General features: G+C 64.4%; 48 protein-coding genes (1 of these 48 running past the window's edge). 18 read left to right on the top strand and 30 right to left on the bottom strand.

Annotated elements, in window-relative coordinates; all coding sequences use genetic code 11:
• Window positions 1-154 precede the first annotated feature (154 nt).
• The 7 genes from C9I57_RS07075 to C9I57_RS32665 all read left to right on the top strand — a co-directional run bounded on the left by C9I57_RS07075 (window position 155) and on the right by C9I57_RS32665 (window position 7,908).
• Window positions 155-1,036 (top strand): glycine betaine ABC transporter substrate-binding protein, encoded by an 882-nt coding sequence (locus C9I57_RS07075; protein ID WP_107149925.1) that lies wholly within the window; start codon window positions 155-157, stop codon window positions 1,034-1,036.
• A 48-nt stretch (window positions 1,037-1,084) separates the two neighbouring features.
• A complete protein-coding gene (gene glyA, locus C9I57_RS07070) occupies window positions 1,085-2,380 on the top strand; it encodes a serine hydroxymethyltransferase (RefSeq protein WP_107149924.1) in 1,296 nt (431 codons plus the stop codon).
• Window positions 2,381-2,457: 77 nt separating this feature from the next.
• Window positions 2,458-3,345, top strand: coding sequence for a dihydrodipicolinate synthase family protein (locus C9I57_RS07065; protein ID WP_107149923.1), 888 nt, complete (start codon window positions 2,458-2,460; stop codon window positions 3,343-3,345).
• An 11-nt stretch (window positions 3,346-3,356) separates the two neighbouring features.
• Window positions 3,357-4,682, top strand: coding sequence for an NAD(P)/FAD-dependent oxidoreductase (locus C9I57_RS07060; RefSeq protein WP_107149922.1), 1,326 nt, complete (start codon window positions 3,357-3,359; stop codon window positions 4,680-4,682).
• Between the two features lie 17 nt (window positions 4,683-4,699).
• Window positions 4,700-6,193, top strand: a complete 1,494-nt coding sequence (locus tag C9I57_RS07055; protein ID WP_107149921.1) for an aldehyde dehydrogenase — start codon at window positions 4,700-4,702, stop codon at window positions 6,191-6,193.
• Window positions 6,194-6,389: 196 nt separating this feature from the next.
• Window positions 6,390-7,391 carry a LysR substrate-binding domain-containing protein gene (locus C9I57_RS07050; RefSeq protein WP_107149920.1) on the top strand — a complete coding sequence of 334 codons (1,002 nt, stop codon included), beginning with the start codon at window positions 6,390-6,392 and terminating at the stop codon, window positions 7,389-7,391.
• 94 nt (window positions 7,392-7,485) lie between these two features.
• Complete coding sequence (locus tag C9I57_RS32665; RefSeq protein WP_440130185.1) at window positions 7,486-7,908, top strand: hypothetical protein; 423 nt, start codon at window positions 7,486-7,488, stop codon at window positions 7,906-7,908.
• A 19-nt stretch (window positions 7,909-7,927) separates the two neighbouring features.
• On the opposite strand, the gene C9I57_RS07035 is transcribed toward C9I57_RS32665, so the two are convergent.
• The 3 genes from C9I57_RS07035 to C9I57_RS07025 are packed head-to-tail and all read right to left on the bottom strand — an operon-like array spanning window position 7,928 to window position 13,885.
• On the bottom strand, window positions 7,928-9,436 hold the full coding sequence (locus C9I57_RS07035) for an efflux transporter outer membrane subunit (protein WP_107149917.1): 1,509 nt from the start codon (window positions 9,434-9,436) through the stop codon (window positions 7,928-7,930).
• Complete coding sequence (locus C9I57_RS07030; protein ID WP_107149916.1) at window positions 9,436-10,656, bottom strand: efflux RND transporter periplasmic adaptor subunit; 1,221 nt, start codon at window positions 10,654-10,656, stop codon at window positions 9,436-9,438. The genes C9I57_RS07035 and C9I57_RS07030 overlap by 1 nt, the downstream gene beginning before the upstream one ends.
• Before the next feature lie 40 nt (window positions 10,657-10,696).
• On the bottom strand, window positions 10,697-13,885 hold the full coding sequence (locus tag C9I57_RS07025; RefSeq protein WP_107149915.1) for an efflux RND transporter permease subunit: 3,189 nt from the start codon (window positions 13,883-13,885) through the stop codon (window positions 10,697-10,699).
• 309 nt (window positions 13,886-14,194) lie between these two features.
• Here C9I57_RS07025 and C9I57_RS07020 point away from each other — a divergent pair, with 309 nt between their 5' ends.
• Entirely contained in the window at window positions 14,195-14,500 is a 306-nt protein-coding gene (locus C9I57_RS07020; RefSeq protein ID WP_107149914.1) for a putative quinol monooxygenase, read from the top strand.
• A gap of 111 nt (window positions 14,501-14,611) precedes the next feature.
• Here C9I57_RS07020 and C9I57_RS32660 read toward each other — a convergent pair whose 3' ends face one another.
• Window positions 14,612-14,788 carry a hypothetical protein gene (locus tag C9I57_RS32660; protein ID WP_181321752.1) on the bottom strand — a complete coding sequence of 59 codons (177 nt, stop codon included), beginning with the start codon at window positions 14,786-14,788 and terminating at the stop codon, window positions 14,612-14,614.
• Window positions 14,789-15,350: 562 nt separating this feature from the next.
• On the opposite strand from C9I57_RS32660, the gene C9I57_RS07015 reads away from it, so the two are divergent.
• From C9I57_RS07015 to C9I57_RS07000, 4 genes are all read left to right on the top strand, one after another.
• On the top strand, window positions 15,351-15,653 hold the full coding sequence (locus C9I57_RS07015; protein WP_107149913.1) for a hypothetical protein: 303 nt from the start codon (window positions 15,351-15,353) through the stop codon (window positions 15,651-15,653).
• 230 nt (window positions 15,654-15,883) lie between these two features.
• On the top strand, window positions 15,884-18,526 hold the full coding sequence (gene tssH, locus C9I57_RS07010; RefSeq protein ID WP_181321751.1) for a type VI secretion system ATPase TssH: 2,643 nt from the start codon (window positions 15,884-15,886) through the stop codon (window positions 18,524-18,526).
• Window positions 18,527-18,710: 184 nt separating this feature from the next.
• Entirely contained in the window at window positions 18,711-20,018 is a 1,308-nt protein-coding gene (locus C9I57_RS07005; RefSeq protein WP_107149912.1) for a solute carrier family 23 protein, read from the top strand.
• 249 nt (window positions 20,019-20,267) lie between these two features.
• On the top strand, window positions 20,268-21,533 hold the full coding sequence (locus C9I57_RS07000; RefSeq protein ID WP_107149911.1) for a sensor domain-containing phosphodiesterase: 1,266 nt from the start codon (window positions 20,268-20,270) through the stop codon (window positions 21,531-21,533).
• Between the two features lie 4 nt (window positions 21,534-21,537).
• Here C9I57_RS07000 and C9I57_RS06995 read toward each other — a convergent pair whose 3' ends face one another.
• The 12 genes from C9I57_RS06995 to C9I57_RS06940 form a co-directional block, all read right to left on the bottom strand.
• A complete protein-coding gene (locus C9I57_RS06995) occupies window positions 21,538-21,828 on the bottom strand; it encodes a type II toxin-antitoxin system RelE family toxin (protein ID WP_107149910.1) in 291 nt (96 codons plus the stop codon).
• Window positions 21,815-22,057, bottom strand: coding sequence for a type II toxin-antitoxin system Phd/YefM family antitoxin (locus C9I57_RS06990; protein WP_107149909.1), 243 nt, complete (start codon window positions 22,055-22,057; stop codon window positions 21,815-21,817). The genes C9I57_RS06995 and C9I57_RS06990 overlap by 14 nt, the downstream gene beginning before the upstream one ends.
• 176 nt (window positions 22,058-22,233) lie before the next feature.
• Entirely contained in the window at window positions 22,234-25,851 is a 3,618-nt protein-coding gene (locus C9I57_RS06985) for an indolepyruvate ferredoxin oxidoreductase family protein (RefSeq protein WP_107149908.1), read from the bottom strand.
• Between the two features lie 86 nt (window positions 25,852-25,937).
• The gene (locus tag C9I57_RS06980) at window positions 25,938-26,963 is read right to left on the bottom strand and encodes an ion channel (RefSeq protein ID WP_107149907.1); all 1,026 of its coding nucleotides are present in this window, start codon (window positions 26,961-26,963) and stop codon (window positions 25,938-25,940) included.
• A gap of 87 nt (window positions 26,964-27,050) precedes the next feature.
• The gene (locus C9I57_RS06975; RefSeq protein ID WP_107149906.1) at window positions 27,051-27,296 is read right to left on the bottom strand and encodes a hypothetical protein; all 246 of its coding nucleotides are present in this window, start codon (window positions 27,294-27,296) and stop codon (window positions 27,051-27,053) included.
• A gap of 99 nt (window positions 27,297-27,395) precedes the next feature.
• Window positions 27,396-27,617, bottom strand: coding sequence for a hypothetical protein (locus tag C9I57_RS06970; protein WP_018441134.1), 222 nt, complete (start codon window positions 27,615-27,617; stop codon window positions 27,396-27,398).
• A 149-nt stretch (window positions 27,618-27,766) separates the two neighbouring features.
• Complete coding sequence (locus C9I57_RS06965; protein WP_107149905.1) at window positions 27,767-28,687, bottom strand: carbohydrate kinase family protein; 921 nt, start codon at window positions 28,685-28,687, stop codon at window positions 27,767-27,769.
• Window positions 28,684-29,976 carry an AGE family epimerase/isomerase gene (locus C9I57_RS06960; RefSeq protein ID WP_107150172.1) on the bottom strand — a complete coding sequence of 431 codons (1,293 nt, stop codon included), beginning with the start codon at window positions 29,974-29,976 and terminating at the stop codon, window positions 28,684-28,686. The genes C9I57_RS06965 and C9I57_RS06960 overlap by 4 nt, the downstream gene beginning before the upstream one ends.
• A gap of 26 nt (window positions 29,977-30,002) precedes the next feature.
• Window positions 30,003-31,058, bottom strand: coding sequence for a LacI family DNA-binding transcriptional regulator (locus C9I57_RS06955; protein WP_107149904.1), 1,056 nt, complete (start codon window positions 31,056-31,058; stop codon window positions 30,003-30,005).
• A gap of 238 nt (window positions 31,059-31,296) precedes the next feature.
• Window positions 31,297-33,162: an EAL domain-containing protein gene (locus C9I57_RS06950; protein ID WP_107149903.1), complete on the bottom strand. Its 1,866-nt coding sequence runs from the start codon at window positions 33,160-33,162 to the stop codon at window positions 31,297-31,299.
• A 135-nt stretch (window positions 33,163-33,297) separates the two neighbouring features.
• Window positions 33,298-34,587: a GGDEF domain-containing protein gene (locus C9I57_RS06945; protein WP_181321750.1), complete on the bottom strand. Its 1,290-nt coding sequence runs from the start codon at window positions 34,585-34,587 to the stop codon at window positions 33,298-33,300.
• A 387-nt stretch (window positions 34,588-34,974) separates the two neighbouring features.
• Window positions 34,975-35,976, bottom strand: coding sequence for a bile acid:sodium symporter family protein (locus C9I57_RS06940; protein WP_107149901.1), 1,002 nt, complete (start codon window positions 35,974-35,976; stop codon window positions 34,975-34,977).
• A gap of 325 nt (window positions 35,977-36,301) precedes the next feature.
• Here C9I57_RS06940 and C9I57_RS06935 point away from each other — a divergent pair, with 325 nt between their 5' ends.
• From C9I57_RS06935 to C9I57_RS06920, 3 genes are all read left to right on the top strand, one after another.
• Window positions 36,302-36,796, top strand: coding sequence for a hypothetical protein (locus C9I57_RS06935; protein ID WP_107149900.1), 495 nt, complete (start codon window positions 36,302-36,304; stop codon window positions 36,794-36,796).
• Window positions 36,797-37,246: 450 nt separating this feature from the next.
• Window positions 37,247-38,350, top strand: a complete 1,104-nt coding sequence (locus tag C9I57_RS06925) for a porin (protein ID WP_107149898.1) — start codon at window positions 37,247-37,249, stop codon at window positions 38,348-38,350.
• Between the two features lie 247 nt (window positions 38,351-38,597).
• Window positions 38,598-38,999 carry a hypothetical protein gene (locus C9I57_RS06920; protein WP_107149897.1) on the top strand — a complete coding sequence of 134 codons (402 nt, stop codon included), beginning with the start codon at window positions 38,598-38,600 and terminating at the stop codon, window positions 38,997-38,999.
• Between the two features lie 46 nt (window positions 39,000-39,045).
• Here the strand turns inward: C9I57_RS06920 and C9I57_RS32655 are convergent, their stop codons facing one another.
• Complete coding sequence (locus C9I57_RS32655; RefSeq protein ID WP_018441123.1) at window positions 39,046-39,195, bottom strand: hypothetical protein; 150 nt, start codon at window positions 39,193-39,195, stop codon at window positions 39,046-39,048.
• A 342-nt stretch (window positions 39,196-39,537) separates the two neighbouring features.
• On the opposite strand from C9I57_RS32655, the gene icmF reads away from it, so the two are divergent.
• A complete protein-coding gene (icmF, locus tag C9I57_RS06915) occupies window positions 39,538-42,885 on the top strand; it encodes a fused isobutyryl-CoA mutase/GTPase IcmF (RefSeq protein ID WP_107149896.1) in 3,348 nt (1,115 codons plus the stop codon).
• Between the two features lie 55 nt (window positions 42,886-42,940).
• On the opposite strand, the gene C9I57_RS06910 is transcribed toward icmF, so the two are convergent.
• Complete coding sequence (locus C9I57_RS06910) at window positions 42,941-43,897, bottom strand: NAD(P)H-dependent flavin oxidoreductase (RefSeq protein ID WP_107149895.1); 957 nt, start codon at window positions 43,895-43,897, stop codon at window positions 42,941-42,943.
• A 201-nt stretch (window positions 43,898-44,098) separates the two neighbouring features.
• On the opposite strand from C9I57_RS06910, the gene C9I57_RS06905 reads away from it, so the two are divergent.
• Entirely contained in the window at window positions 44,099-44,812 is a 714-nt protein-coding gene (locus tag C9I57_RS06905) for an alpha/beta fold hydrolase (RefSeq protein ID WP_107149894.1), read from the top strand.
• Between the two features lie 87 nt (window positions 44,813-44,899).
• On the opposite strand, the gene C9I57_RS06900 is transcribed toward C9I57_RS06905, so the two are convergent.
• Window positions 44,900-45,436: an Lrp/AsnC family transcriptional regulator gene (locus C9I57_RS06900; protein WP_107149893.1), complete on the bottom strand. Its 537-nt coding sequence runs from the start codon at window positions 45,434-45,436 to the stop codon at window positions 44,900-44,902.
• A gap of 115 nt (window positions 45,437-45,551) precedes the next feature.
• Between C9I57_RS06900 and C9I57_RS06895 the strand changes: the two genes are divergently transcribed.
• Entirely contained in the window at window positions 45,552-46,475 is a 924-nt protein-coding gene (locus C9I57_RS06895) for a DMT family transporter (RefSeq protein WP_107149892.1), read from the top strand.
• A gap of 142 nt (window positions 46,476-46,617) precedes the next feature.
• On the opposite strand, the gene C9I57_RS06890 is transcribed toward C9I57_RS06895, so the two are convergent.
• From C9I57_RS06890 to C9I57_RS06840, 11 genes are all read right to left on the bottom strand, one after another.
• The gene (locus C9I57_RS06890) at window positions 46,618-47,160 is read right to left on the bottom strand and encodes a YbaK/EbsC family protein (RefSeq protein ID WP_258187544.1); all 543 of its coding nucleotides are present in this window, start codon (window positions 47,158-47,160) and stop codon (window positions 46,618-46,620) included.
• Window positions 47,161-47,217: 57 nt separating this feature from the next.
• Window positions 47,218-48,156, bottom strand: a complete 939-nt coding sequence (locus C9I57_RS06885; protein WP_107149891.1) for a hydroxymethylglutaryl-CoA lyase — start codon at window positions 48,154-48,156, stop codon at window positions 47,218-47,220.
• A 56-nt stretch (window positions 48,157-48,212) separates the two neighbouring features.
• Window positions 48,213-49,163 carry a 2-hydroxyacid dehydrogenase gene (locus tag C9I57_RS06880; RefSeq protein WP_107149890.1) on the bottom strand — a complete coding sequence of 317 codons (951 nt, stop codon included), beginning with the start codon at window positions 49,161-49,163 and terminating at the stop codon, window positions 48,213-48,215.
• Between the two features lie 98 nt (window positions 49,164-49,261).
• Window positions 49,262-50,308 carry a biotin synthase BioB gene (gene bioB / locus C9I57_RS06875; RefSeq protein ID WP_107149889.1) on the bottom strand — a complete coding sequence of 349 codons (1,047 nt, stop codon included), beginning with the start codon at window positions 50,306-50,308 and terminating at the stop codon, window positions 49,262-49,264.
• A gap of 90 nt (window positions 50,309-50,398) precedes the next feature.
• Complete coding sequence (bioD, locus tag C9I57_RS06870) at window positions 50,399-51,124, bottom strand: dethiobiotin synthase (RefSeq protein ID WP_107149888.1); 726 nt, start codon at window positions 51,122-51,124, stop codon at window positions 50,399-50,401.
• Window positions 51,121-52,308 carry an 8-amino-7-oxononanoate synthase gene (bioF, locus tag C9I57_RS06865; protein ID WP_107150170.1) on the bottom strand — a complete coding sequence of 396 codons (1,188 nt, stop codon included), beginning with the start codon at window positions 52,306-52,308 and terminating at the stop codon, window positions 51,121-51,123. Before bioF ends, bioD begins: the two co-directional genes overlap by 4 nt.
• Entirely contained in the window at window positions 52,308-53,723 is a 1,416-nt protein-coding gene (gene bioA, locus C9I57_RS06860) for an adenosylmethionine--8-amino-7-oxononanoate transaminase (protein WP_258187543.1), read from the bottom strand. The genes bioF and bioA overlap by 1 nt, the downstream gene beginning before the upstream one ends.
• A gap of 333 nt (window positions 53,724-54,056) precedes the next feature.
• Window positions 54,057-55,367 (bottom strand): dienelactone hydrolase family protein, encoded by a 1,311-nt coding sequence (locus C9I57_RS06855; RefSeq protein ID WP_107149886.1) that lies wholly within the window; start codon window positions 55,365-55,367, stop codon window positions 54,057-54,059.
• Between the two features lie 427 nt (window positions 55,368-55,794).
• Window positions 55,795-56,247: a YchJ family protein gene (locus C9I57_RS06850; RefSeq protein ID WP_107149885.1), complete on the bottom strand. Its 453-nt coding sequence runs from the start codon at window positions 56,245-56,247 to the stop codon at window positions 55,795-55,797.
• A 39-nt stretch (window positions 56,248-56,286) separates the two neighbouring features.
• Window positions 56,287-57,417: an acyl-CoA dehydrogenase family protein gene (locus C9I57_RS06845; protein WP_107149884.1), complete on the bottom strand. Its 1,131-nt coding sequence runs from the start codon at window positions 57,415-57,417 to the stop codon at window positions 56,287-56,289.
• 135 nt (window positions 57,418-57,552) lie between these two features.
• Window positions 57,553-57,671, bottom strand: the 3' end of a protein-coding gene (locus C9I57_RS06840) for an SDR family oxidoreductase (protein WP_107149883.1). It continues 562 nt past the right edge of the window; the window shows 119 of its 681 coding nt (coding positions 563-681); its start codon lies off the right edge, out of view; its stop codon occupies window positions 57,553-57,555.

The following is a 57,671-nucleotide window of genomic DNA, read 5'->3' as shown; positions in this document are numbered from 1 at the left end:
CGCGACGGACCTTCGCCGAACCCGGTTCGGCGGACGGCCCGCGGAAGTTGAGCGGCTTGATAGCCGGGGACCTTGAACGAGCGGGAAACCGCATACGCTACGTGGCGGCACCCATGACTTGGTCAAAACGGGTGCAGATAAATAGGAGTCCTAAATGAAAAGCAAGTTGTTGAAATCCCTCTTGGCGAACGTCGCGGTATCGGCGGTCGTCGCCTTCGGTCCGGGCGCCGGACCTGCCACGGCGGCTGAGCCGATCAAGATGGCGGTCACTGACTGGGCGGATGTGCTCGCCACGGCAAACGTCGCGAAATACGTGCTCGAGACGAAACTGAACCAACCGGTGAGCTTCGTCAAAGCTGACATCGGCATTCAGTACGAGGGCGTTGCGCGCGGCGACCTCGACATCATGGTGGGGGGATGGCTGCCCGTGACGCACGCGGCGTACTACGCCAAGTACAAGGACCAGATGGACGACGTCGGCGTCATTTATACGGGCGGCAAGAACGGCTGGGCCGTGCCTGACTATATTCCCGTATCGGAATTGTCATCGATCTCCGATCTGCAAAAGCCCGACGTGAAGAGCAAGCTCGACGGAACGATCCAGGGCATCGGACCCGGTGCCGGCTTGATGCAGGCTTCCGAAAAAACGATCAAGGCCTACGACCTGAACGGCTACAACCTGCAATCGTCGAGCGAGGCTGGGATGCTCGCCGCGGTCTCGCGTGCCAACCAATCGAAACAGTGGGTCGTCGCCACGGTGTGGAGCCCGCACTGGCTCTGGCAGAAGTGGAAGATGCGCTATCTCAAGGATCCGAAGGGAACCCTCGGTGGCGAAGAGCAGGTTCACGCGTTCGCGTCGAAGCAATTCGCGACCAAATTCCCGCGCGCCGACGTGTTCTTCAAGCACTTCAAACTGACGCTCGCCGACGTCGAGTCGGTCGAATTCGACGGCAATAGCACCAACGACTATGCGGCCGCGGCGAAGAAATTCGTCGACGCGCATCCGGAGAAGGTGAAAGCCTGGCTGGAGCAGTAGACCGTCTTTGCATGACCCGCTTCTGAGGATGACTTCCGGGAGTAACAAGTGAACGAACACTCGCGCTTTTTTTCTGACACGCTCCAGAGCCGCGACCCAGTAATCGCATCGGAGATCGCGCTGGAGCTGCGCCGCCAGCAAACCCAGATCGAACTGATCGCTTCCGAGAACATCGTCTCCGCCGCGGTGATGGAAGCGCAAGGGACGGTGCTCACGAACAAGTACGCGGAAGGGTATCCGAGCAAGCGCTACTACGGCGGTTGCGAACATGTCGATCGGATCGAGGCGTTGGCCATCGATCGCGTAAAGGCGCTGTTCGAGGCCGAGTTCGCCAACGTACAGCCGCATTCGGGTGCGCAGGCCAACGGTGCGGTCATGCTTGCGCTCGTCAAGCCGGGCGACACCGTCATGGGCATGTCGCTCGATGCCGGCGGCCACCTCACGCATGGCGCGCGTCCCGCGCTCTCGGGCAAGTGGTTCAACGCGGTTCAGTACGGCGTGAGCCCCCAAACGTACCGCATCGACTACGACCAGGTTCATGCTCTCGCGCACGAGCATCGTCCCAAGCTCATCATCGCGGGCTACTCGGCCTACCCGCGGGCGCTCGATTTCGCCGCACTCCGCGACATCGCGGACAGCGTCGGCGCCCTGTTGATGGTCGATATGGCGCATATCGCAGGCATCGTCGCCGCGGGGCGTCACGCGAACCCCGTTGCCTTCGCGGACGTCGTGACGTCGACGACGCACAAGACGCTGCGCGGGCCGCGTGGCGGCTTCATCCTCACGAACAACGGCGACATTGCCAAGAAGATCAATTCCGCGGTGTTCCCCGGGTTGCAAGGCGGTCCCCTTATGCATGTGATCGCGGGCAAGGCGGTGGCGTTCGCCGAAGCGCTGCGTCCCGAGTTCACGGCCTACATCGATCAGGTGCTGCGCAACGCCGAGGCGCTCGGCAACGTCCTGCAATCCGGCGGGCTGAACCTCGTTACGGGCGGCACCGACAACCACCTGCTGCTCGTCGATCTTCGCGCCAAGCGGCTCACGGGTACGCAAGCCGAAAAGGCGTTGGAGCGCGCCGGCATCACGTGCAACAAGAACGGCATCCCATTCGATACCGAGAATCCGACCGTGACCTCCGGCATCCGGCTCGGCACGCCCGCGGGCACGACGCGCGGATTCGGAACGGCTCAGTTCGAGCAGATCGGCGAAATGATTCTCGAGGTCCTCTCGGCACTCGAGCGCGAACCCGGCGGAGACGAGCAAGTCGAGCGCGCGGTGCGCAGCCGCGTGCGCGAGCTTTGCGGCCAGTTCCCCATCTACTCGCATGCCGAGGCGTTCGCGTGACGACGCACGGGCGCCAAGCCGCAGCCGGTGAGCGCGGTCAGATGACTTGATTGACGATACTGAAGAGAGATACCGAAATGAGCTTCGAGGGCGTACATACCCCGCTGGTGACACCGTTCAAGGCGGATGGCCAAATCGATCACGATTTGCTCGGCAAGCATGCGGCGGACCTCGCTGGGCGCGTAGCCGGCCTTGGGATCGGCGGAACCACGGGCGAATACTACGCGTTGAGTTTCGAGGAACGGGTCAAGACGTTCAACACGGTTGCCGAGGCAGCGGGCGGCAAGACGTATTTGACCGCGGGCATCAATGCGACGACGACGAAGGAAGTGATTCGCCTGGGCCAGGAAGCAAAACGGGCCGGGCTGCCTGCTTTGCTGGTGGCCGCCCCGTACTACGCCCAGCCCACGCAGCAAGAACTCCTCAACCACCTGCTCAAGGTGGACGATGCGCTCGACATGCCGATCATGCTTTACAACTTCCCGGCCCGCACGGGCACCGAAATCAGCGATGGCGTGCTTGCAACGTTGCTGGAGCGGCCGAATTTCGTCGCGATGAAAGAGAGTACGGGCGACGTTTCCCATCTGCATCATCTCGCCACGCACTTTAGCGACCGGCTCTTGCTCAGCTGCGGGATGGACGACCAGGCGCTCGAGTTCTTCGCCTGGGGCGCGAAAAGCTGGGTCGGCGGCGCCTCCAACTTCCTGCCGGAAGCGCACACGGCGCTCTTCGATGCGTGCGTGAACAAGGGCGATTTCCAATTGGGCCGCAAGCTGATGGCGCAACTGCTGCCCGTGCTCGAACTGCTCGAGCGCAGCGGAAAATTCATTCAGTACGTTCGCTATGGCTGCGAACTGGCAGGCAAGCCCGTCGGTGTCGCCCGCGCACCGCTCGGCACGCTGTCCGATGAAGAGCGCCGCGCGTTCGCGAAGCTCGTCGAGCCGCTGCTCGGCAACGCACGGTAACTGGCACGACCATGAAACTGGATTTTTCGCGGTTTCCCGCTGCGGATGGCGTGAACGGATGGTGGGAGAGCCTCCCGCCGCCCGGGGGCGCCGAGACGGTGTCGTCCGATTACGAATACGACTGGGTCGTCATCGGCGGGGGCATTACGGGGCTCTGCGCCGCCCGGCGGCTCGCGGAGCTGGCGCCTGGCGCCTCCGTTGCGCTCGTCGAGGCGGACCGCATCGGCCGCACCACCGCCGGACGGAACTCCGGTTTCTTCGTCGACCTGCCGCACGACATCAGCAGTGAGAGCTATTCCCGAAGCGTCGAAGCCGATAAAGCCGACGTGCGGCTGCAACGTCACGGGATCGACTACGTGCGCTCGATCGTGCGTCGGCACGGCATCGAATGCGATTGGCGCGACGACGGCAAATTTCACGCGTCGGCCAACAAGAGGGGACAGGCGGCGCTTGCTCATTTCGCCGAGGGGCTCGAGCGCATCGGTGAGCCGTTCCATTGGCTCGACGAGGCGGCGATCAAGGCCGTCACCGGTAGCGACTTTTATTGCGGCGCGCTGTTCACGCCCGGGTGCAGTACGGTTCAGCCCGCTGCGCTGATGCGCGGCCTCGCGGCGACCTTACCGCGAAACGCGAAGGCGTTTGAAATGAGCGCCGTGAAATCGATCGACGACCGCGGCGACGCGAAGGTGCTGACTTTCGCCGGCGGCAAGATCACGGCGAAGCACGTGATTCTCTGCACGAATGCCTATGCGGCGCGATTCGGCGGACATCCGAACGGCTTGCTACCCGTCTACACGTTTGCGTCCATGACACGTGTCATGAACGCGGACGAGGTCGGGAGGCTCGGCGGTACGCCATCGTGGGCGCTGATCCCGGCCGATCCGATGGGCACCACCGTTCGCCGCTTGATTACCGACCGCATTTGCGTTCGCAATCACTTTGCGTTCCGGCCGGGCCTCGAGGTGTCCCAGGCTGATCTCACGAAGGCCAGGAGCCTGCATCAACGTTCGTTCGACCGTCGGTTTCCGATGCTGAAGGGCGTCGAGCTCGAATACACGTGGGGCGGACCTTTGTGTCTGTCCGCGAACAACGGCGCGCTCTTCGGTCGCAGAGACGACGGCGTTTTTGAAGCCGTCGGCTGCAATGGCCTCGGCCTGAGCAGAGGGTCCGCGTCGGGCAAGCTCATCGCGGAATATGCGCTCGGACAATCGAGCGACCTCGTTCATCAGCTCTTGAATCAGCCGCACCCGCGCTCGCTGCCGGTGCGTCCCATTGCCGACATGGCGGTGTCCGCGGCGATCTGGGTCAAGGAGTTCACGGCAGGCGCCGAGCTTTAATTTTCGAGGACGAGACAATGACGACTTATCAGGAATGGAAGCAGAAGGCCGAAACGCTGTCGCTCGATGGGCGCGCGTTCATTGCCGGGCGACGATGCGCGGCAGCTTCGAATGAAACGTTCCGAACGCTGAATCCATCGACCGGCAAAGTATTGGCCGACATCGCGAAGTGCGAGGCGAAAGACGTCGAGCGCGCGGTCGTCGCGGCGCGGGATGCCTTCGATAGCGGTGTCTGGTCCAGAGTCACGCCCGCGCAGAGAAAGACCGTGCTGCTTCGGTTGGCGCAGTTGATCGAGGAAAACGCGGATGAACTCGCGCTGCTCGAAGCGCTCGAGGCCGGCAAGCCGATTGGCGAATGCCTCGGCCTGGACATCCCCGAGTCGGCCGCATGCATCCGCTGGCACGCGGAAGCCACCGACAAGCGCTACGACGCGCTATCGCCGTCCGGCCCGAGTGTGGTCAGCATGATCACGCGAGAACCGATCGGCGTCGTGGGTGCGGTGCTGCCGTGGAACTTTCCGGCGTTGATGCTCGCCTGGAAGATCGGCCCCGCGCTCTCCGTCGGCAACAGCGTCATCGTGAAGCCGGCCGAGCAGACGTCGCTTTCGACGCTGCGCATCGCCGATCTCGCGTTCCAGGCTGGCGTGCCCGCCGGGGTCCTCAATGTCGTCACGGGCTTTGGGGAGGGTGCGGGGCAGGCGATCGGGCTCCACCCCGACATCGACCTCGTGGCATTCACGGGCTCGACCGAAACAGGCAAGCGCTTTCTCCGTTACTCGGCCGACACGAACCTCAAGCGGGTCGTATTGGAATGCGGCGGCAAGAACCCCCAGATCGTCTTGCCGGACGTTGCGAATCTCGACCCGGTCGCCGAGAATGCGGTTGCTGCCGCGTTCTGGAACATGGGCGAAAACTGCAGCGCGGGTTCGCGCATTCTCGTGCCCGCGAGCAAGAAGGCCGAGATGCTTCAGAAGGTTCAGGCGGTGCTGGAAGGCTGGAAGACCGGTGATCCGCTCGACCCGGACGTGAAGCTGGGTTCGCTGATCGAGAAGCCGCACTATGAGAAAGTACTCGCTCACATCGAGAAGGCGAAGGCGGAGGGGGCACGCCTCGTATGCGGCGGCAAGGCCACGCTCGGGGAAACCGGCGGGTGGTTCGTCGAGCCGACCATCTTCGACAACGTGACGCCCGAGATGACGATCGCGCGTGAAGAGGTATTCGGCCCGCTCCTCTGCTTCATCGAGTACGACGACATCGAAGACGCCGTCCGGATCGCCAACGACACTTGCTACGGGCTCGCTGCATCATTGTGGACGGACAACGTCAATCATGCCCACAAGATCGCCGCGCGGATCAGGGCCGGCACCGTCACGGTAAATTGCTTCGGCGAAGGCGATCTGTCCACGCCGTTCGGCGGCTTCAAGCAATCGGGATTCGGCGGCCGTGATAAATCGGTCTACGCGCATGATCAGTACTGCGAACTGAAGACCACCTGGTTGAAGCTCGATTGATCGCGCGTAGAACGCTGAAGACTTCCGGGGGCGCCTCTCTTGCCAGTGGGCGGGGCAGCTAGCACACTACTCTTGTGTGAGCCGCTTACGGCCGGCCCGGCTCAAGGCCGTGCGTCGTCACGGGCCGCGCGGCGACGTCGGCCGACAGGCCCGTGATCGCAACGGATCAGAGGTATCCGCCTGGAAGGTGATAGCCATGCAAAAGAAGCAGTTGTTTGCTGACCGACTTCTCGCCCAAATGCCTTCATTGCGGGCGCTGAGGTGCTTTGTCACCGCGGCGCGCTACGAGAGTTTCACGCAAGCGGCCGAGGTCCTCTGCGTGACACAGGCGGCAATTAGCAGACAGATCAAAGAGCTCGAGGATTCGCTCGACGTCGCGTTGTTCGAGCGCACCGGCAGGCACATTGCGTTGACCGATGCAGGACGCATTCTCTACAACGCGTCGTATCTCTCGATCATGAATATCGCGGAAGCGGCCGAGGCCGTCCGCCGCTCGGACAAGCAGGCGTTGACGATCTGCGTCTCGCATACGTTCTCCGCGTTGTGGCTGTCGTTCAGGCTGCCGGCGTTCCGCAAGCGGTTTCCGGATATCCGTTTGCACGTGATGGTGACCGAGCATTTCATGGAGCTCGACGAGCTCATGGAGCCCGACGTCATTATCACCAAGAACCCTCCGCGCGAAGCGGAATACGAGGTCGAGCCGCTATTCCACGACGTCGTCTATCCTGTCTGCAGCCAGCCGTTTTATGAGCGCCATTTTCATGGCAGATCGTTGAAGCCGCTGGACCTGCTCACGCATCCCACGTTGAACCTCTCGTTGCTGGGGCGAGCGCAGGTCTGCGAGCATGTCGATTGGCGCGTGTGGCGAAACTGGTTTCAGCCCAGCGACGGCTCCGATCGGCTCGTGGAGAACGAGCATTTCGAGAGCAACGATTATCGGTTGCTCGTCGCCCAGGCCGAAGCAGGCGAGGGCACCCTGCTCGGCTGGCATCACCTCGTGCACCGCCAAGTGGAGCAGGGACGCCTGCTGAGGCCCGTTAAGGATGCGCTTGTGTTCCACGACCGCCATCACTATCTGATCACGCACCGGAACGCGAAGCTTCGGCCCGAGTATCTGCAGTTTCGCGAGTGGCTCGCCGAGGAAGTCGGGGCGATGATGCGCGAATGGCGCGGCGCCGAAGCCGTCACGGAGAAGTGACGGCGCCTGTTGCTTCTTGATACAACCGGTAACGCCATGCCTTATGGAACGTTCATAGAATGCCCGCATTACAAACCTTAATTAGGGAGGCATGATGAACACGAAGCGATGGAGCATTCGGCTGGCCGCCGTATTGACGGTGCTGGTATCGTCGGTGTCGTTCGCCGCAGCCGGAGGCAACGGCGGCGGTGGCGGCAATGGCGGCGGCGCCGGAGGTGGTGCCGGTGGCGGAGCGGGGAGCAGCGGCGGACATGCAGGAATGGGCATGGGTGCCGCGGCCGGCGCGAACGCCGGTGGCGTCTCGGGCAGCCACATGAGCAGCAAGGGCGTGTCGAACACGAACGGTTTCGAATCAGGCGATCGCGATAAAGGATTGGCGCGTGCCGAGGACCGGTCGACGAAGCAGGCCGATCGGGATAGTGCCGAGCCGGGGGCGACAAAGGCGCACGCGCACAAGTCCATCAAGGCGCATCATCACCACGTCGTAAAACAGACGACGGAATCGCTTGGGTCGTGATGGTGGTGGTGAAGCGCTTTTAATGAATAGCCTGCGCTGACGACGTTCCGCCCGCGGCGCGTCCCGGCTGCCTGCTCGAAGCCATGCCGGCGTCGGCGGGCAGCTTGTCATCCCACCCTCCGCCGAGCGCTTTCACGAGCGCGACCGAAAACGCCATCTGTTGGCCATGGATCTGCACTTCCTGTCGCTGGCTCGTCAGCAGCGACTGCTGCGCATCGATCACGTTGAGATAAGCGACGAGTCCGCCGGAGTAGCGATCGTTCGCGAGCGACAACAGTCTTTGCGCATCGACGACGGCCGCATGGGCCTGCTTCGACGCGACATCGAGGACCGAGAGACCCGTGACGCCGTCCTGGACCTGTTGGAACGCGTTGAGCACCGTCTGTCGATAGGTGGCTTGCGCCGCGCGATACCCCTCGCTGGCGAAGTTCAGATTCGCGCTGCGCCGGCCGCCGTCGAAGACGACCTGACTCAACGAGGCACCGAGCGTCCACATGAGACTCGGCGCGGTAAAGAGGCTCGCGAACGCCGTCGATTCCCAGCCGATGCTCGGCGACAGAACGAGGCTCGGAAAGAACGCCGCCTTCGCGACGCCGATTTGCGCATTGGCCGCGGCCATCGCGCGTTCGGCCGAAGCGATGTCGGGCCGCCGCTGCAACAGTTCGCTCGGAACGCCGACGGAAATCGACGGCACCTTCGTCTCGACGGCCTCGGGCGCGATCGAAAACTCGGGCGCCGGCGTACCGATCAGCGCGGCGATCGCGTGCTCGTCTTGCGCGCGTTGATTCAGCAGCAGCGTTGCCTGCGTCCGTGTCGCGTCGAGTTGCGCCTGTTGCTGATAGAGATCGAGTCCGGACACGGAGCCGAGCTCGTGCTCGGCTTTCACGTAATCGAGCGCCTTCTCTTGCAGTCGGACCGATTGGTTCAGTACGTCGATCTCGGCGTCGAGCTCGCGCAAGGCGTAGTAATCGGTGGCAAGCGCCGTCGTCAGAACGAGGCGTGCATTGGCCAGGTCGTCGGCCGCTTGTTGCGCCGAGGCCTTCGCGCTTTCCACTTCACGGCGGATGCGGCCGAAGAGGTCCGTATCGTAGGTGACGGTCGGCTGCACGAGGACTTCGTTTTGCACCGTGGACTGGTTCGGTGTCGTATAGCTGAGCCGGGGCCTGTCCTTCGAAACCTTCTGGCGAGCGAGCGCGCCGGAAAGATCGAGCTCGGGCAGGCGTTGCGCCGAGTTGAAGGCAAGCGTCGCCTTCGCTTGCTCGTAGTGCGCGCTCGCGGCGGCGAGCGTCTGGTTTTGCGCAAGCGCCTCTTTTTCGAGCGCGTCGAGCTTCGCGTCCTCGAACTGTTTCCACCAGTCGAGCGTGAGCGGCGCATGCGAGGGCACCGCCAATCGCCAATTCGAATCGGTTCGCCACGCCGGGGGCGCTTCGACGTCGGGGCGTTTGTAGTCAGGCCCCACGGTACAAGCCGACAACAGAACGGCAACCGCAGCCGCGGGCCAAGCGCAAGCGAGACGGCGCGAACGCATCAGGAGAGCCCCTTGTCCGCGGTCTTCGACATGACCTGCACGTGATCGCCGTCGGCGATCGAATCGCTCGGATTGACGATGATCCGGTCGTTCGGCTCGATGCCGCTTTCGATTTCCAGCGACTGGCCGAGATCCTGCGCGATCGTGACCGCGCGCAAATGGACGACGCCGTTGGCGTCGACGACCGCGAGACGCGGCCCTTCCGAGCGAAACAACAGTGCGTTGTCGGGCACGAGCAGATGCGAATGCAGTGCCTGGGGTATCGCGACTTGCACGTAAGCGCCGGGCCGCAGCTTGTCATCGGCATTAGGCAGCGTGACTTCGAGTTGCAGCGACCGCGTCGGCACATCGATGGCCCCCGAGATATGCGTGATCGTTCCGCGGAACGACTGGCCGGGCAACTCGGCCTGTGTGACGGCGACAGGCATGCCGACCTTGATGTTTTGCGAGTAGGCCTGCGGCAACTGCACGTACACGCGCAGCGTCTTCGATTGGGCAAGCGCGAAAAGGGCACGACTGCTGCCGCTGCCCGCATCGATGAGATCGCCGACATCGACATTGCGCTGTGTGACGACACCGTCGAACGGTGCCACGATGCGCTTGAACGATTCGAGCTGTTGGAGGCGCTTCACGTTCGCCTCGGCGGCGGCCAGATTCGCGAGATCCTGGTTGTAGGTGCCTTGCCGGTCGTCGAGCTCCTGCTGCGAGACAGCATCGCGTTGGCGCAATTGCTGCCAGCGCTCGAACGACGTCTTCGCCAATGCGAGGCTCGCGCTCGCCTGCTGGCGTTGCGCGATGGCCTGTGCCAGTTCCTGATCGATCTCGGGCGTGTCGAGATCGGCGAGCAACTGCCCTTGCTTGACGTGCGCGCCGATGTCGACATACCAATGCAGCAAATAGCCCGTCGCTCGCGCATAAATCGGCGATTCGACAAAGCCGCGCAGCGTGCCCGGCAAAAGCATGTCGCCGGCACCGTCCGCGATTTTCGGCGTGACGACGTTGACATACTGCTTCGCATTCTGCGCGGTGGCGTTCGCCGTGGCGCGCTCGTTCACGATGTTGGCGACGACGGTACGCAGCGCACCCGCGGCGAGCAGAAGCAGCACGACGACGGTCGCGATTTTTGCGCGCCGCCAGATGCGATCACGCGGAGGCAGCATGTGACCGCTTCCGTCTTCTCGTGCCGGAATGGCCAAGGGGGCGTGAGTTTCTTCAGTCATGTCAGCTGGACCTGGATGGGGGCGTCACGTATTTCATCGATCAATCGGCATCCTCTTCGGCCGCGGCCTGTCGGGCGTGGCGCCGCGCGAGACGGCCGTGAATGCCCGCGAAGAGAAGCGGAACGAACAGGAGCGTCGAAACGGTCGCGAACAATAAGCCGCCGATGACGGCGCGGCCGAGCGGCGCGTTCTGCTCGGCGCCTTCGCCAAGACCCAGCGCCATCGGCACCATGCCGATGATCATCGCGCAGGCCGTCATCAACACGGGACGAATACGGCTGGCTCCGGCCTCGAGCGCGGCGGTGAGCGGCGGCGCACCGGCCGTGAGTCGCTGGCGCGCGAAGGAGACCATCAGGATACTGTTCGCCGTGGCGACCCCCATCGTCATGATGGCGCCCGTCAATGCGGGCACGGACATATGCGTGCCCGTCAGGAACAGCATCCAGACGATGCCCGCGAGCGCCGCCGGCAACGCGCTGACGATGATGAGCGGATCGAGCCAGGACTGGAAATTGACGACGATGAGCAGATAAACGAGCACGATCGCCATCGCGACGCCAATGCCGAGCCCGAGGTAGGACCGCTGCATCGTCTCCACTTGGCCGCGCACGACGATCTGGCTCCCGCGCGGCAGCGTGGCCCTCGCTTGCTCGACGAGCTTGTCGATTTGCCTCGCGACGCTGCCGAGATCGCGGCCCTCGACGCTCACGAGCAAATCGACGACAGGCCTGATGTTGTAGTGCGTGACCAAGGCGAATTGATTGCCGGGCTGCACCTGAACGAGGTTGCCGAGCAGTTGCGGCGTGCCGGAGGCGGCGGGCGACGCTCCGCGTGCCGCGACCGGCGTGCGCAGCAACGCGTCCATCGACGTCACGTCGTATTGCGGCGTCCGCACGGAAAGCTGGTACTCCACACCGTTTCGCGGGTTGAACCAAAAACCGGGTGAGGTCTGCGTGCTGCCGGCCAGCGAGATGAGCACGTTCTGCGCGACGTCGTTCGCGCTCAGATTCAGTTGCTGCAGCCGCGTGCGATCCATTTGCAAATGAATCGTCGGCTCGTCGAACTTCTGCTGAATGTGCGTATCGACCGTGCCGCGAATCATGCGCACCTGTTTCATCAGCTTGCTCGCGGCATCGAAGTTCGCGATCTGGTTGGCGCCGGAAATCTGCACGTCGATTGCCGCGGGCAAGCCGAAATTCAGAATCTGCGTGACGATGTCGGCGGGCTGAAAGTAAAACTCGACGCCTGGAAAGCGCTGCGGCAGAAGCGCGCGCAGCTTGTCGATATACGTTTGGGTCCGCTCGTGATCGGGCTTCAGCGCGATCTGGATATCGCCGTCGAGCGTGCCGATCGTCCCAGCGTTGCTATAGGAGAGGTTGATACCGCTATAAGGCAAGCCGAGGTTGTCGAGGATCGTGCCAAGGTCGCGCGGCGGCACGACGGTACGAATCGTCTTTTCGACATCGTCGGCGAGCCGAGCCGTTTCCTCGATTCGCGTGCCGGTCGGTGCGCGCATGTGCAGCCGGATGTCGCCCGCATCCACGCTCGGGAAGAAATCGGCGCCGAGCACGAACGCAAGCCCGAGCGATGCCACGCAAAAGGCGAGGAACGATATGACGAACAGGCGCCGCCGCACCAACAAGGTGCTCAGAAGGACGATATAGGCGGCGCGCATGCGCTCGAACGCGCCCTCGAAGGCGTGATGCGATCGCATGAACAGATTCGGCCGAGCGCCGCTCTTGGGCTTGTGGGCGTGGCCCATCAGCAGCATGGCCATCGTCGGCACGAGCGTGCGCGAAAGAATGTACGACGCGAGCATCGCGAAGACGACGGCCTCCGCCAGCGGCACGAACAGGTACCGCGCCACGCCCGTCAGGAAGAACATCGGCACGAAAACGATACAAATACAGAGCGTCGAGACGAACGCCGGCACGGCAATCTCGCCGGCACCGTCGAGGATTGCATCATGCAAATTCGTACCCAGGCGCAAATGCCGCTCGATGTTCTCGATCGTCACGGTTGCGTCGTCGACGAGGATCCCGACGGCGAGCGCGAGACCGCCGAGCGTCATGATGTTGATCGTTTGGCCCAACGCGTGCAGTGCAAGCAGCGACGAAAGGATCGACAACGGAATCGAGATCGCGATGATGCAGGTGCTGCGCCAATTGCCGAGGAAGAGGAGGATCATCGCGGCCGTGAGCGCGGCCGCAATCACCGCTTCGCGGGCGACGCCCGTGATCGCCGCTTTGACGTAGAGCGACTGATCGAACAACGCCCTGATCGTCAGCTCGCGCGGCAGCGTCGTCTCGGCGATGGGTAGCAGCCGGTGAACGGCATTGACGACCGACAGCGTGGAAGCATTGCCCGCTTTCAGAATCGAAAGCAGCACGCCGCGCCGGCCATCCTGCCGCACGATATTGGTCTGCGGCGAGTAGCCGTCACGCACGTGCGCCACCTCGCGCAGGTACGTCGTCGCGCCGTTGACCGTGCGCACGGGAAGATCGTTGAGCCCGGCGATCGTCGTCGGCGAGCCGTTCATGTCGACCGTGTATTCGCGCGGGCCGATTTTTGCGGTGCCCGTCGGCAGAATCAGGTTTTGCGCATTGACGGCGTTGACGACGTCGAGCGGTGTCAGCCCCTTCGCGAGCAGCGCGCGCGGATCGATATCGACGGAAATGAGCCGCGACTTGCCTCCATAGGGATACGGCACCTGCGCCCCGGGGATCGTGATGATCTGCGGGCGCAGGAAGTTCAGCGCGGTGTCGTTGAGATCCTGCTCGGACAGCGTTTCACTCGAAAGCCCGAGCTGGATCACGGGAATCGACGAGGCCGAGTAGCTGATGATGAGCGGCGGCGTCGCGCCCGGCGGCATTTGCCTCAACTGCGTCTGTTCGACCGCGACCGTCTGCGCGATCGCCGTCTGGATGCTCGCGTTAGGTTGCAGAAACAGCTTGATGATCGCGATGCCGGCCAACGACTGCGACTCGATATGCTCGATGTCGTTGACGGTGGTGGTGAGGCTGCGCTCGTTCACCGACGTCATGCGGTTGGCCATCTCCTGAGCGGAAAGGCCCTGGTAATTCCAGATGATGCTGATGACCGGGATATCGATATTCGGCAGGATATCGATCGGCGTCGTCATCAACGAGAACGGCGTCGCCAGCACGATGAGGATGGCCATCACGATGAACGTGTAGGGCCGCTTGAGGGCAACGTTGACGATCCACATGCGAAAACACGCCGAAATGTTGCAGAGGAGAAGGTGGAATGTAGTCGAACGCGGTGAAAAAAGTGAATTCCTCCCCGCCACAATGAAGAATCGTCGGGCGGGAAACGATTACGAATCGTTACGACTACTCCAACGTTGCGAGTCGTCCGAGCGTGGCGGCTCGACTGATGGGCTTGGGGGGCGCTCGCGCGGCGGCGGGCGGCGCGCGGTTTTCGGTGGCAGAATCGCTAGCTCGCACTCGATGATACGCGTTCCCCGACTACCGTTGTTCCCGAAGCGATGTCTTCTTCCAGGAAAGGAGGAGTTGGAATGAGCACCTACGTAATCGCCACGATCGTTCCGAAGGCCGAGCATGCCGCGGACCTCGAAGCTGCGCTGCGGCAAATGGTACCCGTGACGCGCAAAGAGCCCGGCAACCGTCGGTATGACCTCTTTCGCGAGACGCGCGAGGGCAAAGGGCCGGCCTTGCATCTTTACGAGATCTACGTCGACCGGGCCGCGTTCGACGCGCATCTCGCGAGCGCGCACTTTCAGGCGTTGAAGGCGAAGATGGGAGACTGGATCGCTGAGCCGCCGCAGATCAGAGTCGTGGAGGAGATCGACGTAGCGTCGTAGGCGGCGGTTCGGCAAGCCCCTTTCTATTTGCTTTCGCCTTACTTTCCCTCAGGCGAAACTGTCAGCGCATCGCGGGACCGAGGCCGCCTGCCGATGCGCCGACGCATCGGGTTATCTTCCGTGCCAGCCGCCCCCGAAGCCCACGCCTACCGAAACGCTCGGCGCGTAGTAAGCGGGTGCGGCGTAATAGCCGTATGCCGGATAGGCAGGCGCATATCCGTACGGGGGAGCGACGACACAGCCGGCTAGGCCGCCGGCCAGGGCAATGACTGCGAGCAGCCTGATCACGATTTTTCTCTCCGTCGTCGAATCGCCAACGTCAAAAAAGCGCCCCCCTTGCGCGTTGCGAGGAGGGCCGAGCTGAAGTGGGTAAGAAAGGCCTCACCATGGAGGCAAGCCCAGTGTAGGTGCGCCGATCGCGGTTTCGATTGCGACGGCGTTAACACGTGTTACGCCATGTGACCGCGACCCATAGGGCTTACATATCGTTGCAGAAGGATCGACGAGACCATCGGCTCGAAAGGGAAACCGTGGGCATGTCTGACGACGATGAGGTGAGCGACGAATGGCGGACAATCCAGCCGGCCTCTTAGAGGCGAAAATGTAACGGCCGCTGACAGGCGTCGCCGCCTGCATTGCGGGCGCGATTCGGCCCCTCATCCCCGCGCCGGCGCGTTAGTGGCGTCGCAGGCTTTGGCCGCCCGTGCCTGCATCCGATGAAATGAGCGCTTACAAGTCGGCACATGTTCGCGCCTCGGTCCTCGATACATTGGTTCTCAGGCGGAGGCGGGAACGTCTACCACGATCGGTCCTGCCGCCATCGAATCCGAACCGAATGTAGGAGGTAGGTATGAAGGCCCGTTCGATTTTTGCTCGTACGGCTCTCGCGGTCGTGCTGGTCGGCGGTTCGTTTGTCGCCGCGGAAGCGGCATCGGCACAAGAGGGCCCGCAGCGCGCGCCATTTGGCGAGGCGCATCTGATGCCGGTGGACGTCGACGTCAGCATCGGCATGCACGGCGATCGTTATTGGGATGGTCATCGCTACTGGGAGCATGACGAGTGGATGCACCGTCACCCGCACGATCGCGATCCTTGGCATCACGATGACGATCGCCGTCCGCGTCCTCGCGAAGACGAGCCGCATCGTTATTGACCCTATCGCCACCTGCCGTCGCCTTCACCGTTCGACCTTCGCGCCCGGTGATCGACGGCGTGGCCCAAAGCCGGCTGCCGCAACAGGCAGCCGGTTTTTTTCTGGCCGGCTCGATTTTTCGTAGAATTCGCCTTTGCGATGGCGGCATGACATTGCACGGCGCGCTGAGAGACGCGCCGCCGCACCGATGCGGGCAACGAACGAAGACTCGAACAAAGGAGAGCATGGCCATGCTGTTAGTCGACATGAAGCCGTTGGTGGACCGCCTCAATGACTATTGCAGGCAAGCGCTGGCGGATAGCGCCGGGCTCTGCGTATCTCAAGGGCATTACGAAGTCACGGTCGAACACTTGCTGCTCGAGCTGCTCGAAGAGGACCTGGCGGACATCCCCCTTCTGCTGCGTCAGCATGGCATCGACGCCGCCGCGCTGAAGCGCTCGCTTACGCGGGCCACGGAAGACTTCCGGACCGGCAATGCGGGTCGTCCCGTGTTTTCCCCTTTGCTGCTGGAACTGCTGCAGGATGCGTGGCTTATTGGCTCCGTCGATCTCGCCGAGACGCGTGTACGGTCGGGGGCCATCCTCGTTGCGCTGATTGCGCGGGCCACGTTTCTTGCGGCCGGAAGCTACGCGGACATGCTGCGACGCCTGAATCGCGACGCCGTGCTCCAAAGCTTCGGTCCGGTCTGCGCCACCTCACTCGAAACGGCGACGAGCGCCGATGAGCCGGCTCAGGCAGCGGGGGGACGGCCAAGCGCAAGCGCGGGCGGCGAGGGCAGCGCTATCGCCAAGTACTGCGAGAACTTCACGGAGAAGGCTCGAGCAGGCCAGATCGACCCCGTCTTCGGCCGCGACCCCGAGATTCGGCAGATGGTCGATATCCTCGCTCGCCGACGCAAGAACAACCCGATTTGCGTGGGCGACCCCGGCGTCGGCAAGACGGCGGTGGTGGAGGGCCTCGCGTTGCGCGTCGTCGAAGGCGATGTCCCCGAGTCGCTGCGCGGTGTGACGCTTTTGGGGCTCGATATGGGCCTCCTGCAGGCGGGCGCGAGCGTCAAGGGCGAGTTCGAAAATCGCTTGAAGCGGATCATCAACGAGATCAAGGCGTCCACGAAGCCGATCATCCTCTTCATCGACGAAGCGCATACGCTGATCGGAGCGGGAGGGCAGGCCGGCTCGTCCGATGCGGCCAATCTATTGAAGCCCGCGCTCGCGCGCGGCGAGCTGCGCACGATCGCCGCGACGACGTGGTCCGAATACAAGAAGTACTTCGAGAAGGATGCGGCGCTCGCGCGGCGCTTTCAGCTGGTCAAGCTCGACGAGCCCGACGTTCGCACCGCGGTGCTGATCCTGCGCGGACTGAAGGAGCGCTACGAAGCGGTGCATCGCGTCGTCATGCGCGACGACGCGATCGTCGCCGCGGCCGAATTGTCGAGCCGCTATATCACGGGCCGACAGTTGCCGGACAAGGCGATCGATCTGCTCGATACCGCGTGCGCGCGCGTCAAAGTGTTGCAAAGCGCAAAGCCCGACGTGCTCGAAGATACGGAGCGCGCGATCCAGGCGCTCATGCGCGAGCGGGCCGGGCTCGAACGCGATCGCGACAATCTGCAAGCCGTCGACGAGAGCCGACTCGACGAGATCGCCGCCGAATTGGCCGAGCTGCACACAACCAAGGAATCGTTGTCCGCGCGCTGGCTTGCGCAGAAATCGGCGGCTCAGGCGTTGCTCGCGGCACGCGCGGCGTTGGCCGAGGCGCGCGCCGCGGCCAAATCGGAATCCGAGCTCGGAAGGCTGCGCCAGGCCGTGGCCGACGCGCAGGCGGCACTCGGCGACGCTCAGGGCGACGCGCCGCTGGTGCGTGTCGATGTCGATCCGGACGTCGTGGCCAAGGTCGTCAGCGATTGGACCGGCATTCCGCTCGGCAAACTCCAGCGCGATCAGGCCCAGGTGATTCTGCACATGGCCGAGACGCTCAAGCGGCGCGTGCGCGGACAAGACCATGCGATGGATCAGATCGCGGAGATCCTGAAGGCATCGGCCGCCGGCCTGAAGGACCCGCAGCAGCCGATGGGCGTGTTCCTGCTCGTGGGACCGTCGGGTGTCGGCAAGACCGAAACGGCGCTGACCGTCGCCGATATGCTCTTCGGCGACGAGAAATCGACGATCACCGTCAACATGAGCGAGTTTCAAGAACGTCATAACGTCAGCCGCCTGATCGGATCGCCGCCCGGTTACGTCGGTTATGGCGAAGGCGGCTTGCTGACCGAAGCGGTGCGACAGCGGCCGTACTCCGTCGTGCTGCTCGATGAAGTCGAAAAGGCCCACCTCGACGTCATGAACCTCTTCTATCAAGTATTCGACAAGGGCGTGTTGTCGGACGGCGAGGGGAAGACCATCGACTTCTCCAACACCGTCATCTTTCTCACATCCAACCTGGCGACCGACGTCATCACGGATTCGACGGCGAACGGCGCGCGGCCCGATGCGCAGACGCTTATGGCTGCGGTGCGGCCCATCCTGTCGGCTCACTTCAGGCCCGCGCTGCTGGCGCGGATGACCGTCATCCCGTTCCATGCGTTGGCGGCCGACGCATTGGCGGCAATCGTGCGGCTCAAGCTCGACAAGCTTGCACAGCGTCTCGCGCGCAACAACAAGCTGCGGCTCGTCTATTCAGACTCGGTCGTCGATACGATCGCGGCGCGTTGCACGGAAGTCGAAACAGGTGCGCGCAACATCGATTTCATTTTGCGAGGGACGGTGATGCCGATGCTCTCGCAAGCGATCCTCGCGCGGATGGGCGACGCAGCCGATGGTGACACCGTCTCGCTCGACATCGACGCGAGCGGTGCGTTCGTTGTTTCGTTCTACTAATCGTACCGCGCACGTCTGAGCTGGGGTCGCCCCGAGTCCACGCACGCGCCGCTCGGGACGCAATTCTGATCTCTTGCCAGCGCCAGTTGCCCTCCGTACACTCGCGCGTTGACCGCTGCGCCGCACCGTCGCGGCGCATCTCCACGATAAGAAGGCAACACGTCGACAAAGGAGCGCAACGAGCATGGCCGATTCCTATTTCCCACGCTGGCGCCTCGCGCCCGGCGCCATCGAGGGCCGTGTCGTCGGCCCTGACGAACGTCTCGCCTGGCCGCAGACGGTCGCGATGGGCATTCAGCACGTCGTGGCCATGTTCGGTTCGACGGTGCTCGCGCCGTTGCTGATGGGATTCGATCCGAATCTCTGTATCTTCATGTCGGGCATCGGCACGCTGCTCTTTTTCTTGCTCGTCGGCGGGCGCGTGCCGAGCTATCTGGGCTCGAGCTTTTCGTTCATCGGTCTCGTCATTGCCGTCACGGCCTATAGCGGGCATGGCCCGAATCCCAACGTCGCGGTCGCGCTCGGCGGCATCATCAGCTGCGGAATCGTCTACGCGATCATCGGACTCATCGTCGCGGCGGTCGGCACACGCTGGATCGAGACGTTGATGCCGCCCGTCGTTACGGGCTCGGTCGTCGCGGTGATCGGCCTCAATCTGGCGCCGATTGCCGTCAAGGGCGTCAGCACGTCGACATTCGATGCATGGATGGCGCTCGTGACCGTGCTTTGCGTCGGCACCGTCGCCGTCTTCGCGCGCGGCATGGTTCAACGTCTGCTGATTCTCGTGGGGCTCCTTATCGCTTACGCGATTTATGCGATCGTTGCGAACGGAATGGGCCTCGGCCGGCCGATCGACTTTTCGATCGTCGCCAACGCAGCATGGTTCGGACTGCCGAATTTCCGCTCGCCCGTCTTCGATCCTCATGCGATGACCCTGCTGGCCCCCGTCGCGGTGATCCTCGTCGCCGAAAACCTCGGTCATATCAAGGCGGTCAGCGCCATGACAGGGCAAAACCTCGATCGCTTCATCGGCCGCGCGTTCGTCGGCGATGGTCTCGCGACGATCGTCTCGGGCTTCGCCGGCGGCACGGGCGTCACCACCTACGCCGAAAACATCGGCGTGATGGCGGTGACCAAGATTTATTCGACGTTGGTGTTCGTCGTCGCCGCGGTGATCGCGATCGTGCTCGGCTTCTCGCCGAAGTTCGGCGCGCTGATCGAGACGATTCCAGGGCCCGTGCTGGGCGGCGTATCGATCGTCGTCTTCGGCCTCATCGCCGTGACGGGCGCGAGGATCTGGGTCACGAACGGTGTCGACTTTTCCGACAATCGAAATCTGATCGTCGCGGCGGTCACGCTCGTTCTTGGTGCGGGCGATTTCTCGTTGAAGTTCGGCGGGTTTTCGCTCGGCGGGATTGGAACCGCGACGTTCGGTGCGATTTTGCTCTACGCCTTCTTGCGCCGCGAAGCGGTGCGTGGGCCGGTACTATAGGCGTGCGCGGAAACGGTGCATCCGAGAACGAAGCGGCGCGCACCGCACTGGTGCGAAGCGGTACGATCGCCGGTGCATCGCGCTTGGTCCCGACACGCGAGGAGGGCGCGGACAGGGCGTTCGCGTGGGGGTTGCACGGAGCTTGCTTAGACGGCCTCAACGATCAAACGAGAGTCCGAGGAGCAGTCGTTGATTTCCCCCCTTCAAGATGGAATACGCAGTGATCGACCGATCGCCATACCGACCTCGATGCAAGACGCAGCGGTCGCACCGCCCGCCGGGTTCGAGCAAGATGTCGTTTCGGGACTGAGGCGTTACGCGCTACGTCACCACGAGCTGACGCTCACGAGCGTCTTTCAGCCTGTTTTCAGCCTCGCGCATATGCGGGCCGTCGGCTATGAAGGCTTGCTGCGGGCGCATGACGCGTTCGATTGCCCCGTCCCGCCGCTCGACGTTTTCGGCGATGCGGCGCGGCGCGGGGAACTCCTTCACGTCGATCGCCTCGCGCTGACGCTCCATCTCGAGAACTTCAAAATGCTCGGCGCCGAGCGCGAGTGGCTATTTCTCAACGTGCATGCGGGCGCGTTGACGGACTCGTATCATGCCGCCGCGTTCGCGGCGAGCCTCTCGCGACTCGATTTGCCGCCGCGCCGGATCGTGCTCGAAATGCAGGAGGCGCGCATCCATGACCTCGATCGGATCGCCGACGAGGTGCGGATCTTTCGCGACCAGGGGTTCCTGATTGCACTCGACGATTTCGGCGCGGGCGACTCGAATCTCGAGCGCATCTGGCAGCTCGACCCCGACATCGTCAAGATCGACAGGATGATGCTGTCCCATGCGGCGCATCGCACACAGGCCGCGGCCATCCTGCCCGGTTTCGTCTCCTTGTTGCACGAGGCCGGCAAGCTGGTCCTCATCGAAGGCGTCGAGACGGAGCATGAGGCGCAGCTTGCTTTTGCCTGCGATGCGGACTTCGTACAGGGTTTCCATTTCGGACGCCCGGGCCCGGGACCGGCCGATAGCGGCTACGCGGCCGCGCGCATCGGCGAGCTGGCCGAGCATCATCGCTCGGAGAGCGAGGCGCGCGAGCGGCGCAATGCGGCGCGCCTCGCGCCGTATATCCGCGCGCTCATGCGAGCCGGGGAACGACTGGCCGCGGGCGAGCCGCTCGAAGAGGTCTGCTGGAACTTCCTGGCACTCGATCATGCGGCGCGCTGCTTTCTGCTCGACGCGCAGGGACGGCAGGCGGGCCGTAACATCGTGCTGCGCGCCGATCGGCCCGGCAACGAGGCGCGTTTCATGCCCGTGGCCGACGCGCAGGGCGCCAATTGGGTGCGCCGGCCGTATTTTCGGACGGCAATGGAAGCGCCCGAGCGCGTGCAAGTGACGAAGCCCTATTTGTCGATCAACGAGGCGCTGCCTTGCGTCACGTTATCGTTGGCGATACGCGTCGGCGAGCAGCTTCGTGTGCTGTGCGGCGACGTCGACTGGATCGAAGCCGCCGAGGCGTGAAGACTCAATGAATTCGCACGAGCGCGGCGCGATAAGCGACGCTGCGCTCGCGCTTGCCGACGGCAACGACGACGACGGTGACGCCGCCGTCGTCCACCTGGTAAACGAGCCGATAGCCCAGCGCTGCCAGCTTGATCTTGTAGCAGTGCGGCATGCCGCAAAGGCGTGCCGATTCGATCCTGGGATTCGCCAGCCGCTCGGCAAGCTTGTTCTTGAACTGATCGCGAACAGTCTTGTCGAGACGATGCCACTCCTTTAACGCTGACGGCAGAAATTTCAGTTCAAAGATCTTCAAACTTGACGCTCACCGGTGTCTCGCCGCTGCGCGCCTTGATGATTTCCGCCAGTTCGAGGTCTTCCAGCCGCTCGCAAATCGCCTCCCAAGCGCTGGCCGGAACGAGATAAGCGACCGGCTTGTTGCGGTTGAGAATGGCGACCGGGCCGTGGGCATGTTCGATGGCTGCTGTCGGGTTGAGCTTCAATTCGCTGATTCCGATCGAGGCGCGGGCAAGAATGCTTTCCATTGTTCATTTCATCGGGGCTGGTTGCGGCGCCCCGATGCCTACGGTGACGAGTATGGGCATCCCAGGTCTTTCCGCCAATTAGACCGATCGGCTAACGAGCAGAAGATGGCCTGGAGGGTGAGCTGATATTAGGTCGTTTCACAGGTCTCGTCAATGGTCGATTGCTTGGCCGGCTTCTATTTCGCCGCGACGACTGGAATGCCCCGCAGCGTCCCGACGCCTTTCGCTTGATCGAGCGCTTGCTGCACAGCGGTGCTCGTGGCCGCCTCGAGCGACAACTGCGCGGCCAGCGCGCGCTCGGTACGCTTGACGGCCGCGAGGTTCGCCAGTTTGACGTGACCATAGCCGCGCACCCGCGCAGGCAACTGCGCAAGTTGCACGACCGTCTCGGCGTTCGACGGAGTAAGCGCGTCGAATGCTCGCGCCATCGTCAGCTCGTAGTCATTTGCAAGCGCGCGCTCCATCCTGCGTTCCAGCGTGCGCCCGAACGGATCGAGCGCTGTTGCGCGCAACGTGCGGCACCTCGCCAGCAGCCCGAGCGCGGGCCACAGCCATTGCCCAAATGTCATCTTGCGCGGAATGCCGCCGGGCCCGGGTTTCGCAAGCGCGGGCGGGGCGAGGTTGAACTTCACGCGAAAGTCTTTGCCGGCCGTGCCTTCGAATTGCGTCTCGAGTGCCGCGCGGAATGCGGAGGAGGTGTGCAGACGCGCCACCTCGTACTCGTCCTTGACCGCGAGCAGTCGATAGAACGTCGTCGCGACAGCGGCGGCAAGTCGGTCGCCGTCCGCTGTCGAGACCCGTTTGCCGGCAAGGCGGGCCGCTGCGACGAGCGCGCGATAGCGTTCGAGGTAACGTCGGCCGCCGTAGGCGGCGAGCCGTGCTTCGCGGTCCGCCACGAGCGCGCCGAAGTCAGTGCTCGCCGTCGAGCCGTCCGCGGCCGGCGCCGAGGCCGCTCGGATGCCGCCATGCCGCTCGGCCCACAGCGCGTCGAGTGCGCGCGGATCGCTCGCCGCGAGGCGGCCGATCGAGAACGCGAGCTTGTTCGTCGCCACGGCCACGCCGTTGAGCTCGATCGCGCGCGAGAGCGCTGCCAGCGACACGGGAACGAGACCCAATTGCCACGCGAAGCCGAGCATCAGAATGTTCGCGCCGATCGTATCGCCGAGGAACTTCGACGCGAGCGACTGTGCGTCGCAGCTCGACAAGAATTCGGCGCCGGCCGCATGGCGCATTTTGTCGATGAGCGCATCGGCATGCAGGTTCGCGTCCGGGTTCCGCACGAACGTTGCGTTCGGAATCGCGTGCGTATTGACGACGATTCGCGAGCGACCATGACGCACGGTCTGCAACGCGTCCGCGCTCGCTCCGACGACCATGTCGCAGGCAAGCAGCAGGTCGGCTTGCTGCGTATCGATGCGGACCTGGTTCAGCCACTCGTCGCGGGCGGCGAAACGCACGAACGACAGCACCGAGCCGCCTTTTTGCGCGAAGCCCATGAAGTCGAGCACGGAAGCGCTCTTGCCTTCGAGATGGGCGGCCATGCTGATCAGCGCACCCACCGTCACCACGCCCGTGCCGCCGACACCCGTCACGAGAATGTCGTAGGGCGCGGCGTCGAGTGAGATCGCCGGCAACGGCAGTGCCTCGACGCGCGCATCGAGGGCGGCTTCGTCGAATGCCGCGCCCGCCGCCTTTTTCAGCTTGCCGCCTTCGATCGTCACGAAGCTAGGGCAAAAGCCGTTCACGCACGAGAAATCCTTGTTGCACGATGACTGATCGATACGGCGCTTGCGTCCGAGCGGCGTTTCCACGGGTTCGACCGAGAGGCAATTCGACTGCACTCCGCAGTCGCCGCAGCCTTCGCAGACTTCCTCGTTGATGAAAAGACGCTTGTCCGGATCGGGGAACTGCCCCTTCTTGCGGCGGCGACGTTTTTCGGCCGCGCACGTCTGATCGTAGATCAGCACGCTCACGCCCTCTACCTCGCGCAACTCGCGCTGCACGGCATCGAGCTCGCTGCGATCGTGGAACGTCGTCCCCTTCGGAAAGAGTCCGTGATGGCCGTCGTACTTCTCGGGCTCGTCGGACACCACGACGAAGCGCGAGACCCCTTCGGCTTCGACCTGGCGGGCGATTTGCGGCACGGAGATGCTGCCGTCGACGGGTTGTCCGCCCGTCATCGCAACCGCATCGTTGTAGAGAATCTTGTAGGTGACGTTGGTGCGCGCCGCAACGGCCTGGCGGATCGCGAGAATGCCCGAGTGAAAGTACGTTCCGTCGCCGAGGTTCTGAAAAACGTGGCGTGTCTTCGTGAACATCGAGTGCGATACCCAGTCGACGCCTTCGCCGCCCATCTGGATGAGCCCGGTCGTGCCGCGATCCATCCACGAGGCCATGAAGTGGCAGCCGATGCCGGCCTGCGCGATCGAGCCTTCGGGCACCTTCGTCGAGGTGTTGTGCGGGCAGCCCGAGCAAAAATAGGGCGTGCGCTTCACCGCGTCGGCCTCGTTCGAGAGGATTTCCGGCGCGACGAGCTCGACGACACGCTCGCGCCTGTCGAGCGAGGGCTTATGCCGTGCGAGCCATTCGGCGAATACGGGTAGTACGCGCGAAGGGCGCAACTCACCGAGCGCGGAGAGAAGCGGGGCGCCGCTCGCATCGTGCTTGCCAATGATGCGCGGGCGCGAGCCGGCGATACGGTTATAGAGATGATCCTTAATCTGTTGCTCGACGACGGGGCCTTTCTCTTCGATCACGAGCACTTCGTCGAGGCCCTCGACGAACGCATCCAAACGCGTCGTTTCGAGCGGAAACGACAGTCCGACCTTGTAGATTCGCACTCCCGCGGCATCGAGGTCGGCAACGGAAACGTCGAGCCGGCGCAACGCTTCCATGAGGTCCAGGTGCGCCTTGCCGCACGTGACGATGCCGACGTTCGCCTGCGGGCTCGCCGCAATCCATTTATCGATGGAATTGGCGCGCGCGAAGGCGCGCACGGCATTGAGCTTGGCCGCAAGGCGCGCCTCGATCGTGAGGCTCGGCAAGTCGGGCCAGCGGTTGTGCAGGCCGCCGGCAAACGGGGCCAACTCGACGGGCGCGGTCCACTGCGTCGTCAATGCATCGAGGTCGACCGTCGAACCCGATTCGACCGTCTCCGAAATCGCCTTGAACCCGACCCAGGCACCCGAGAACCGCGAGAGCGCGTAACCGTAAGCGCCGAACTCGAGCATCTCGGCGACGTTTGCCGGATTCACGACCGGCATCTGCCAGGCGATCATTGCGAAGTCGCTTTGATGCGGCATCGACGAAGAGACACACCCGTGATCGTCGCCCGCCACGACGAGCACGCCGCCGTGCGGGGACGACCCGTAGGCATTGCCGTGCTTGAGCGCGTCGCCCGCGCGGTCGACTCCCGGCCCTTTCCCGTACCACATCGCGAACACGCCGTCGACGGTGCGCGCTTCATCGGCCTCGACGCGCTGCGTGCCGAGCACCGCGGTGCCGCCGAGCTCTTCGTTGATCGCGGGCAGAAAGCGGATGTCGTGCGCCTCCAGCAGCTTCTTCGCTTTCCAGAGTTGCTGGTCGACCATGCCGAGCGGGGAGCCGCGGTAGCCGCTCACGAAGCCGGCCGTATTCACGCCGCGCGCGCGGTCGAGCCGCCGCTGCGTCAGCAGGATGCGCACGAGCGCCTGAGTGCCCGTCAGAAAGATGCGTCCGCGGGTGGCGGCCAGATTATCGGTGAGCTGGTAGTCCGAAAGGGCGGGTATGCCGTCAATCGGAAGGCGGGCTGTCATGGCGGGGTCTCCTTATCTCGTGCGCTTGCGGATCTCGCGAACGCCGGCAACCTCCATTTTTTCCCGCCAATAGCGGAGATTTTTTGCTATATCGACTGCTTGTCCGTCGCGTCGTGGTGCTTTGTACGCGATTCGAGGTCTTGCGGAGAGAGATTTTCCTCGTCGGCCGTAAGCGCGACGACGTCGTGGAAGTGCTCGTAGTCGATATGCCGCACGCCATCTTCGTCGTCATAGAGCAGATCGACGAACCGATGCCGCCAGCGAATCTCTTCGTGCGACCACGTGTAGCGCGCTTCCATGAGCTGTGTCGTCGTTTCGTCCGCCCCTTCGAGATAGATCATCAGTGAAGCTTTGCTCGCGGCGAGGCTCGCCGGCGTTTCGCCATGGAGGGGGCTCGTTTCGTCGATGACATGCATGAGATTCCATCCGAGCAGGAAGATCGGGTGCCGATCGCGCACGAGTGTGAGGTCGGTGATGCGCCAGAGCGAATAGCCCTCCGGCGTCGATTCGCGGCGCATGAGCCGCAGCTTCGCCTCGGCTTCGACGATCACGTTCTGGCGCGCGTTCGCGGCGCGTACCATGAGCGTCGAGCGGCCGTCGAGGGGACGCACGATGGCGTAGCGCGAAAAAATGATGCGCGCGCGCGGACGCGAGAATCGCACGAAGATGAGGCCGGTCGCCAGAGCGATGCTCGACATGCCTATGAAGATTTCGAGCGTGGCGACGATATGCGCGTAGACGGTCTGCGGATGCATGTCGCCGTAGCCGACGGTCGCCAGTGTCGCGACGCTGAAGAAGAACGCGCCGAGAAAGCCGGGCGGCGATTGATTGGCGATCGATGTCGATCCGCAGAGATAAAGCACCGCGAAGCCGGTGTTCAGCAGCAGAAAAAGCGCGGCGAGCGCGCCGAAGAAGTGAGGCCAGCTCGCCGTCAGCGCCCGGTGGTAGACATCGAGGAAGAGCGGCTGCGGCATGTTGTGCGTCACGACGTTGCCGGTCTGCGTACGCACCGTGCGGCTCGTGCGTGGGCGCCGCCGCTCGCCGCGCGCACGGCTCATCTTCGCACCCGGTTGGGCGTCTCGTTCAATTTGCTGTCCCGTACTCGATCGCATGGCGCACGCCCAGGGTTCGGATCGGGCCTGAGCGTACCACGTGCTTTCTCGCTTCGTTTGTTTTCCCGAGCGACAATCGCGCGCGCTTCAGGGAAACGCTCTCGGCTTTGGCACGCCGGCGCCGTGCTCGATATCGGCGATCGCCTGCTGATGGGCCGCCTCGATCGCATCGGCCTCGTGCTCGTAGCCGACGTCGCCGCCGACGGTCGTCCACCTTTGCACCGGCTTGTCCTGATGGCGGATTTCGTATTCGGCATCCCAATGCGCGCCCTCGAGTGGAATCGGACGCACGTGAATCGAATAGACACCGTAGAGATAGAGTTGCTCGGCCATATGCACCTTCCTTTGCTTGCCGCGGCGAGCGTTCGGGAATCAGGCGGGAAACGTTGCGGGGATGGAGGGCTTTTCGCGACTGGCGTCCTATCGATGCGCCTATAACTCCAGCTCGCCGAGAATCCGGTGAGCGAGCGCCTTGCCTTCTTCCAAAGCTTCCGTTGCCGTCGTATTGGGCGCTTCGACTTCGTAGGCCGTCGTCTCGCGCTCGGTCGCGTCGTCCCGGGCGAGCGACACCACGCCCTGGAATCGGCCGTTGGCGAGCTGGCGTACCGTCACGGTCGCCGTATAGATGCCCTTGGTGTAGGTGACGTCGTCCATGATGCCGCTCCTCTCCCATCGAGTGGATGCATTGCATCGTAGCACCGGTTCGCGAAGCCTACATGTCGAACGCCCGCCATCGGCAGGCGGGCGTGCCTCACCGCCCGCGCGGACGAAACGACGAATGCCGGGGGATGCGCCCGGACGACTCAGGCGTCGTGCAACAGCGCGGCGACCTCGTCGACCGTCGGCGAATGCGCGCCCGCGTAGCGGCACGCGGCGGCGCCGGCCGCGAGCGCGAACGACAGATGCTGACGCCATCCCTCGTGCGGACGCCGCATGAGGCTGAACAGTAATCCGCCGATCGAAGCATCGCCCGCGCCGACCGTATCGACGACTTCGACACGCGGCGGCGCGGCCTCGATCGTTTCGGCGCCGACGAAGAGCGTCGCCGCGCTTGCGCCGCGCGTGACGAGGACCGCCGCATCCGGGTTCATCGCACGCAGCGCTTCGATGGCGCTTGCCTCGTCCGTGCGAAAGAGACACCGCAGGTCCTCGTCGGACACCTTGATCAGGTCGGCCAGCGCGGCCATCGTTTCGAGCATCGGGCGATAGCCGTGCTCCATCAGATTGCGGTAGTTGGGATCGAAGCTGACCTTCACGCCGCGCGCGCGAAGCTCGGCCGCGAGCGTCGCCAGTGTGGCGCCGAGCGGCTGCCGGGCGAGGCTGATGCCGCCGAAATGCGCCCATTGCACGGCCTTGTCCCAGCCTTCGGGCAGCAGCTCAGGATCGAATGCCAGGTCGGCGCTCGCATCGCCGATGAAGAAATAGGCTGGCGGCTGCGTTTCGTGAACGATCGCGAGCAGCGGCGCCCGCTCGACGCGTTGCAGAAACCGCATGTCGAGCCCGGCTGCCGCGCTCGCGTTCCAGAGCACGTCGGAAAAGCAATCGAGCCCGAGCGCACCCGCGCAGGCGCTCGGCACGCCGAGGCGCGCGACGGCGCGCGCGACGTTCCATCCCGCGCCGCCCGGATGCGAGACCCATTGCGCGTCGCGCATGCGTACCAGGTCCGTGAGAATGTCGCCCGCGCTCACGAAGAGCGGGAAGTCGGCGGAAAAGTTCGTGCTCATGAGCGTGGTTCCAGGGTGAGCGCAGAGGCGCTTTCGCTTTCGTCGAGTGCATTGAGCACTTCGTAGCAAGCGCCCATCGTGTGATAGTCGGTCTTTCCGGCCGGGCTCTTCTCGTCGCCGTACTTGCGGTTGTCGCAGGTCAGGATGCGGTACCAGGCGCCATATCGATGATCGACGAAATGCGTCCAGCTGTAGCGCCAGATTTCGTCGTACCAGTCCCAGAACCGTTCGCTGCCCGTGCGCCGTCCGAGCAGCGCGGCAGCGGCCAGCGTCTCGGCTTGCACCCAGAAGTACTTATCGTGGTCGCACACCGTGCCGTCGGGGGCGAAGCCGTAGCAGAGCCCGCCATGCTCGTCGTCCCAGGCATGCGTGAGCGCCGCGTCGAAAAGCTCGATCGCGCGCGGCAACAGCCACGGCAGCGGCCGGTGCCGCTCGAGGATCAGCAGCAGCTTTGCCCACTCCGTCTGATGTCCCGGCTGAAAGCCCCACGGGCGAAAAATGTTCGAGCTGTCCTCTTCGTTGTAATGCCAGTCGACGGACCAGTCGGCATGAAAATGCTCCCAGACGAGGCCGTGCGAGAGCTTGGCCTGCCGTTGCGTGATGTTCGTCGCGACTCGCTCGGCGCGATCGAGATAAACCAGATGGCCGGTGGCTTCGTAAGCGGCGAGCAGCGCTTCGGTCGTGTGCATGTTCGCGTTCTGACCGCGGTACGTCGAGACGCGCCAGTCGGGCGTTGCCTCGTCCGCGTAGAGGCCCGCGGCGGGATCCCAGAAGCGATGCTCCATCAACTCGAAGGTCTCGGCGATCTGCCTTTTCGCGTCCTCGATGCCCGCCATCGCCGCATGGGACTGCGCGAGCAGGACGAACGCGAGCCCGTAGCAATGCCGCGTCGCATCGAGCGCGCGTTTTTCACGATTGCGCCATTCGATCTCCCAGTCGTAGCCGAGCTGCTCGGCGTCCCAATGCCCGCTGCGCAGGAATGCGAGGCCGTGGCGCGCGTATTCGAGGTATTGCGGATCGCCGAAATGGCGATAGGCCATCGCATAGTTGAAGACAAAACGGCAGCTGCTGACCAAGTGGCGGCGGGTCCGATCATAGACGGTCCCGTCGTCTTTGAAATAGTGAAAGAACCCGCCCGTCTGGTCGTGCACCGCCGGCGCGTAGAACGCGAGCGTGTCGGCCACGTGCCCGAGCAGGAATTCGCGATCGCGGAAGTTCTCGACCGGCGGCACCGTGGTGTTCGTATGAATGACACCGGGCTCCGCTGCCGCTGACGTCGTCGCTTTCATCGATTTGTTGGCGTTCGGTAGTTTCGTCATGGTGTTGTTTCCGAATGGCTGCTCGTCATGTCGAGCGCGCGGGGCGTGCCGGTCCTTCCGGCATACGAGGCGTGGGCCGAGCTCGCGCGCACGACAAGCCTCACCGGCAGTCGTACCTGGAACTCGGCCGGCGAATCGTCGAGCAATACTTCGACGCCGCGCGAGCCGAGCGCTTCCTTGTCGGCCGCGATTGTCGTAAGCGACGGCGCGGCCTGCGCGGCGGCGGGTATGTCGTCGAAACCGACGATGGCAATGTCCTCCGGCACGCGCAAGCCACGTGCAAGGCAAACGCGCATCGCGGCGAGTGCCGCCACGTCGTTATAAGCGAAGACCGCGTTCGGCACCTCGTCGCCCGCGCGCGCGTCGAGCAGGCGCTGCATCGCGAGCGCGGCGCCGGCATCGGGCGGCAGATTGGCATCGATCGTCGTTTCGAGCGACGGATCGAAAAGCAATCCGGCTTCGAAAAACGCGCGCCGATAGCCGAGCGCGCGCTGGGCGATGCTGTAGTGCGCGAGAGAGCCGCCGATGAATGCCACGCGCGTGCGGTTCAGCGCGAACAGATGCCGCATGGCGAGCGCGGCGCCGGCGCTGTTGTCGAGATTGACCGAGCGCAAATTCGGCGCCCACAAATCGATGAGCACGAGCGGCCGGCCCATGGCGACGAGTGCCGCGAGTGTTTCCGGCTCGACGAAGCCTGCGACGGCGATCGCATCGGGCGCATGCAGGCGCAGCTGCTCGGCGATGTCCTCGGTGGGGCCCGCCGTCAGCAGCGACGGAACGATGCCGTGTGCGCGGCATGCATTCTCGACGCCGTGCAGCACGTGCGAGAAGAACGGGCTCGCGGCGAAGTTGTTGTGCTGACGGTGCAAGAGAAACGTAAGACGACGGATGCGCGGGCGCAATTGCGCCGCGTCATAGCCGAGACGCCGGGCCGTTTCGACGACGCGGATGCGCGTCGCCTCTGAGAGGCCCGGCTGGTTCTTGAGCGCGCGTGAAACCGTGCCGATCGACACGTTAGCCGCGCGGGCAATGTCGCGAATGGTCGTGGCCATCGTGCGTCTTTCGTCCGTCGCTGCGAATCGCGCCGATTGTATAGTAAAAACTGCCGGAAGCCGTCGCGGATCGGTTGGGGAATTCCCGGGAAACCTTGATGCAGCGCGTGAGAGAGAACTTTGTCTTGTTTAGTAAATAGAACTAAACAGGCCAAATGGCCATGCCCCGGCTTTGGCCGGGGCGGCAATCGAGGGCGGGGGGCGGAGGGCGCAGAGGCGGAGCAGCGCCTCGACGGCGCTAGTCGAGCGCCATGGCGGCGCGCGGTGTCGGCGATGCGTTGTCGTGCTGATGCAGGACCGCCGCGCCCTCATCGATGTCGATCAGGTAGAAACCGCTCGCTTCCTGCTTGGCGCGGTGCTTCGCGAGCGCCGCGACCGACGCGATTTCTTCGCTGCCATAGCGGGCGCGGCTCTCGGGCGCCGGCTTCACGCGCACGCAGCCGATGGCCATCGTCACGAAGCCGAAGAAGGACGGATTGCCGCGCCGGTCTTCGCCATGAATGCCGCCCGCTTCACGGTCCTCGTCGGCGTAAAAGCGGAGCGCGCCCGAGTTGAACGTCGCGATCGCCGACAAGGCGCGTTCTCGCCAATCCTCGCTCTGAAAAAGAATGAGGAAGTCGTCTCCGCCGACGTGCCCGAGGAAATCGCGCGTCGGGTCGCAGGCTTGCGCGAGCACCGCCGCGGAGAACTTGAGCACCTCGTCGCCCTGCCAATAGCCGTAGCGGTCGTTGAACGGCTTGAAATGGTTGAGATCGACGTAGCAGGCGTGAAACTCGACGTGATGCTCGACGAGCCGCGCGATGTGCGAGCTGATCGGGATATTGCCGGGCAGGAACGTGAGCGGGTTCGCATAGCGAGCCGCCTCGATGCGCACTTCCGTGACGGCGCGCACGAGGCTCTCGCCCGTGCCGAGGCCGAGGTACTTGCCCTGATCCGTAATGACGAAGCCGTCGGCCAGGTAGCGTTGATCGTCGCTCGCGAGCAGCTTCGCCATCTGCTCGACCGTCATCGATTTTTCGATGATGACGGGCGATGCGTTCGCGAACAGCATGCAGGGACGCTTGCCGAACAGCTCGCGATGATAGGGCAGGGCATAGCGGTCCATGAAGCTGCGGCGATTGATGAGCGCGACGGGCTCGCCGTGTTCGACCACGGCGAGCGCATGCAGCGCCGGCAAGCGATTGAAGAGATCGAGCACGTCGTTGTTGCTCGCGCTGCGATCGAGCGCGGGCGCCTGCACGAGCATCTTCGCCGCCGCCATGCCGCCTGACGGCGAGCCGGGGATCGCGCTGCGCCGCGCGCCCGGAAACACGGCGATGTGTCCGGCGCCGAGCGCCTCCTTCGCCGCATCGGAGACGGCGCGCGGCGCCCGCGCCTGGGGGCGCCCGAAGAAGTAACCCTGTCCGAACGAGATGCCCATGTCGCGCACGACGATGAGGTCCGCTTCTTTTTCGATCCCCTCCGCGACGAGCCGCGCGCCGCTCGCTCCCGCGAAGTGCTGCATCGCGCGCACGGCCTCGAACTTGAGCGGGTCCTTCGCGATGTCGTCGATGAAAAAGCGGTCGATCTTGACGACGTCGGGCTGCAGCCGGACCCAGAGGTTCATGCTCGCGTTGGCCGTGCCGTAGTCGTCGAGCGCGAACTGCGCGCCCGTTTCGCGCAACGCGGCGACGATCGGCTCGAAGCCCGCCACGTTGTCGATCGCGCATTGCTCGGTGAGCTCGAGCACGATGCGCTCGATCGGCATGCCTTGCCGACCGAGCCAATCGGCGGCGTGCTCGCGCGTGCGGCCGAGCGTGGCGATCGCTTCGGCACTGAAGTTCAGGAACAGCTTGCCTTCGCAGCCGAGTTCGGCGAATGCGGCGACGCAAGCGGCGGCGGCCGCATGCTCGAGTTCGACGGACAGGCCTTCGCGCGCCGCTTGCGCGAAGAGCGCCCCGGGCGATTCGAGGAAGGTTCCGGCCGGCCCGCGTATGAGGCCCTCGTAGCCGAGAATCGTGCCGCCGCCGAAGTCGACGATCGGCTGGAAGACCGCGGACAGCGCGCGCCCCTCGATGAGCTCGGCGATCTTCGGCTCATTGGGCGGCGAAAGATGTGATGACATGGAGGGCAATGGCGGGCAATTGGGCGTACCAATACGACTTTCGGCTTAACGACCGGAATGCTTGAGAGTTGAATGAATTTTTCGTGAAGCGTTGCACCGCCATGGTGCGCACCTTGCCGCCGGCCCTCCGATGCTTCAGTCGGTGATCGGTTCGCGCGAACACGGCGCATCGCCGTGGGTGGCGGACTCCGGTGTCGCTGAGCCCGGCGCGGCGCCGTGCGCGCTCGGGTTCACCTCCGGGTGCGGTCCCGCATCGGTCACGGCAAGCCCGTGCTCGGGCGGGCGCGGTGCGATCACGACACGATTGCGTCCGCTCCCTTTGGCGTCAAGGAGCGCCGCGTCGGCGCGACGAATCACTCGATCGATCTGCTCGCCGCGCACATGCTGAGCGACGCCGACGCTGATCGTCAACGTCACTTCGAACTGTCGCATCTCCTCGATCCGCTTGCGCAGCCTCTCGGCGGCGCGCGCGGCGTCGATCTGATCGCTGCCCGGCAACAGCGCGACGAACTCCTCGCCGCCGAAGCGGCCGCAGACGTCCGTGGGACGCAGACTGTCCTGAATTCCGCGCGCGATGAGCCGCAGCGCGCGGTCGCCCGCGTCGTGGCCGAACCGATCGTTGACCGACTTGAAGTAATCCGCGTCGATGTAGAGCGCCGAGAGCGGCTGACCCGTGCGCTCGGCGCGGTGGATGAGACGCCGGCCGAGCTCGAATACGCGGCGCCGGCGCGGCAGCTGGGTGAGCTCGTCGATATCCGCGAAAGTGCGCAGCTGTAGTTCGAGGCGGAAGTTCTTCTTTTGCGAGCGCAGGGCGAACAGGTTCGTCACGAGACTCGCCGAAATGGCGGCGACGATCGACAGCGCGACGCCGAACCGCTCGGGAGCCGGCGGCGCGCTGAACGCGAGCAGCGACACCGGTCCGGCCGCCGCAAGCGCCGCCGCCGCTGGGAAATCCCAGCCGCGCAGCAGGACCGGGCTGAATGTGAGCGGAACGAGGACGAAGGCGGGCAGAACGATCGCCGGATCCTCGCCCCATTGCATGGCATGGAGGACGATGCCGGCCTCGAGCGCCGCGATGAACACGAGCGCGGCGACGCTTGCGCGCAAGCCGCTGCGCGGCGCCCAGGCGACGACGAGCGCCGCCCCCATCGGCAGAGCGGGCAATGCGCCAACGACGGCTGCCTCGGTGCCCAGGCCGTGCCTGAACCAGATATCGCCGGTGACGAGCACGGCATAGCCCACGAGCAAGGTCAGCAGCTGCGCGCTGAGAAACGACGACAGCCTTTCGGCGGCGTAATCCTCGAATGACTGGTTCTCTTGCGGAGCATCGATCGTCTTGGCGCGCCGCCCCGGCCAGCGCCGCTTACGACGGAGCCGATTGCCCCCGTCTAGACGATCCTCTTCAGATCGGTCCTCGCTGCTCATTTTTCTCTCTTTGGATGCGCAACTAAGCATTCACGGAACCGACAGCTCGTTCCGTCGCGCCATTCTAATGTGTGGATTCCCGGTTGGGACACGTTTAACGATATTTAGTAATCGTACGGCCCATAGCCGAAAGAGTATCGTCCACACCCGTTTCTTCTACGTAGTTCTATTGTTTGAAAGGCGGTATGTGGCGGACGTTCGTTTCAAACAATTAGTCGGGCTGAGCCAGGAATCAAATAGCAAACGTTTGCGAGCCGAGCCGATCGCTAATTGCGATTGTGAATGTCGACGATGAAAGACTATCGCCTTTATAGCGGACCTCAATTAATGCGTTGCCGGGTGTGCGGCTATTCTTCATATTAATGCTGCAAGCGGCTCGATCGCGGTTCAGCGCGCGTCGCCGGGCAGCGTTTCGACGTGCGCCGCGCGGTCGCCCCAGCGCTGCGCGAGGGCGGCGCAGACCATCAACTGCATCTGATGAAACAGCATCAACGGCAGCACCGCGATGCCGATTGCCTGAGACGAGAAAATGACCTTGGCCATCGGAATGCCCGAGGCGAGGCTTTTTTTCGATCCGCAAAAGACGATCGTGATGCGATCGGCGCGATCGAAGCGAAGCCGCTTGCCGACCCATCCCGTAATGAGGAGCGCCGCGCCGAGCAGCGCGCCATCCGCGACCACGAGGCCGGCGAGCGTCCTCAGTCCCAGGTGATGCCACAGCCCTTCGTTGATCGCTTCGCTGAACGCCATGTACACGACGAGGAGGATGGAGCCTTGATCGACGAAACGCAGTGCGCGGCGGTGGCGATCGAGCCAGGGCGCGACGACCGGTCGCAGCAGTTGTCCCGCGACGAAAGGAACGAGTAGTTGGGCCACGATGTTGCCGACTGTATGCCAGGGCGAGCGCACCGCCGCGGACTGGCTGTCGACGACGATGCCGACGAGCGCCGGCGTCACGAATATGCCGATGAGACTCGACGCCGACGCCGCGCAGACGGCCGCCGGCACGTTGCCTCGGGCGATCGATGTAAAGGCGATCGACGATTGAACCGTCGATGGCAGCGTGCAGAGAAAGAGCACGCCCGCGTAGAGGGCGGGCGACACGAGCGGCGAGAAGAGCGGCTTTAACGCGAGGCCGAGCAGCGGAAAGAGAATGAACGTGCTCGCCAGCACGAGCGCATGCAGGCGCCAATGCGTGGCGCCCGCGAGCACCGCCTCGCGCGACAGCTTGGCGCCATGCAGGAAAAAGAGCAGCCCGACGGCGACATTCGTCAACGCGTTGACTGCAACGGCCGCTTCTCCGCGGCACGGCACAACGCTCGCGAGGACGACGGTGCCGACGAGCGAAAGCGTGAAACGATCGGGAATCAAAAACGGCAGACGGGGCATGTCGGCGTCGAACGAAAACGGCGAAGAAGCGACGAAAAAACCGGAGTAAGCCAGGACGAAAATAGACCCTCGATGATCTCATGGACCGAACTCGAATACGACGATTACTGCATTTGCCGGCACGCTTGGCGGAAAAAAGAGATCTCGGTAACACCAGGTTACAACGGCGTCGAGCGCATAACACTTTTTGCCTCGACACACCCGAGGGTGGCCCATAAATTACACTTGCGGCGCGCCCCTGCAGCCTTTCCTCCGATCAAGCTTCGGTAAAGACGATGTTGCTGCAATAGAGTAAGAGGCGTAGCCGTGGGCGAGTGGATCGATCATGGCGGATGCGGCTTTTCAAACCATCGGGCGTTGGATGACGGCCGCGATTTGCGCGGCTGCGATGTCGCTCGCGCAAGCCGCGCCGCATATGCCGGCGCATGCCGGTGCGGTCAGCTTCCGGCAACCCGCGAACTTCGGCTTCGGCGGGTTCTCGACGCATCCGGCGTTCATCCGGCAGCCCGGCGCGGACTACCTCCAGATAGCGCGTAGCACCTATCCGGAAACGGGCCGTTCGCCGCGCTCGAGGGCCGCCGCGTCTTCACGTCACGAACGCTTGTTGCCGCCCGCCGCCGCGGGAGGCATACCATACCGGCCTGTTAGCGAGAACGCCCGAAACGTGCCTCGCCCACCTGATAACTCGGCCTATGTAAGAGCCGGTTCGATTCGTGACGCGGTCACGCGCTACAACGAAGAGCGCGAGTCCGGGCGCGTCGCGCCGCGGCCTCCGAGCCCCGGGACGCGTATGCCCGATCCCTGGCTTTACCGCAACTGATTTACCTCGCGACGCAGCGCGCTGCGTCGCTCCTCCCTCTCCTTGCATGGCAGCCGAACCGGTTGCTGATGCAAACGCGCCACACTTTTTCGCCTGAGCCGGCCTCGTTCTCCCTTTCGAGAGCGTTCGCGCGCGAAATGGTTTTGTCATGAGATTTGTGATGAGCCACTATTGCGGCTTGGCGACCCGCGGCGCCCGAGGCCTGCGCCCGGAGCGCGTTCGCAAATCGCGCTCGCGATGGCAATGGCGGTGCGCCGTGCCCCAAAAGAATGCGACGTTCGCTCGATTATCGGTGCCGCTATACCGGCAATAACCAAATCGTTTTTTGTTCGGAAAAATGGTCCGCAACGATGATTCCGGTTCGAGCAGCGCCGGCGATTCGGAGAACGCAAACGGGGCGCGCGGGCGGTTCGCCAAGCTTCGATTTTTTCGACAAAGACAGGAGATCCAATGAAAAGCACCGTCAGCCGTGCGCTGAAGAAGAGTTTCCGAACGGCCGCCGCGGCGGGCCTCGTGGCGGCCGGCACGGCCGCCTACGCGCAATCGAGCGTCCAGTTGTACGGGCAGGTCGACAGCTGGGTCGGCATGCAGCAATTCCCGGGCGAGCAACGCTCGTGGGTCGTCGGGGGCGGCGGCATGTCGACGTCGTACTGGGGCTTGAAGGGCGCCGAAGATCTCGGCGGCGGCTACAAGGCGATCTTCACGCTGGAAGACTTCTTCCTGCCGCAAAACGGCAATTACGGTCGCTTCACCGGCGATTCGTTCTTCTCGCGCAACGCCTACGTCGGTATCGAATCGCCATACGGCACGTTCACGGCTGGCCGGCTCACGACGCAGCTTTTCATTTCGACGATCCTTTTCAATCCGTTCATCGATTCCTACACGTTCTCGCCGATGGTGTATCACGTGTTCCTCGGCAACACGGCGATTCCGACCGGCGCGACTTATACGACGGACACGGGCGTCGTCGGCGATTCCGGCTGGAACAACGCGGTGCAGTATTCGACGCCCGATTTCCACGGTCTGTCGGGCAGCGTCATGTACGGGCTCGGCAATCAGGCCGGCAATAACGGCGCCAAGAAGTGGAGCGCGCAGTTTCTCTATTTTCACGGGCCGTTCGCGGCGACGGGCGTGTTCCAATACGTCAACTTCAACAACAGCCCCGGCGACCTCGTCTCCCCGCCCGCGTTCGGCTCCATCGTGCCGTTCAAGAGCCAAAGCGTGGCGCAACTCGGAGCCAGCTACGACATGAAGTTCGTCAAGTTCTACGGGCAGTACATGTACACGAAGAACGACGAGATCGGCGGCGGGAGTTGGCACGTCAACACAGGGCAAGGCGGTGTGACGGTGCCTGTCGGCCCCGGCACCATCATGGCTTCGTACGCCTATTCGCGTGATGGCGGCGGGCTCGACCAGACTCGCCGCACGTGGGCCGTGGGTTACGACTATCCGCTCTCGAAGCGCACCGATGTCTACGCGGCCTATATGAACGACCAGTTCAACGGACTCTCGACGGGGCAGACCGTCGGCGCCGGCGTACGCGCGAAGTTCTGAGCGCCGTCGGACTTGCCACCCCGCGCCCGGCGCCCGTTGTCGCCCGTTGTCCATTGCGCGGTGCTGGGCGCCTCGCTCGCAACGGGATCGGCTTACCGTTGCTTACGCATGCTCAAGCCTCTCGACGGCGCGGTCGTTAGCCCGGTCTAGACGTGCCGAATCGCATGAGGGTCGCGATGCCGGCGCGGGCAAGGAGCCTGTAGACGCCACGGTCGGGCGGGCTCTCGCATACCACGGGAGATCGATCATGCAAATCGGCAGCGCGCTCACGTCCTACGCGCAGCAGGGAAACGCAACGAGCACCGATTCTGGCTGGCAAAACCGCGGCGCCGACGGAGCGAGCCAGGACCCGCAAGTTCCGCAGCTCGCTGAAACGGCCGTGCCGACACAGGATGCGGCCGTCTCGATCTCGGCCGAAGGAGCGGCGGCTGCCGCGCGCGATGGGGCTGCGACGTCCGATTCAACGCACGCTACGACGCCGGACGCGTCGGCGCAGCCCGATGCTTCGCCCGTGAAGTCGTTTACCTACGGTACGCTCGGCCTCGAGCGCCCTGACAAGCCGGAAGAGGAAACGAACGGGTACTACACGGCCGGCCGGTGGCTGGCGGCCGGCATCACGCTCGGCGGTCTGATCGCGCTCGTGGCCTGAGCGCGATTACGCAGCAGCGCGAGCGAGCCCTGCCGTTCGCTGGCGCTTACTGGCACGTAACGGCGCAAGTCACAGCGCCGACGCCCGCAAAAAAGCCGAACAGTCCGCCGAGCGCGAACGTCTCGGTGCTCGTCGCGCATCCTTGCAGATCCAGCACGCCGACAAGCAACAGAATAATCGCGATGAATCGCCGCATGATAGGGGTCCTAGGAGGGCGACGCGCTCGTGGTACCGCGGGAGCCCGCATGGCCGCTAGAGAAAGAAATGCGGACCTAGTGTAGGGAGCGGCGAGCGCGTGCGATCGGGCGAAAAAACACCACCCGTCAGCGGTGCTTACCAGGTGTTGCAGCTCGAAAGATGCATCGACGCAACCGGGGCGATCATGCGCTCTCGCCGGGCATGGCGACGCCGGTGGCCGACGTGCGAGCATCCCTATGCCTTTCGATTGCGGTCGGGTCCCTTTTTCGCCGTTGCCTATACTCGCAAGAGCCACCGTGTTGCGATAATACGGTGAGACCCGGATCGAGATGGGGGAGACATGACCGACCTGTCGGCGCCGCAATCCCTTGGCGAGGTCAAGCCGAGTGCTTCACCGCGGCTGCGCTTCGTCACCGCGGCCGCGCTTTTCGATGGCCATGACGCCGCGATCAACATCGTGCGGCGCATTCTGCAATCGAGCGGCGTGGAAGTCATTCACCTCGGCCACAATCGCTCGGTCGATGAAGTGGCCGATGCCGCGCTCGACGAGGACGCGGATGGCGTCGCCGTATCGAGTTATCAGGGAGGCCACGTCGAATATTTCAAGTATCTCGTCGACCGCCTGCGCGAGCGCGGAGGAGAGCGCATCAAAGTGTTCGGCGGCGGCGGCGGCGTGATCGTCGCCGACGAGATCGACGAGCTACAGCGCTATGGCGTCGAGCGAATCTATTCGCCGCACGACGGTCAGCGGCTCGGGCTGCAGGGCATGATCGACGATATGATCGCGCGCTGCGCGGCGGCATCGCGGGTTGCTCACCCGGCCGGGGTGGCGGGCGAGGCCGCGCTCGCGGGTCTCGAAGCCGCGGGCGCGCGGGGCTGGCGCAGGCTCGCGCAACTGATCACGGCGCTCGAAAACGGCAAGGCCGACGCGGCCACGCGTGCCGCGCTCGAGGCCAGCGCGGCGGCGCGGCGGGTCCCCGTGCTCGGCGTAACCGGAACGGGTGGCGCGGGCAAGTCGTCGCTCACCGACGAGCTCGTGCGGCGCTTTCGGCTCGACTATGGCGACTCGCTCGCCATCGCCGTGCTCGCCGTCGATCCTTCGCGGCGCAAGACCGGCGGCGCACTGCTCGGCGACCGCATCCGCATGAATGCGATCGGCGACTGGGGGCATGGTCCACGTGTGTTCATGCGCTCGCTCGCGACGCGCGAGGCGGCGAACGAGCTGCCCGATGTCCTGCCTGACGCGGTGGCGGCCTGCAAGGCGGCGGGCTTTCAGCTCGTCGTCGTGGAGACCTCGGGCATCGGGCAGGGCGATGCGGCGATCGCTCGGCACGCCGATCGCTCGCTTTATGTGATGACGCCGGAGTTCGGCGCCGCCACGCAACTCGAAAAAATCGACATGCTCGATTTCGCTGACTTTGTCGCCATCAACAAGTTCGACCGCAGCGGCGCGGCCGATGCGCTGCGCGACGTGGCGAAGCAGGTCCAGCGAAATCGCGAAGCGTGGAGCGAGCCGCCCGATGCGATGCCGGTCTTCGGCACCGTCGCGTCGCATTTCAACGACGACGGCGTGACGGCGCTCTATCAGCGGATGGCGGCGTCGCTCCATGAGATCGGATTGCCACAGCCGGCGCAGGGCCCGTGTCTGCCGCCCGCCGATGTGCGATTTTCGAGCGCGCGTCGCGCCATCGTTCCTCCGGGGCGCGTGCGCTATCTGTCGGAAATCGCCGAGACGGTGCGCGGCTATCGGATGCGGGCCGAGGCGCAGGCGAGGCTTGCACGCGAGCGCTGGCAGCTCGTCGAGGCGCGGCGCATGCTAATGGATGCGGCGAGCGGCGCGCACGATGCCGCAAGTGAAATCCCTCTTGCGCGGCTCGATGCGCTTATCGCGGCGCGCGACGCGCAGCTCGGCTCGGCGGAAAGGACGATGCTCGAGGCGTGGCCCAAAACCGTCGAGGCCTATTCGGGCGACGAGCGCGTCGTCACGGTTCGCGGTCGCGAGATCCACACCGCGCTGACGATCACGACGCTCTCGGGCACGACGATGCGCAAAGTCTCATTGCCGAAGTTCGCGGACCCCGGCGAAACGCTGCGCTGGCTCGCGCTCGAAAACTTGCCGGGCTACTTCCCTTATACGGCTGGCGTCTTCCCATTCAAGCGCGAAAACGAGGACCCGACGCGCATGTTCGCGGGTGAAGGCGATCCCGCGCGCACCAACCGCCGGTTCAAGCTGCTCTCCGACGGCATGCCGGCCGCACGTCTTTCGACGGCGTTCGATTCGGTGACGCTCTACGGCGAAGACCCGGACGAGCGGCCCGACATCTACGGCAAGATCGGCAACTCAGGCGTTTCCGTCGCGACGCTCGACGATATGAAAGTCCTCTACGACGGGTTCGACTTGTGCGCGCCGAGCACTTCGGTGTCGATGACGATCAACGGGCCGGCTCCGACCATCCTCGCGATGTTCTTCAACGTGGCCATCGACCAGCAGCTCGAAAAGCTCGCCGCACGTTGCGCGCACGAGGGCAGGGAGCCGGGCGCCGACGAAGTCGAGGCGGCACGCGCGAGCGCGCTGCAAAACGTTCGCGGAACCGTGCAGGCGGATATCCTCAAAGAGGATCAAGGCCAGAACACCTGCATCTTCTCGACCGAGTTCAGTCTGAAGATGATGGGCGACATTCAGCAGTACTTCGTCGAGCACGACGTCCGCAACTTTTACTCGGCGTCGATATCGGGCTATCACATCGCCGAGGCAGGCGCGAACCCGATTACGCAGCTGGCCTACACGCTCGCGAACGGGTTCACCTATGTCGAAGCCTATCTGGCGCGCGGCATGGCGATCGACGATTTCGCGCCCAATCTGTCGTTCTTCTTCTCGAACGGCATGGAGCCCGAGTACACGGTGTTGGGCCGCGTGGCGCGGCGCATCTGGGCCGTGGCGCTGCGCGAGCGCTATGGCGCGAACGAGCGCAGCCAGAAGCTCAAATATCATGTCCAGACCTCGGGGCGCAGCCTGCATGCGCAAGAGATCGCCTTCAACGATATCCGTACGACGCTGCAGGCCTTGATTGCCGTCTACGACAACTGCAACTCACTGCATACGAACGCCTACGACGAGGCGATCACGACGCCCACCGAAGAATCGGTCCGTCGGGCAGTCGCGATTCAGCTCATCATCAATCGCGAGTGGGGGCTCGCGAAAAACCAGAATCCGAACCAAGGCAGCTTCGTGATCGAGGAGCTGACCGATCTCGTCGAGGCTGCCGTTCTCGCCGAGTTCGACCGCCTGACCGAGCGCGGCGGCGTGCTGGGCGCGATGGAGACGGGCTATCAGCGCGGCCGCATCCAGGACGAATCGATGCTTTACGAGCACCGCAAGCATGACGGGTCGTATCCGATCGTCGGGGTCAATACGTTCGTTGGAAAGCATGCCGATGAAGCCGACGCGCCGCCGCTTTCGCTCGCGCGCTCGACGCGGGAGCAAAAGCAAAGCCAGCTCGCGCGTCTCGCCGCTTTCCGCGAGCGGCATCGCGACGAAGCGGGGCCGATGCTGCGTCGCCTGCAGCAGGCCGCGATCGGCGACGAGAACGTGTTCTCCGTATTGATGGATGCGGTGCGCGTCTGCTCGCTCGGCCAGATCACACACGCGCTCTTCGAGGTAGGCGGTCAGTATCGGCGAACGATGTGAGGTCGCGAACGTCGGTTCGCATCCCGGTCGAACAACGTAGCCATGGGCGGCGGCCTTATCGGATCGATAGCTTTGCCCGTGCTTCGTTGTACTCGCGCTCGAGCCGCCCGACGAGCTCGGCCACGCTCGGAATGTCGTCCATGAGGCCCACGCCCTGGCCCGCGCCCCAAATATCCTTCCACGCTTTCGCTTTCTCGCCGGCGAAATTCATCGCCGTCTTGTCCGATACCGGGAGATCGTCAGGATCGAGCCCCGCGTTGACGATGCTCTCGCGGATGTAGTTGCCGTGCACGCCTGTGAAGAGGTTCGTGTAGACGATGTCGGCCGCGCTCGCGTTCACGATCGCATGCTTGTAGCTATCGACGGCATGCGCCTCCCGCGTGGCGATGAAGCGCGTGCCCATATACGCGAGGTCCGCGCCCATCGCCTGCGCGGCAAGGATCGAGCCGCCGTTCGCGATCGCACCCGAGAGCACGATGGGTCCATCGAAGATGCGCCGCACTTCGCCGACGAGCGCGAACGGCGAGATCGTGCCCGCATGTCCGCCGGCTCCCGCCGCCACGAGAATCAAGCCATCCACTCCGGCTTCGAGCGCCTTTTGCGCGTGGCGCAAATTGATGACGTCGTGCAGCACGATGCCGCCATAGCTGTGCACGGCATCGATCATCTCCTTGACGGGGGCGCGCAGGCTCGTGATGAAGATGGGCACCTTGTGCTCGACGCAAACGCGCACATCGTGCTCGAGGCGCGCGTTCGACTGATGGACGATCTGGTTGACCGCGACGGGCCCGACCTTCGCATTCGGGTTCGCCGCCTTGTGGGCGGCAAGCGCCTCGCCGATCTGCGTGAGCCACTCGTCGAGCAACTCGGCCGGGCGTGCGTTGAGCGCCGGAAACGATCCGACGATACCGGCCTTGCATTGCGCGAGCACGAGTTCGGGATAGCTGACGATGAACATCGGCGATGCGACGACAGGCAGCGTCAGATCTTGCAGGACGGCGGGAAGGGCCATGAGGCGGGTCTCCTTCGAAGAGCGGGCAGAGGGAGTAGCGACAAAGAGAACGTGCGTTCGATTATACGGAGGGCTGAGTTCGCCATGGCATCGGGCAGTGGAGGGAGTACTCAGGCTCTACGTTTCGTGGCGCAGCGAACGGGCGCGCAACTTCGGCGTCCGTAGAATGAGAGGCTACCTGCAAAACAATGGAGCGGAGCAATGACTTTCGCCGACTTTACTCCGTTTCGTGTGGCCACCGGGGGATCAGCGATATTCGGTCTCAAGGGCGGTTCGGGGGCGCCGTTGTTGCTGCTGCATGGGCATCCGCGAACGCACGAAATCTGGCATCGGTGCGCGCAACCGCTCGCGCAGCATTTCACGGTGATCGCGACGGACCTGCGCGGCTACGGATCGTCAGTCGAGCCCGAGCGCGAGGATGCGGCGAGCCGCGTATCGAAGCGAGCCTTGGCGCAGGATCAGGTGGACGTCATGCGTCGGCTCGGCTTCGAGCATTTCCTCGTCTGCGCGCATGAGTGGGGGGCGAGTGTCGCGCACCGGATGGCGCTCGATCATCCCGATGCAGTCGATCGATTGATGTTGCTCGATACGGCTCCTTCGATCACCGACTACGACGGCGCGGCCGAGCTGGCAGCAGCTGATTCGATCGATCTCGAACATGATCGCGCGGACTTTGAGCGCGGTCGTCGCGTGGCGTGTCCGCTGCGCGTTCTGTGGGGCGCCCGAAGCACCGTCGGTCAATGTGCCGATCCCATCGGCGAATGGCAGCGCATGGCCCGCGACGCAAGCGGCCACGCGCTCGATTGCGGCAGTCTCATTCCCGAGGAAGCAGCCGATGCGCTCGTCGCTGAAATGCTCGACTTCTTCGAGGCGCGAGAGTCCGATGACCTTGGCGAAACCCGGACGAGGCATTAGGGGCACACGCGATTCGAGCCTCGCGCGACGGTGCCGCCGTCTGGCAACCGTGCGAGCGCGGCTTCCACGACGCCTCTTGCGTCGACGCTAACGCATGCCGCGCTTGGCGGGCCGCGGCGTGGACGCCGGCGCCTGGAGCGGCGGCAGGCGGCGTGCGACCGGTGTCGATTTGATAATGGCCGTGTTGGTCTCGGCGCGATCGGTCACCTTCGCGAGGATATCGTCGAGTTCGTCGATCGAACGCAGGTAAAGGCGGCAGACGAAGCAATCCTCCCCCGTCACCTTGTCGCATTCGACGAATTCCGGAATCCGCCGGATCGCCTCCTCCACGAGATGCAGTTGGCCAGGCAATGGCCGTACGCGCACGATGGCCTGCATCGTATAGCCCAGCGCGCGCGGGTCGATTTGCACCGTGAAGCGCTCGATGACACCCTGCGTTTCGAGGCGGCGCAGACGTTCGGCCGTGCTCGGCGCCGACAAGCCGACCTCGCGCGCAAGATCGGCCACTGCCGCACGGCCGTTCTCGGCCAGCAGCGTCAGCAACGTGCGATCGATCTCGTCGAGCACGGTGGCGCCGGTGGAGGGCGCCGATCCCGCGCCAGCTTCATAAAGGCGTTTCGGCATCTCTTGCCTTCGATAAAAAGTCAGAAAGCTTTTATCGCCTTAGTTTAGCCATGTCTTGCGCCTCACGTAACCGCTAGACTGCATCGTATCGAAAGCATCTTTTGTCGAGGCATCCGTGGCTAACCAGGAAATCCGACGCGGCGCGTTGGAGATGACCGTCGCAATGTTGATATCGGGTACGGTGGGCTGGCTCGTCGTGAAGTCGGGTGAGCCGCCTGTCGCCGTCGTATTCGTTCGTTGCGTGTTCGGCGCCATCACGCTTGCGCTCATCTGCGCGTGGCTGGGCCTTCTCCGGCGCGACGCTTTGTCGTGGCGCATCGCGGGCCTCGCCGTCGCCGGCGGCGCGGCCGTCGTTGCCAACTGGATTCTGCTCTTCGCCGCCTACTCGCGCGCGTCGATCTCGATGGCGACGGCCGCCTACAATACGCAGCCGTTCATGCTCGTTGCGTTGGGCGCGCTCGTCTTTCGCGAGCGCATCACTGCGTCGATCGCAGTCTGGCTCGCCGCCGCCTTCGTCGGGCTCGTCTTCGTCGTGCGCGTCGAGCCGGCCGTCCTTGCCGTGCCCGGTCAATATCTCGAAGGGATCACCTATGCGCTCGGCGCGGCATTTTTCTACGCCATCGCGTCGATCGTGACGAAGCAGCTCAAGGGCACGGCGCCGCATCTGATCGCGCTGATCCAGGTGACGCTCGGCGCGCTCGCGCTCGCGCCGTTCGTCGATTTTCATGCGTTGCCCAGAACTGCGGGCCCTTGGGCGGACCTCGCCACGCTCGGCATCGTCAACACAGGCCTCATGTACGTGCTGCTGTACGGCGCGATTCAAAGATTGCCGACCGCGATGACGGGCGCGCTTTCGTTCATTTATCCGGTAGTCGCGATCGTCGTCGACCATGTCGCGTTCGGGCAAACGCTGGCCTGGGTCCAACTGCTCGGTGCCGCGCTGATTCTGGTTGCCGCCGCAGGGGTCAATCTGGGTTGGCGCGTGGTGCCGCGCCGGGCATCGCTACCGCGCGGCTCTTCGCACGCAAGTGAAATTTGAGTGAAACCGGGTTATAGAGTATTCGCAGGGAATTCCCCGATGCGCTCAACCAAGGCGCATCGGTATGATGACGGTGACGCTGATCACGTCGTACATTGCGCCGTTCGCCATTCTTGACGAGCGGCTTTTCTTTTTTGGCCTCTCAATCGCGCAAAGCCACATCGGCGACGGGGGCGTCCGTCAGTCCGATCAGTTCCTGCGGCGACAGATTGAAGACGGCATGAGGATGGCCGGCCGCCGCCCAGAGGCTGTCCAACTGCAACAGGTCCGCATCGATCAGCGTGATGGGCGGCGTGACGTGCCCGATCGGGCAGACGCCGCCTATCGCATAGCCCGTCTTCTCGCGCACGAACTTCGCGTCCGCTCGCGCGACCGCACCGACTTGCGCGGCGACCTTTTCCTCATCGACGCGATTCGCGCCGCTCGCGATGACGAGCACGGGCATATCGTCGTCGCGCCGTCGAAAGAGGATCGACTTCGCGATTTGCGCGACGGTGCAGCCGAGCCCTGCCGCTGCTTCCGCCGAGGTCTTGCCCGTCTGAGGCAACATGACGACGGGCTTCTCATGCCCGCGCTCGCGCAGCAGCAGGGCGACGCGCCGCGCCGATTCGGGCAATGCGGCGAGCGGTTCGGACGCATCCGCCACTTCGGGCGCGTTCGTAGGGGTCAATCGTTCGTTGTTCATATCGATCGTTGTTGTTCGCTATTGTCGATTCTTTCGGCGCGCGCAGGCCGCGTCACCTCACGCCTGCTCGCTCGCTTCGCTGCATTGCGCCGCATTTCGCTTCGCGAGCAATGCACGGCCGGCGCGCGACGCGTTGGGTCGGCCGATCGCCGACGAGATGAAGTGGCCGATGTCGACGACTTGATCGAGATCGATGCCGGTTTCGATTCCAAGGCCATTCATCAGATAGAGCACATCCTCCGTCGCGACGTTTCCTGTCGCGCCCTTCGCGTAAGGACAGCCGCCGAGACCTGCCACCGACGCATGAAAAATCTCGATGCCTTCGAGCAGCGAGGCGTAGATGTTGGCGAGCGCCTGACCGTAAGTGTCATGAAAGTGCCCCGAGAGCCGTTCGCGCGGAAAAACCTTCGTCACCGCCGCGAACACCTCATGCGTGCGCTTCGGCGTGCCGACGCCGATGGTGTCCGCGATGTCGATTTCGTCGCAGCCGAGTTCGGCGAAACGCTGCACCACGTCGACGACCGCGGGTACCGGCACGTCTCCCTGATAGGGACATCCGAGCGCGCACGAGATGCTGCCGCGCAGCCGCAGACCGTTGTCTTTCGCGGCTCGCGCGACGGGCTCGAAGCGCGCAACGCTCTCCGCGATACTGCAATTGATGTTTCGCTGCGAGAAAGCCTCGCTCGCGGCCCCGAAGATGACCACTTCGTCGGCCTGCGCAGCCAGCGCGCCTTCGAAGCCCTTCAGGTTCGGCGTGAGCACCGAATAGATCGTGCCGGGCCGGCGCGCGATGCCCGCCATCACCTCGGCGGCGTCGGCCATTTGGGGCACCCACTTCGGCGACACGAACGACGCCGACTCGACGTTGCGAAACCCTGCCGCCGAGAGCCGATCGACGAGCTCGATCTTCACCGCGGCCGGCACCTGCTGCTTCTCGTTCTGCAGCCCGTCGCGCGGGCCGACTTCGACGATCTTCACTGCGCGAGGCAAGGACATGTCATTCTCCAGTCGATTCGTAAGGACTGCCGATCGATTTTCGCGATGTTGTTCTGTCAGTACCCCCGCAACGGATCGACGATGCCGCCGATCGGCTCTCCGCGCTCGAGCGCGGCGATCTTTTGCGCGATCTGTGCGATGGCCGGCTCGCGCAGCGTCAAGGCCGCGATATGCGGTGTGATCGTCACGCGCGGCTCCCGCCACAAGCGGTGATCGGGCGGCAGCGGCTCCGTCGCGAACACGTCCAGCGTGGCCGCGGCGATCCGTCCCTGCGCAAGCGCGTCGAGCAAGTCCGCCTCGACGAGATGCGCGCCGCGTGCGAGGTTCACGAGATAGGCGCCGTGCGCGACCTTCGCGAACCTCCGACGGTTCAGGATACCGTCAGTATCGGGCGTGCTCGGCAGCAAATTGACGAGCACTTTGAGCCCTTCGAGAAACGCGTCGAGATTCGCTTCGCCCGAGAACGTTTCGACACCCTCCAATGTTTTCTGGCTCCGACTATAGCCGCGCACGGGCAAGCCGAGCGATGCCAGGGCCTGCGCGACGTGCGCGCCGAGCGCGCCCAGCCCGAGCACGCCGACCGTGAATGTTTCGCGCGCATGCGGCGCGAGTTCGCGCCAGCTCGGAGCGGCCTGCCGCTGCGCGAGTTCATATTCGTCGAAGCGGCGCATGTAGCGTAGCACCGCGTATGTCGTGTACTCGGCCATTTGTGCCGCCATCCCCGTATCTTCGAGCCGGACGATCGGCACGCCATGCGGCAGCGTGCCCGGCGCTTCGCGCTCGAGCGACAGCAAAGCATCCACGCCCGCGCCGAGATTGAAGACCGCTTTGAGCCCGGCGCGCCGCGCGAACAGCTCGCGCGGGGGACGCCAGACGAGCGCGTAGTCGGCATCGGCCACGTCGCCGGGCTCCCATGCACGTAGATGCGCGCCGGGTAGCGCGCGTGCGAGCGACGGCAGCCAATGGTCGGCTTCGTTTGCCTGCGGCGTGTGAAAGAGAATCTTCATGCGTGCTGCGTACGGTCGGGCGGCGAGTCTCTGAACGAAGGGGCGAACCCTGTCATTTTACTTTCTCGCCCCCCGCTCGCGAAGCCGCGCAACGGACTTTAGCCGTTGCGGCATGCCTCTTTGCATGTGTCTTGCACCGCCGGCAGATGCTCCGCACTCTGCGCGCGTATGCCAAGGCGGTCGAAGAGTTTCCGATCGGCGTCCGCCTGCGGATTGCCCGTCGTCAACAACGCGTCGCCGTAGAAGATGGAGTTGGCTCCGGCCATGAAGCAAAGTGCCTGAACGGCATCGTTCATTTGCTGGCGGCCGGCCGAGAGTCGCACCATCGCGCGCGGCATCGTGATGCGCGCCACGGCGATCGTGCGCACGAACTCGAACGGATCGAGAGGCTCGACTTCGCCGAGCGGCGTGCCTTCGATCGCAACGAGATGATTGATCGGCACGGATTCGGGATAGGGGTCCATGTTCGCGAGTTGCGCGATGAGCCCCGCGCGCTCGCGGCGCGACTCGCCCATGCCGACGATGCCGCCGCAGCAGACGTTGATGCCTGCGTCGCGCACGCGTTCGAGCGTTTCGAGCCGGTCCTGGTAAGTGCGTGTCGAAATGATCTGCCCATAGAACTCGGGCGATGTATCGAGGTTGTGGTTGTAGTAGTCGAGGCCCGCTTCGCGCAGCGCCTTCGCCTGATGGTCCTCGAGCATGCCGAGCGTCACGCAGGTTTCGAGGCCCATCGCCTTCACGCCGCGGATCATTTCCTTGATCGGCTCAAGGTGGCGGTCTTTCGGGCTGCGCCACGCGGCGCCCATGCAAAAGCGCGTCGCACCGTTATCCTTCGCCGTGCGTGCCGCGGCGAGGACCTCGCCGATGTCCATCAGCTTCTCGGCTTTGAGGCCCGTTTCATAGTGCGACGACTGCGAGCAGTATTTGCAGTCCTCCTCGCAGCCGCCCGTCTTGATCGACAGCAACGTCGAAAGTTGCACGGCGTTCGCGTCGAAGTGCTCGCGGTGCACTTGCTGAGCGCGAAAGAGGAGATCGTTGAACGGCAGCTCGTAAAGCGCCGCAACGTCTCCGACGCGCCAGCGAACGGTATCGGGTGTTTGCGGTGCGGCCATCGGCGACGCGCTTTCGGTTTGGGCTTGAGTCATATCGTCGATCCTTCGAGGCTTGGGAACGCTGTGGGGTCGTCGTTCCGAATTCGTCAAAATTCGCGTAAGCGGTGATGGGAGGAAGCGGCGCTAACTCGGCGGCGGCTGAGTACGCAAGATCTTTAGGAGTCCTGCGATATCGATCGTCTGCGCGGCTTGCTCGGGCGAAGCGGGTGCCAGATGCGGGACGATGCCGAGAAGCGGCGCATCGTGCTCGCGAGCGAGCCATTTGCGCACCGTATCGATATTTTCGTCGCGGTACAGCATGGCTGGGTCGACGACGTTCGCCACCCAGCCGGCGATGCGCAGTCCTCGCGCGGCGATCGCTTGCGCCGTCAGAAGCGTATGGCTGATGCAGCCGAGGCGCACGCCCACGACGAGCACGACGGGCAGTGCCAATGCGCGGGCGAGGTCAGCCGTGTCGTGTTCGTCGTCGAGCGGCACGCGAAAACCGCCGACGCCTTCGACGACGACGATATCGGCGAGCTTCGCTGCTTGCGCGTGGCACTGGACGATGTGGGCGATATCGAGCGCGACGCCTTCATGCGCGGCGACGATGTGCGGTGCCGCCGGTGCTTTCAAGAGATACGGCGTGCGCAGTTCGGGCGGCAGCAAAACGCCGGCGGCGGCGTCGAGCTGATCCGCGTCCTCGTTGTGCCATTGCCCGTTGCGCTCGACGGCTCCGGCCGCGATCGGTTTCATCGCCGCGGCGCGCAGGCCCGCGCGCTTGAAGCCGTGCAGCAGGGCGCAAGAGACGAAGGTCTTGCCGATCTCGGTATCGGTACCCGTGACGAAGAGCGAGAGCGGCGCGTTCATGCCTGGCCTCCCTCGTCGATTCGACAGAGCGCTGCTTCGAGCCTGGCCAGATCGTCGAGCGAATGCGCGGCCGACAGCGAGATGCGAAGCCGCGACGTGCCGGCCGGCACCGTCGGCGGCCGAATCGCCGGCACCCAAAGCCCCTCGGCGTCGAAGCGCGCGGCGAGCGCCAGCGTGGCTTCGTTGTCGCCGATCACGAGCGGTTGAATCGCCGTTTGCGAATCGACGGGCTGCCAGCGCGTTCGGCGAAGCATGGCGCGTGTGCGCTCGATCAGCGTCGCGAGATGCGCGCGGCGGGTGTCGCCTTCATCGCTTCCGATCAATTCGAGGCTCGCCGAAACGGCATGAGCGACCGCGGGCGGCGCGGCCGTCGTGAAGATATAGGGCCGCGCGCGCTGTACGAGCCATTCGATCACGGTCTCGTGCGCGACGATGGCCGCTCCCGCCACACCGGCCGCCTTGCCCAGCGTACAGACGTAGACGAAATGCGGCGAGCGCAGCGCATGCTCGGCGAGCACGCCGCGCCCTTGCGGCCCGAGCACGCCGAAGCCGTGCGCGTCGTCGACGACGAGCCACGCGCCATGCCGCTCGGCGAGCGCGAGCAAACGGGCGAGCGGGGCGATGTCGCCGTCCATGCTGAACACGCCGTCCGTCACGATCAGCTTGGCGCTCGAATCGGAGGCTTCCAGCATGGCCGCGAGGGCAGCCGTATCGCCGTGCGGATAGATCTGCACGTCGGCGCGCGAGAGCCGTGCGCCATCGATCAGCGAGGCATGGTTGAGCGCGTCGGAGAAAAGGGTCGTGTCGCGGCCGGCGAGCGTCGTCAGCACGGCGAGATTCGCCATATAGCCGGTGCTGAAGGAGAGGGCGCGCGGCGCATCGACGAAGCCGCCGCAAAACGCCGCAAGATCGTCTTCGAGTTGCGCGTGCGCATGTGAGTGGCCGCCGAGCAGATGCGAGCCGCCGCTGCCCGCGCCGTAGCGTCTGGCGCCCTCGGCGAGCGCGGCCGTCAGCTTCGGGTGCGAGGCGAGGCCGAGGTAGTCGTTGCTCGCGAAGCCCACTATCTCGCGTCCGTCGACGCGCATATGCGCGCCGCAGGGCGTTCCGGCGGTGCGCCGGCGGCGTGTCAGGCCGCGTGCATCGAGATCGGCGAGGCCTTCTCGGAGCGAATCGAGCAAATGCATCAGCGCTCCTCGCCCGCAAGCGTCGCTTCGAACGTCTCGCGCGTTCGCGCGGCGAGCCATGCGATTTGTTCGTTGTCCAAAATATATGGCGGCATTAGATAGACGGTCGTGCCGATCGGACGCATCAGCAGCTCGCGCGCAAGCGCGTTGGCGAAGAAGCGTCGCGAGAAGGTGCGCGCGGCATCGCCTTCGAGGGCGACGTCGAAAGCGATCAGCGTTCCGCGACGGCGCAGATGACGCACCTTCTCATGCGAGGCGAGCGAGCCAAGCGCCGCGAAAAGTGCCGACGATTTCGTCTCGTTCGCGGCCAGCACGTCGTCGGCTTCGATGAGATCGAGCGTCGCGAGCGCCGCGCGGCAAGCGAGCGGATTGCCCGTATAGGAATGCGAATGCAGGAAGCCGCGTGTCGTATCGTCGTCGTAGAACGCGGCGAACACCTCGTCGCGCGACAGCACGATCGACAAGGGCAAATAGCCGCCGCTGATTCCCTTCGACAAGCAGAGGAAATCGGGCCAGACGCCCGCCTGCTCGCAGGCGAAAAACGTCCCTGTGCGTCCGCAGCCGACGGCGATCTCGTCGGCGATCAGATGCACGCGAAATTCGTCGCACAACGCGCGCAGGCCGGCGACGTACGACGGGTCGTGCATCGCCATGCCGGTCGCGCATTGCACAAGGGGCTCGACGATCAGTGCCGCGATCCGTTCGGCCCGCGATTCAAAAAGCGCGCGGACGTCTTCGAGCGCGCGCCGCGCCACGTCGACGGCTGTCTCACCCGGCTGCGCGAGGCGCGCATCGGGCGATGCCGCCACGTGCGCGCAACGGATCAGCGGATCGTAAGCGTCCTTGAACAACGCGACGTCCGTGACGCCGAGCGCGCCGATCGTTTCGCCGTGATAGCCGTTCGCGATGCAGACGAATTCGCGCTTCTCGGGCAAGCCGCTGTTGCGCCAGTAGTGGAAGCTCATTTTCAGTGCGATTTCGACGGCCGATGCGCCGTCCGACGCGAAGAACGCATGGCCGAGCGTCCCCCGCGTGAGCCGCGAGAGCCGCTCCGCGAGCTCGACGGCGGCCGTATGCGTGCAGCCCGCGAGCATCGCGTGTTCGAGCATGTCGAGCTGCGCCTTCAACGCGTCATTGATACGCGGATTCGCGTGACCGAACAGATTGACCCACCATGAGCTGATCGCGTCGAGATATCGGCGCCCGTCGTGATCGAAGAGCCATGCACCTTCGCCGCGCGCCACGGCAACGAGCGGCAGCCGCTCGTGATGCTTCATCTGCGTGCACGGGTGCCAGATCGCCGCGAGGCTACGTGCAGCCCATTCCTGAGCGCCGCTTTCGTCTGGCCGGCTGCTTGCGCGCCCGTGCGTCGTGAAGCCCGTACTCTTTACTTGGTTGAGAGCGTCAACGTTCATACGCTTCGAAAATTCGTCCGTTGCGTCCGCGCGAGGAAAACGCGGACCTGTCCATCGCTTTGCGAGCTCGCGATGCGCGCGTTCGTCGCGGCATGCGAGCCAAGGCGGACGTGAGAGTAGCGCGTTCCGTTGGACGATGCACGCATTCCGTGCCGCGTCGAACGGCGCGTTTTGCCGGCCGTTCGACGCAGCTCGGGACGCTTCGGAGCAGATCGCAAACGTTGAATGACGTTGACGACGGCAGAGTGACGCGGTACGCCGGCAAAATTCATGAAAAACGCGAGCGGCGCGGGCGGTCAGCCGCGCGCCGTTGAGCGAATCGCAATGGCAGACTTACCAGCGGCTGGCAAGCGAGGGATGGGCAACGGTGCCGGTACCGCCGACACCGCTCGTGTCGTTGCCGCGCGATGACGACGCTGTTTGCGTGCCGTCGTTCCAGACCACCGAGTCGTTGACCGCATAGAGCTGGCAGGGCTCGCCGTGGTTCTCCTTGCTGCAATTAGCGAGCGCCACCGACATCGGATCGTCGCCGCCCTCCGCCCACGACCAGGCACCGGAGCTCGCGACCGCGAAGGCGCGGCTCGGGAATTGATGCAGGAACTTGCTGTATGCCGCGCGGCCCGCCGAATCGAGGTAGGGGACGGCGTTGACCGAATCGACGGCCGCGTAACCCGTCGCTTGCGGCATCGGGCGCGTTTCGACTTGGTATTCGGGCCGCGTCGGCATGCCGATGCGCGCGAGGAACGCGTCGACGGAGGGCCACCAGATTGGTACGCCGTCGCGATCGACGACAAGCCGGTGCGCGTCGTTCTTGTACGATCCGAAGTCGATCATCTTCGCGCTCGCGCCGTGACCGACATAGGCCGCATACATGCGCTCGGTCAGATCGTGCGTCCAGATCGAGTCGTTGTCGCCATAGAGCCAGAGCGACGGCACGCGCGCCTTCTCGCCGTAGGCTTCGAACGCGTTCGTGAGGTTGTCCTGCCACCCGGAGCAGGCGTCTTGCCGCAGTCCGCCGGAGAAATTGATGAGGCCGCGCACGCCGGGCGCCGCGCGCATGCCGTAAGCGATCGCCGTCAGCCCACCGTGCGACGTGCCGGCCACGACGATCCGCGAAGCATCGACGTACGGTTCCTTCGACATGTAGGCAATCGTGGCGGCGACATCGTCGGCTTGCGCGTCGCCGTTCTTTTCGACGTCGCAACCTTCCTGGCGGTAGGTGCCGCCGGAATTGCCGAAGCCTTCGCGATTGGGGGCGACGACGACATAGCCGCGGCGCACGAACTCGCGCGCGAACGCGAGCGGACGGCTGCGCGCCTGTGCGCGGGGGTCGCCCGCCATCTTGCCGTGATTGAAGACGATCATCGGAAACGGTCCCGGACCGTTGGGCTTGAAGATCGTGGTTTCGAGCGTGGTCGAGCCCGCGCTGTCGACCGGAACGCGGACGACGCGCTCATTGAGATCGGCGGCGAGGACGGGCATGTCCGACTCGCCGAACTCCAGTCGTGCCACGTTCGCGGCCGAGAGCGGCCCACCGGGGCTGGTGGCGAGTGCGACGTCTTGCTTCGTTGAGTTCGAGCCCGCATGGACGCTCACCCATGCGCACGCACATGCCAATCCAACCCAAACTTTTTTCCAACTCATGCGCGCCTGCTCAGAAAATCGGTTGTCACGGCGATGGTCCCTCTCTCGTCCATCCCGGATCAGTATCCGCGCTCACTTCGCTGGGCCGTTGCTCGAAAAAAGGCCGGCAATGGTCACAATTCGTCCCATTGGTCGTGCGACGAGGCGTCGCCGGCAATCGGTGGCGAAAAAGCGCGGGAATGTGACGCGCACCCGTTGCGCTCGAAAAATCGATAGGGAGTCCTATCCATCCCCAAGCGCAGTTGCAACCGGCGGCGAATGCCTTCGGCTAGCAACGATTCGTCTGAACGATGCACGTCACAAGCGAGCCCAATCGTAGCCCGCCGATATTCGCCTGCGCAATAAAGGAGAACCCGGGCTTGCCGGACTTGGACGTCAGGCGTACCGGGTGAAAAGCGATGGAAAGGTCGACGGCAGAGCAGCGAGGTTAGCGCTCGCTTACGTCGCCGTCCACGTAGCGCCAGCGTCCATCGTCGCCGCGCGTGAAACGGCTCACCTCATGCAGCCGGTGTCCGCGACCCCCCGTTTTAAATCGAGCGACGAATTCCACGATGGCATGCCTATCGTCGAGCGCTTCGAAACGTTTGATCTGGAGCCCCAACCAGCGCGGCGCATCGGGCGCGTCGACGTCGGCCGCGAGGTCGGCGGGGCAGGTCGAAGGATCCCATGTCGCCCGGAGGTAGTCTGTGTCGCCGACCACATAGGCGGTATAGCGCGAGCGCATCACCTCGAGCGCCGTAGGCGGCACGGCCGCGCCGCTCAAATAGCGGCCGCAGCAGTCGGCCAAGCGCGGCGCGTCGGCCGCGGCCCGGCGGTTCGGTGCCGCGCCGCCGCAGGGGCAGAGGCCCGCGGCGGGCGCGGTCGGTTGCTTTGCGTTCATCCGGCGTTGGTGGTGTTGGGGGAACGAAAACGCCGAATCTTACTCGAGCTGCCTGGCAATCAAGATCTTTTGAATATCGCTCGTGCCCTCATAAATCTGGCAGACGCGCACGTCGCGATAAATGCGCTCGACCGGAAAGTCGGTGACGTATCCGTAGCCGCCGAACGTCTGCAAGGCCGCGGAGCAGATCCGTTCGGCCGCCTCCGATGCGAAAAGCTTCGCCATCGCCGCTTCCTTGAGGCAAGGCTGGCCGGCATCCTTCAGTGAGGCCGCATGCCAGACCAGTTGCCGCGCGGCTTCGAGCTGCGTCGCCATCTCGGCGAGCCGGAACTGCACGGCCTGGTGACCGATAATCAGTTCTCCGAAACTTTCGCGCTCCTTCGCATAGGCTAGCGCAGCCTCGAGGGCAGCGCGCGCCATGCCGACGCTTTGCGCGGCGATGCCGATGCGCCCGCCTTCGAGCCCCGACAGCGCGATTCGATACCCTTCGCCTTCGGCGCCGATGCGCTGGGCGGCCGGCACGCGGCAATTTTCGAACACGATCTGCGCCGTGTCGGACGAATGCTGCCCGAGCTTGTCTTCGACGCGCGCCACGATGTAGCCCGGGGTATTCGTCGGCACGATGAAGGCGCTGATGCCCCGCTTGCCGGCGGTTTTGTCCGTCACGGCCATGACGATCGCGACATCGCCGTGCTTGCCGCTCGTGATGAACTGCTTGACGCCGTTGAGGACATACGCGTCCCCATCCCGCACGGCCGTGGTCCGCAGCGCCGAGGCGTCGGAGCCGGCCTGAGGCTCGGTGAGGCAAAACGCGCCGAGCATCTCGCCGCGTGCGAGCGGCGTCAGCCAGTCGCGCTTTTGCGCGTCGTTGCCATAGGCGAGCAGGATGCTGCACACGGGGCAATTGTTGACGGAGATCGCCGTCGACGTCCCACCGTCGCCGGCTGCGATTTCCTCGAGGATCAATGCGAGCGCGAGCGCGTCGAGGCCCGCGCCGCCGTATTCGTGCGGCACGAGCACGCCATATGCGCCAAGCTCGGCGAGCTGCCGATGGACGTCCTTCGGAAACGTCCGTTCCCGGTCCCATTGCGCGGCGAAAGGCGTGACGGCATCGCGCACGAACGTACGCACCGCATCGCGGATCATCGTGTGATCCTGGTCGAGCACCATATTCGTTTGTCTCCTGGCTGGTTGCCTTGGATTGCTATGTCTACAGCATTGGCGGCCCTTGTGAGGCCTTGCGTTCGGGTCACTGATCAAAGCCCGATCGAACGGATGAGGCGAGAAGGTGTGATCCGTCTCGTTCTACCACTCGACCGGCGTCCCGTCATACTGGACGAACCGGCCGTTGAAAGCGGCCCGCGCGGCGCCCGCCTGCGCAATGACTTGACGCATGCCGGACACGCTGCGCTCAGCGTCGATCG

This window comes from Trinickia symbiotica, assembly GCF_003028655.1.
Taxonomy (GTDB): domain Bacteria; phylum Pseudomonadota; class Gammaproteobacteria; order Burkholderiales; family Burkholderiaceae; genus Trinickia; species Trinickia symbiotica_A.
This window is presented reverse-complemented; position numbering and strand designations above follow the sequence as displayed.

What these genes read in the sequence shown, in the direction of transcription:
- C9I57_RS07075 (WP_107149925.1), top strand. Translation starts at nt 155, where the DNA reads ATGAAAAGCAAGTTGTTGAAATCCCTCTTGGCGAACGTCGCGGTATCG.
- C9I57_RS07065 (WP_107149923.1), top strand. Translation starts at nt 2,458, where the DNA reads ATGAGCTTCGAGGGCGTACATACCCCGCTGGTGACACCGTTCAAGGCG.
- C9I57_RS07060 (WP_107149922.1), top strand. Translation starts at nt 3,357, where the DNA reads ATGAAACTGGATTTTTCGCGGTTTCCCGCTGCGGATGGCGTGAACGGA.
- C9I57_RS07055 (WP_107149921.1), top strand. Translation starts at nt 4,700, where the DNA reads ATGACGACTTATCAGGAATGGAAGCAGAAGGCCGAAACGCTGTCGCTC.
- C9I57_RS07050 (WP_107149920.1), top strand. Translation starts at nt 6,390, where the DNA reads ATGCAAAAGAAGCAGTTGTTTGCTGACCGACTTCTCGCCCAAATGCCT.
- C9I57_RS32665 (WP_440130185.1), top strand. Translation starts at nt 7,486, where the DNA reads ATGAACACGAAGCGATGGAGCATTCGGCTGGCCGCCGTATTGACGGTG.
- C9I57_RS07035 (WP_107149917.1), bottom strand. Translation starts at nt 9,436, where the DNA reads ATGCGTTCGCGCCGTCTCGCTTGCGCTTGGCCCGCGGCTGCGGTTGCC.
- C9I57_RS07030 (WP_107149916.1), bottom strand. Translation starts at nt 10,656, where the DNA reads ATGACTGAAGAAACTCACGCCCCCTTGGCCATTCCGGCACGAGAAGAC.
- C9I57_RS07025 (WP_107149915.1), bottom strand. Translation starts at nt 13,885, where the DNA reads ATGTGGATCGTCAACGTTGCCCTCAAGCGGCCCTACACGTTCATCGTG.
- C9I57_RS07020 (WP_107149914.1), top strand. Translation starts at nt 14,195, where the DNA reads ATGAGCACCTACGTAATCGCCACGATCGTTCCGAAGGCCGAGCATGCC.
- C9I57_RS07015 (WP_107149913.1), top strand. Translation starts at nt 15,351, where the DNA reads ATGAAGGCCCGTTCGATTTTTGCTCGTACGGCTCTCGCGGTCGTGCTG.
- tssH (WP_181321751.1), top strand. Translation starts at nt 15,884, where the DNA reads ATGCTGTTAGTCGACATGAAGCCGTTGGTGGACCGCCTCAATGACTAT.
- C9I57_RS07005 (WP_107149912.1), top strand. Translation starts at nt 18,711, where the DNA reads ATGGCCGATTCCTATTTCCCACGCTGGCGCCTCGCGCCCGGCGCCATC.
- C9I57_RS07000 (WP_107149911.1), top strand. Translation starts at nt 20,268, where the DNA reads ATGCAAGACGCAGCGGTCGCACCGCCCGCCGGGTTCGAGCAAGATGTC.
- C9I57_RS06990 (WP_107149909.1), bottom strand. Translation starts at nt 22,057, where the DNA reads ATGGAAAGCATTCTTGCCCGCGCCTCGATCGGAATCAGCGAATTGAAG.
- C9I57_RS06985 (WP_107149908.1), bottom strand. Translation starts at nt 25,851, where the DNA reads ATGACAGCCCGCCTTCCGATTGACGGCATACCCGCCCTTTCGGACTAC.
- C9I57_RS06980 (WP_107149907.1), bottom strand. Translation starts at nt 26,963, where the DNA reads ATGCGATCGAGTACGGGACAGCAAATTGAACGAGACGCCCAACCGGGT.
- C9I57_RS06975 (WP_107149906.1), bottom strand. Translation starts at nt 27,296, where the DNA reads ATGGCCGAGCAACTCTATCTCTACGGTGTCTATTCGATTCACGTGCGT.
- C9I57_RS06970 (WP_018441134.1), bottom strand. Translation starts at nt 27,617, where the DNA reads ATGGACGACGTCACCTACACCAAGGGCATCTATACGGCGACCGTGACG.
- C9I57_RS06965 (WP_107149905.1), bottom strand. Translation starts at nt 28,687, where the DNA reads ATGAGCACGAACTTTTCCGCCGACTTCCCGCTCTTCGTGAGCGCGGGC.
- C9I57_RS06960 (WP_107150172.1), bottom strand. Translation starts at nt 29,976, where the DNA reads ATGAAAGCGACGACGTCAGCGGCAGCGGAGCCCGGTGTCATTCATACG.
- C9I57_RS06955 (WP_107149904.1), bottom strand. Translation starts at nt 31,058, where the DNA reads ATGGCCACGACCATTCGCGACATTGCCCGCGCGGCTAACGTGTCGATC.
- C9I57_RS06950 (WP_107149903.1), bottom strand. Translation starts at nt 33,162, where the DNA reads ATGTCATCACATCTTTCGCCGCCCAATGAGCCGAAGATCGCCGAGCTC.
- C9I57_RS06945 (WP_181321750.1), bottom strand. Translation starts at nt 34,587, where the DNA reads ATGAGCAGCGAGGACCGATCTGAAGAGGATCGTCTAGACGGGGGCAAT.
- C9I57_RS06940 (WP_107149901.1), bottom strand. Translation starts at nt 35,976, where the DNA reads ATGCCCCGTCTGCCGTTTTTGATTCCCGATCGTTTCACGCTTTCGCTC.
- C9I57_RS06935 (WP_107149900.1), top strand. Translation starts at nt 36,302, where the DNA reads ATGGCGGATGCGGCTTTTCAAACCATCGGGCGTTGGATGACGGCCGCG.
- C9I57_RS06925 (WP_107149898.1), top strand. Translation starts at nt 37,247, where the DNA reads ATGAAAAGCACCGTCAGCCGTGCGCTGAAGAAGAGTTTCCGAACGGCC.
- C9I57_RS06920 (WP_107149897.1), top strand. Translation starts at nt 38,598, where the DNA reads ATGCAAATCGGCAGCGCGCTCACGTCCTACGCGCAGCAGGGAAACGCA.
- C9I57_RS32655 (WP_018441123.1), bottom strand. Translation starts at nt 39,195, where the DNA reads ATGCGGCGATTCATCGCGATTATTCTGTTGCTTGTCGGCGTGCTGGAT.
- icmF (WP_107149896.1), top strand. Translation starts at nt 39,538, where the DNA reads ATGACCGACCTGTCGGCGCCGCAATCCCTTGGCGAGGTCAAGCCGAGT.
- C9I57_RS06910 (WP_107149895.1), bottom strand. Translation starts at nt 43,897, where the DNA reads ATGGCCCTTCCCGCCGTCCTGCAAGATCTGACGCTGCCTGTCGTCGCA.
- C9I57_RS06905 (WP_107149894.1), top strand. Translation starts at nt 44,099, where the DNA reads ATGACTTTCGCCGACTTTACTCCGTTTCGTGTGGCCACCGGGGGATCA.
- C9I57_RS06900 (WP_107149893.1), bottom strand. Translation starts at nt 45,436, where the DNA reads ATGCCGAAACGCCTTTATGAAGCTGGCGCGGGATCGGCGCCCTCCACC.
- C9I57_RS06890 (WP_258187544.1), bottom strand. Translation starts at nt 47,160, where the DNA reads ATGAACAACGAACGATTGACCCCTACGAACGCGCCCGAAGTGGCGGAT.
- C9I57_RS06885 (WP_107149891.1), bottom strand. Translation starts at nt 48,156, where the DNA reads ATGTCCTTGCCTCGCGCAGTGAAGATCGTCGAAGTCGGCCCGCGCGAC.
- C9I57_RS06880 (WP_107149890.1), bottom strand. Translation starts at nt 49,163, where the DNA reads ATGAAGATTCTCTTTCACACGCCGCAGGCAAACGAAGCCGACCATTGG.
- bioB (WP_107149889.1), bottom strand. Translation starts at nt 50,308, where the DNA reads ATGACTCAAGCCCAAACCGAAAGCGCGTCGCCGATGGCCGCACCGCAA.
- bioD (WP_107149888.1), bottom strand. Translation starts at nt 51,124, where the DNA reads ATGAACGCGCCGCTCTCGCTCTTCGTCACGGGTACCGATACCGAGATC.
- bioF (WP_107150170.1), bottom strand. Translation starts at nt 52,308, where the DNA reads ATGCATTTGCTCGATTCGCTCCGAGAAGGCCTCGCCGATCTCGATGCA.
- bioA (WP_258187543.1), bottom strand. Translation starts at nt 53,723, where the DNA reads ATGAACGTTGACGCTCTCAACCAAGTAAAGAGTACGGGCTTCACGACG.
- C9I57_RS06855 (WP_107149886.1), bottom strand. Translation starts at nt 55,367, where the DNA reads ATGAGTTGGAAAAAAGTTTGGGTTGGATTGGCATGTGCGTGCGCATGG.
- C9I57_RS06850 (WP_107149885.1), bottom strand. Translation starts at nt 56,247, where the DNA reads ATGAACGCAAAGCAACCGACCGCGCCCGCCGCGGGCCTCTGCCCCTGC.
- C9I57_RS06845 (WP_107149884.1), bottom strand. Translation starts at nt 57,417, where the DNA reads ATGGTGCTCGACCAGGATCACACGATGATCCGCGATGCGGTGCGTACG.